This is a genomic window from Donghicola eburneus (assembly GCF_900115865.1).
Taxonomy (GTDB): domain Bacteria; phylum Pseudomonadota; class Alphaproteobacteria; order Rhodobacterales; family Rhodobacteraceae; genus Donghicola; species Donghicola eburneus.
In genome coordinates, this window is sequence record NZ_FOXY01000008.1 from 56429 (window position 1) to 109361 (window position 52933).

At 60.0% G+C, this 52933-nt stretch carries 66 protein-coding genes (1 of these 66 only partly in view); 34 read left to right on the forward strand and 32 right to left on the reverse strand.

All coding sequences use genetic code 11. From position 1 onward, the window contains the following. The 4 genes in view from gpmI to BM225_RS14460 are tightly spaced (at most 5 nt apart) and all read left to right on the forward strand, a layout consistent with a single transcriptional unit that may run on beyond the window. Positions 1-1197 carry the 3' portion of a 2,3-bisphosphoglycerate-independent phosphoglycerate mutase gene (gene gpmI / locus BM225_RS14445; RefSeq protein ID WP_072709604.1) on the forward strand. 321 nt of this gene lie to the left of the window's left edge, so 1197 of the gene's 1518 nt are visible here — the last part of the coding sequence; the start codon falls outside the window, past its left edge; the stop codon is at positions 1195-1197. Then, positions 1197-2318: a murein hydrolase activator EnvC family protein gene (locus BM225_RS14450; RefSeq protein ID WP_072709606.1), complete on the forward strand. Its 1122-nt coding sequence runs from the start codon at positions 1197-1199 to the stop codon at positions 2316-2318. Before gpmI ends, BM225_RS14450 begins: the two co-directional genes overlap by 1 nt. A 5-nt stretch (positions 2319-2323) precedes the next feature. Then, positions 2324-3655 (forward strand): S41 family peptidase, encoded by a 1332-nt coding sequence (locus BM225_RS14455; protein WP_072709608.1) that lies wholly within the window; start codon positions 2324-2326, stop codon positions 3653-3655. Beyond that, positions 3652-4134 (forward strand): RNA pyrophosphohydrolase, encoded by a 483-nt coding sequence (locus BM225_RS14460; RefSeq protein ID WP_072709610.1) that lies wholly within the window; start codon positions 3652-3654, stop codon positions 4132-4134. Before BM225_RS14455 ends, BM225_RS14460 begins: the two co-directional genes overlap by 4 nt. 133 nt (positions 4135-4267) lie before the next feature. Here BM225_RS14460 and BM225_RS14465 read toward each other — a convergent pair whose 3' ends face one another. Continuing rightward, the gene (locus BM225_RS14465) at positions 4268-5077 is read right to left on the reverse strand and encodes a division plane positioning ATPase MipZ (RefSeq protein ID WP_072709612.1); all 810 of its coding nucleotides are present in this window, start codon (positions 5075-5077) and stop codon (positions 4268-4270) included. 209 nt (positions 5078-5286) lie between these two features. On the opposite strand from BM225_RS14465, the gene BM225_RS14470 reads away from it, so the two are divergent. Continuing rightward, positions 5287-5685, forward strand: a complete 399-nt coding sequence (locus BM225_RS14470) for a hypothetical protein (protein WP_072709615.1) — start codon at positions 5287-5289, stop codon at positions 5683-5685. Positions 5686-5718: 33 nt separating this feature from the next. Here BM225_RS14470 and rpmE read toward each other — a convergent pair whose 3' ends face one another. Next, positions 5719-5940: a 50S ribosomal protein L31 gene (rpmE, locus tag BM225_RS14475; RefSeq protein ID WP_072709617.1), complete on the reverse strand. Its 222-nt coding sequence runs from the start codon at positions 5938-5940 to the stop codon at positions 5719-5721. Between the two features lie 11 nt (positions 5941-5951). Continuing rightward, positions 5952-6329 (reverse strand): 50S ribosomal protein L19, encoded by a 378-nt coding sequence (gene rplS, locus BM225_RS14480; RefSeq protein ID WP_072709619.1) that lies wholly within the window; start codon positions 6327-6329, stop codon positions 5952-5954. A 292-nt stretch (positions 6330-6621) separates the two neighbouring features. On the opposite strand from rplS, the gene BM225_RS14485 reads away from it, so the two are divergent. Further along, a complete protein-coding gene (locus BM225_RS14485; protein ID WP_072709621.1) occupies positions 6622-7125 on the forward strand; it encodes a hypothetical protein in 504 nt (167 codons plus the stop codon). Positions 7126-7133: 8 nt separating this feature from the next. Here the strand turns inward: BM225_RS14485 and trmD are convergent, their stop codons facing one another. The 10 genes from trmD to BM225_RS14530 all read right to left on the reverse strand — a co-directional run bounded on the left by trmD (position 7134) and on the right by BM225_RS14530 (position 13451). Further along, entirely contained in the window at positions 7134-7907 is a 774-nt protein-coding gene (trmD, locus tag BM225_RS14490; RefSeq protein ID WP_092464821.1) for a tRNA (guanosine(37)-N1)-methyltransferase TrmD, read from the reverse strand. Positions 7908-7911: 4 nt separating this feature from the next. After that, positions 7912-8418: a ribosome maturation factor RimM gene (gene rimM / locus BM225_RS14495; RefSeq protein ID WP_072709625.1), complete on the reverse strand. Its 507-nt coding sequence runs from the start codon at positions 8416-8418 to the stop codon at positions 7912-7914. Next, positions 8415-8558 (reverse strand): hypothetical protein, encoded by a 144-nt coding sequence (locus BM225_RS21845; RefSeq protein ID WP_177218635.1) that lies wholly within the window; start codon positions 8556-8558, stop codon positions 8415-8417. Before BM225_RS21845 ends, rimM begins: the two co-directional genes overlap by 4 nt. A 13-nt stretch (positions 8559-8571) precedes the next feature. After that, on the reverse strand, positions 8572-9201 hold the full coding sequence (bluB, locus tag BM225_RS14500; protein WP_072709627.1) for a 5,6-dimethylbenzimidazole synthase: 630 nt from the start codon (positions 9199-9201) through the stop codon (positions 8572-8574). An 11-nt stretch (positions 9202-9212) separates the two neighbouring features. Continuing rightward, entirely contained in the window at positions 9213-9569 is a 357-nt protein-coding gene (gene rpsP / locus BM225_RS14505) for a 30S ribosomal protein S16 (protein WP_072709629.1), read from the reverse strand. 52 nt (positions 9570-9621) lie between these two features. Continuing rightward, complete coding sequence (locus BM225_RS14510; protein WP_072709631.1) at positions 9622-9924, reverse strand: chorismate mutase; 303 nt, start codon at positions 9922-9924, stop codon at positions 9622-9624. Beyond that, positions 9917-10531: a GNAT family N-acetyltransferase gene (locus BM225_RS14515; RefSeq protein ID WP_072709633.1), complete on the reverse strand. Its 615-nt coding sequence runs from the start codon at positions 10529-10531 to the stop codon at positions 9917-9919. Before BM225_RS14515 ends, BM225_RS14510 begins: the two co-directional genes overlap by 8 nt. After that, positions 10528-11070 carry a GNAT family N-acetyltransferase gene (locus tag BM225_RS14520; protein WP_072709635.1) on the reverse strand — a complete coding sequence of 181 codons (543 nt, stop codon included), beginning with the start codon at positions 11068-11070 and terminating at the stop codon, positions 10528-10530. Before BM225_RS14520 ends, BM225_RS14515 begins: the two co-directional genes overlap by 4 nt. Continuing rightward, on the reverse strand, positions 11070-12593 hold the full coding sequence (ffh, locus tag BM225_RS14525) for a signal recognition particle protein (RefSeq protein WP_072709637.1): 1524 nt from the start codon (positions 12591-12593) through the stop codon (positions 11070-11072). The genes BM225_RS14520 and ffh overlap by 1 nt, the downstream gene beginning before the upstream one ends. Before the next feature lie 276 nt (positions 12594-12869). Continuing rightward, on the reverse strand, positions 12870-13451 hold the full coding sequence (locus tag BM225_RS14530; RefSeq protein WP_072709638.1) for an FMN-dependent NADH-azoreductase: 582 nt from the start codon (positions 13449-13451) through the stop codon (positions 12870-12872). Positions 13452-13607: 156 nt separating this feature from the next. Between BM225_RS14530 and BM225_RS14535 the strand changes: the two genes are divergently transcribed. Further along, positions 13608-14483, forward strand: coding sequence for a LysR family transcriptional regulator (locus tag BM225_RS14535; RefSeq protein WP_072709668.1), 876 nt, complete (start codon positions 13608-13610; stop codon positions 14481-14483). Here the strand turns inward: BM225_RS14535 and BM225_RS14540 are convergent. Then, positions 14446-14796 carry an ArsR/SmtB family transcription factor gene (locus tag BM225_RS14540; protein WP_072709666.1) on the reverse strand — a complete coding sequence of 117 codons (351 nt, stop codon included), beginning with the start codon at positions 14794-14796 and terminating at the stop codon, positions 14446-14448. The genes BM225_RS14535 and BM225_RS14540 overlap by 38 nt on opposite strands. Positions 14797-15002: 206 nt before the next feature. Here BM225_RS14540 and BM225_RS14545 point away from each other — a divergent pair, with 206 nt between their 5' ends. From BM225_RS14545 to BM225_RS14570, 6 genes are all read left to right on the forward strand, one after another. Continuing rightward, entirely contained in the window at positions 15003-15347 is a 345-nt protein-coding gene (locus tag BM225_RS14545; protein WP_072709640.1) for an AtpZ/AtpI family protein, read from the forward strand. Beyond that, positions 15322-16095 (forward strand): F0F1 ATP synthase subunit A, encoded by a 774-nt coding sequence (locus BM225_RS14550; RefSeq protein WP_072709642.1) that lies wholly within the window; start codon positions 15322-15324, stop codon positions 16093-16095. Before BM225_RS14545 ends, BM225_RS14550 begins: the two co-directional genes overlap by 26 nt. Before the next feature lie 58 nt (positions 16096-16153). Then, on the forward strand, positions 16154-16390 hold the full coding sequence (locus BM225_RS14555) for a F0F1 ATP synthase subunit C (protein WP_072709644.1): 237 nt from the start codon (positions 16154-16156) through the stop codon (positions 16388-16390). 106 nt (positions 16391-16496) lie between these two features. Continuing rightward, complete coding sequence (locus tag BM225_RS14560; protein WP_072709646.1) at positions 16497-17045, forward strand: F0F1 ATP synthase subunit B'; 549 nt, start codon at positions 16497-16499, stop codon at positions 17043-17045. 3 nt (positions 17046-17048) lie between these two features. After that, a complete protein-coding gene (locus BM225_RS14565; RefSeq protein ID WP_072709648.1) occupies positions 17049-17606 on the forward strand; it encodes a F0F1 ATP synthase subunit B in 558 nt (185 codons plus the stop codon). Positions 17607-17734: 128 nt separating this feature from the next. Next, positions 17735-18115 carry a hypothetical protein gene (locus BM225_RS14570; RefSeq protein ID WP_072709650.1) on the forward strand — a complete coding sequence of 127 codons (381 nt, stop codon included), beginning with the start codon at positions 17735-17737 and terminating at the stop codon, positions 18113-18115. Here the strand turns inward: BM225_RS14570 and BM225_RS14575 are convergent. From BM225_RS14575 to BM225_RS14585, 3 genes are all read right to left on the reverse strand, one after another. After that, entirely contained in the window at positions 18112-18879 is a 768-nt protein-coding gene (locus BM225_RS14575; protein WP_072709652.1) for a FadR/GntR family transcriptional regulator, read from the reverse strand. The two genes, BM225_RS14570 and BM225_RS14575, sit on opposite strands and share 4 nt — an antisense overlap. A gap of 124 nt (positions 18880-19003) precedes the next feature. Continuing rightward, the gene (locus tag BM225_RS14580) at positions 19004-20215 is read right to left on the reverse strand and encodes a TsoY family (seleno)protein (RefSeq protein ID WP_072709654.1); all 1212 of its coding nucleotides are present in this window, start codon (positions 20213-20215) and stop codon (positions 19004-19006) included. A gap of 79 nt (positions 20216-20294) precedes the next feature. Beyond that, complete coding sequence (locus BM225_RS14585; RefSeq protein ID WP_072709656.1) at positions 20295-20750, reverse strand: GNAT family N-acetyltransferase; 456 nt, start codon at positions 20748-20750, stop codon at positions 20295-20297. A 132-nt stretch (positions 20751-20882) separates the two neighbouring features. Between BM225_RS14585 and smc the strand changes: the two genes are divergently transcribed. Then, positions 20883-24341 (forward strand): chromosome segregation protein SMC, encoded by a 3459-nt coding sequence (gene smc, locus BM225_RS14590; protein WP_092464822.1) that lies wholly within the window; start codon positions 20883-20885, stop codon positions 24339-24341. Between the two features lie 41 nt (positions 24342-24382). On the opposite strand, the gene BM225_RS14595 is transcribed toward smc, so the two are convergent. From BM225_RS14595 to BM225_RS14620, 6 genes are all read right to left on the reverse strand, one after another. After that, the gene (locus BM225_RS14595) at positions 24383-24787 is read right to left on the reverse strand and encodes a GNAT family N-acetyltransferase (RefSeq protein ID WP_245780504.1); all 405 of its coding nucleotides are present in this window, start codon (positions 24785-24787) and stop codon (positions 24383-24385) included. Further along, on the reverse strand, positions 24784-25956 hold the full coding sequence (locus tag BM225_RS14600) for a lytic murein transglycosylase (RefSeq protein WP_072709672.1): 1173 nt from the start codon (positions 25954-25956) through the stop codon (positions 24784-24786). Before BM225_RS14600 ends, BM225_RS14595 begins: the two co-directional genes overlap by 4 nt. Positions 25957-26019: 63 nt before the next feature. Next, entirely contained in the window at positions 26020-26922 is a 903-nt protein-coding gene (cbiB, locus tag BM225_RS14605; protein WP_072709674.1) for an adenosylcobinamide-phosphate synthase CbiB, read from the reverse strand. Beyond that, complete coding sequence (locus BM225_RS14610) at positions 26919-27857, reverse strand: threonine-phosphate decarboxylase (RefSeq protein ID WP_072709676.1); 939 nt, start codon at positions 27855-27857, stop codon at positions 26919-26921. Before BM225_RS14610 ends, cbiB begins: the two co-directional genes overlap by 4 nt. Positions 27858-27921: 64 nt before the next feature. Continuing rightward, complete coding sequence (locus tag BM225_RS14615) at positions 27922-28896, reverse strand: glutathione S-transferase family protein (RefSeq protein WP_072709678.1); 975 nt, start codon at positions 28894-28896, stop codon at positions 27922-27924. 118 nt (positions 28897-29014) lie between these two features. Further along, the gene (locus tag BM225_RS14620; RefSeq protein ID WP_072709680.1) at positions 29015-29407 is read right to left on the reverse strand and encodes a winged helix-turn-helix transcriptional regulator; all 393 of its coding nucleotides are present in this window, start codon (positions 29405-29407) and stop codon (positions 29015-29017) included. A gap of 104 nt (positions 29408-29511) precedes the next feature. Between BM225_RS14620 and BM225_RS14625 the strand changes: the two genes are divergently transcribed. After that, entirely contained in the window at positions 29512-30357 is an 846-nt protein-coding gene (locus BM225_RS14625) for an SDR family oxidoreductase (protein ID WP_072709682.1), read from the forward strand. A 127-nt stretch (positions 30358-30484) separates the two neighbouring features. Further along, positions 30485-30835, forward strand: a complete 351-nt coding sequence (locus tag BM225_RS14630; protein WP_072709684.1) for a hypothetical protein — start codon at positions 30485-30487, stop codon at positions 30833-30835. Between the two features lie 15 nt (positions 30836-30850). Here BM225_RS14630 and BM225_RS14635 read toward each other — a convergent pair whose 3' ends face one another. Next, entirely contained in the window at positions 30851-32023 is a 1173-nt protein-coding gene (locus BM225_RS14635; protein WP_072709686.1) for a MalY/PatB family protein, read from the reverse strand. A 100-nt stretch (positions 32024-32123) separates the two neighbouring features. On the opposite strand from BM225_RS14635, the gene def (BM225_RS14640) reads away from it, so the two are divergent. From def (BM225_RS14640) to BM225_RS14655, 4 genes are read left to right on the forward strand one after another with little or no spacing between them, the layout of a single operon-like run. Further along, on the forward strand, positions 32124-32642 hold the full coding sequence (def, locus tag BM225_RS14640; protein WP_072709688.1) for a peptide deformylase: 519 nt from the start codon (positions 32124-32126) through the stop codon (positions 32640-32642). Next, a complete protein-coding gene (gene def / locus BM225_RS14645; RefSeq protein WP_072709690.1) occupies positions 32639-33130 on the forward strand; it encodes a peptide deformylase in 492 nt (163 codons plus the stop codon). The genes def (BM225_RS14640) and def (BM225_RS14645) overlap by 4 nt, the downstream gene beginning before the upstream one ends. Further along, the gene (fmt, locus tag BM225_RS14650) at positions 33127-34041 is read left to right on the forward strand and encodes a methionyl-tRNA formyltransferase (protein ID WP_072709692.1); all 915 of its coding nucleotides are present in this window, start codon (positions 33127-33129) and stop codon (positions 34039-34041) included. Before def (BM225_RS14645) ends, fmt begins: the two co-directional genes overlap by 4 nt. 3 nt (positions 34042-34044) lie before the next feature. Further along, positions 34045-34281 carry a hypothetical protein gene (locus BM225_RS14655; protein WP_072709694.1) on the forward strand — a complete coding sequence of 79 codons (237 nt, stop codon included), beginning with the start codon at positions 34045-34047 and terminating at the stop codon, positions 34279-34281. Between the two features lie 3 nt (positions 34282-34284). On the opposite strand, the gene BM225_RS14660 is transcribed toward BM225_RS14655, so the two are convergent. From BM225_RS14660 to BM225_RS14680, 5 genes are all read right to left on the reverse strand, one after another. Continuing rightward, positions 34285-34908 carry a trimeric intracellular cation channel family protein gene (locus BM225_RS14660; RefSeq protein ID WP_072709696.1) on the reverse strand — a complete coding sequence of 208 codons (624 nt, stop codon included), beginning with the start codon at positions 34906-34908 and terminating at the stop codon, positions 34285-34287. Then, positions 34905-35357, reverse strand: coding sequence for a ribonuclease HI (gene rnhA / locus BM225_RS14665; RefSeq protein ID WP_072709698.1), 453 nt, complete (start codon positions 35355-35357; stop codon positions 34905-34907). The genes BM225_RS14660 and rnhA overlap by 4 nt, the downstream gene beginning before the upstream one ends. After that, positions 35350-35805 carry a DUF3429 domain-containing protein gene (locus tag BM225_RS14670; protein ID WP_072709700.1) on the reverse strand — a complete coding sequence of 152 codons (456 nt, stop codon included), beginning with the start codon at positions 35803-35805 and terminating at the stop codon, positions 35350-35352. The genes rnhA and BM225_RS14670 overlap by 8 nt, the downstream gene beginning before the upstream one ends. Positions 35806-35907: 102 nt before the next feature. After that, positions 35908-36858 carry a 4-hydroxy-3-methylbut-2-enyl diphosphate reductase gene (gene ispH, locus BM225_RS14675; protein ID WP_072709714.1) on the reverse strand — a complete coding sequence of 317 codons (951 nt, stop codon included), beginning with the start codon at positions 36856-36858 and terminating at the stop codon, positions 35908-35910. A 194-nt stretch (positions 36859-37052) separates the two neighbouring features. Then, complete coding sequence (locus BM225_RS14680; protein ID WP_072709716.1) at positions 37053-37622, reverse strand: LabA-like NYN domain-containing protein; 570 nt, start codon at positions 37620-37622, stop codon at positions 37053-37055. A 128-nt stretch (positions 37623-37750) separates the two neighbouring features. On the opposite strand from BM225_RS14680, the gene folK reads away from it, so the two are divergent. Genes folK through BM225_RS14740 form a run of 12 tightly spaced genes read left to right on the forward strand, consistent with a single transcriptional unit; the run spans position 37751 to position 47079 of the window. Beyond that, on the forward strand, positions 37751-38353 hold the full coding sequence (folK, locus tag BM225_RS14685) for a 2-amino-4-hydroxy-6-hydroxymethyldihydropteridine diphosphokinase (RefSeq protein WP_072709718.1): 603 nt from the start codon (positions 37751-37753) through the stop codon (positions 38351-38353). Positions 38354-38390: 37 nt separating this feature from the next. After that, positions 38391-38747, forward strand: a complete 357-nt coding sequence (gene rpoZ / locus BM225_RS14690) for a DNA-directed RNA polymerase subunit omega (RefSeq protein ID WP_072709720.1) — start codon at positions 38391-38393, stop codon at positions 38745-38747. Between the two features lie 24 nt (positions 38748-38771). After that, the gene (locus tag BM225_RS14695) at positions 38772-40907 is read left to right on the forward strand and encodes a RelA/SpoT family protein (RefSeq protein WP_072709723.1); all 2136 of its coding nucleotides are present in this window, start codon (positions 38772-38774) and stop codon (positions 40905-40907) included. A gap of 14 nt (positions 40908-40921) precedes the next feature. Continuing rightward, entirely contained in the window at positions 40922-41575 is a 654-nt protein-coding gene (locus tag BM225_RS14700; protein ID WP_072709725.1) for a DUF2062 domain-containing protein, read from the forward strand. 21 nt (positions 41576-41596) lie between these two features. Beyond that, positions 41597-42346, forward strand: a complete 750-nt coding sequence (locus BM225_RS14705) for a pyridoxine 5'-phosphate synthase (RefSeq protein ID WP_072709727.1) — start codon at positions 41597-41599, stop codon at positions 42344-42346. Then, on the forward strand, positions 42343-42963 hold the full coding sequence (locus BM225_RS14710; RefSeq protein ID WP_072709729.1) for a LysE family translocator: 621 nt from the start codon (positions 42343-42345) through the stop codon (positions 42961-42963). Before BM225_RS14705 ends, BM225_RS14710 begins: the two co-directional genes overlap by 4 nt. Beyond that, complete coding sequence (acpS, locus tag BM225_RS14715; protein WP_072709731.1) at positions 42960-43379, forward strand: holo-ACP synthase; 420 nt, start codon at positions 42960-42962, stop codon at positions 43377-43379. The genes BM225_RS14710 and acpS overlap by 4 nt, the downstream gene beginning before the upstream one ends. A 53-nt stretch (positions 43380-43432) precedes the next feature. Next, positions 43433-44269 (forward strand): signal peptidase I, encoded by an 837-nt coding sequence (gene lepB, locus BM225_RS14720; RefSeq protein WP_072709733.1) that lies wholly within the window; start codon positions 43433-43435, stop codon positions 44267-44269. Beyond that, positions 44266-44955, forward strand: coding sequence for a ribonuclease III (rnc, locus tag BM225_RS14725; RefSeq protein WP_072709736.1), 690 nt, complete (start codon positions 44266-44268; stop codon positions 44953-44955). Before lepB ends, rnc begins: the two co-directional genes overlap by 4 nt. Then, a complete protein-coding gene (locus BM225_RS14730; RefSeq protein WP_276326959.1) occupies positions 44952-45815 on the forward strand; it encodes a DMT family transporter in 864 nt (287 codons plus the stop codon). The genes rnc and BM225_RS14730 overlap by 4 nt, the downstream gene beginning before the upstream one ends. Positions 45816-45847: 32 nt before the next feature. Next, entirely contained in the window at positions 45848-46753 is a 906-nt protein-coding gene (gene era, locus BM225_RS14735) for a GTPase Era (protein WP_072709738.1), read from the forward strand. Further along, positions 46753-47079, forward strand: a complete 327-nt coding sequence (locus BM225_RS14740; RefSeq protein ID WP_072709740.1) for a DUF1491 family protein — start codon at positions 46753-46755, stop codon at positions 47077-47079. The genes era and BM225_RS14740 overlap by 1 nt, the downstream gene beginning before the upstream one ends. On the opposite strand, the gene BM225_RS14745 is transcribed toward BM225_RS14740, so the two are convergent. Next, positions 47052-47657, reverse strand: a complete 606-nt coding sequence (locus BM225_RS14745) for a Pr6Pr family membrane protein (protein WP_072709742.1) — start codon at positions 47655-47657, stop codon at positions 47052-47054. The two genes, BM225_RS14740 and BM225_RS14745, sit on opposite strands and share 28 nt — an antisense overlap. Positions 47658-47765: 108 nt before the next feature. On the opposite strand from BM225_RS14745, the gene recO reads away from it, so the two are divergent. Beyond that, a complete protein-coding gene (recO, locus tag BM225_RS14750; RefSeq protein ID WP_072709744.1) occupies positions 47766-48500 on the forward strand; it encodes a DNA repair protein RecO in 735 nt (244 codons plus the stop codon). Between the two features lie 61 nt (positions 48501-48561). Here recO and BM225_RS14755 read toward each other — a convergent pair whose 3' ends face one another. Continuing rightward, positions 48562-50250, reverse strand: a complete 1689-nt coding sequence (locus tag BM225_RS14755) for an acyl-CoA dehydrogenase family protein (RefSeq protein ID WP_092464824.1) — start codon at positions 50248-50250, stop codon at positions 48562-48564. 147 nt (positions 50251-50397) lie between these two features. Here BM225_RS14755 and BM225_RS14760 point away from each other — a divergent pair, with 147 nt between their 5' ends. Continuing rightward, the gene (locus tag BM225_RS14760; RefSeq protein WP_072709996.1) at positions 50398-51168 is read left to right on the forward strand and encodes a sulfite exporter TauE/SafE family protein; all 771 of its coding nucleotides are present in this window, start codon (positions 50398-50400) and stop codon (positions 51166-51168) included. A gap of 107 nt (positions 51169-51275) precedes the next feature. Here the strand turns inward: BM225_RS14760 and BM225_RS14765 are convergent, their stop codons facing one another. Continuing rightward, the gene (locus BM225_RS14765; RefSeq protein WP_072709748.1) at positions 51276-52874 is read right to left on the reverse strand and encodes a phosphoenolpyruvate carboxykinase; all 1599 of its coding nucleotides are present in this window, start codon (positions 52872-52874) and stop codon (positions 51276-51278) included. Positions 52875-52933 lie beyond the last annotated feature (59 nt).

Consider the following 52933-nt stretch of genomic DNA (forward strand, 5'->3'; position numbering starts at 1 on the left):
AGCGCGGGCATGGCCCACGTGATGGGTCTGATTTCGGACGGCGGTGTGCATGGCCACACCGAGCACGCGCTGGCCGCCGCCAAGGCGATCACCGATGCGGGCGTGACTGTTGCGATGCACGTGGTCACCGACGGCCGCGATGTGGCGCCCAAGTCCGCTGACAAATTCGTAGCCGAGCTAGAAGATCGCCTGCCCGAGGGCGCGTTCATTGCGACGGTGTCGGGCCGCTACTACGCCATGGACCGAGACAACCGCTGGGAACGTGTGCAGCTGGCCTATGACGCGATGGTGGGCGGCAAGGGCTTTGAAGCCGCGACCGCCGAAGACGCGGTCAAGGACAGCTACAAGCAGGACGTTCTGGACGAGTTCATCAAGCCGGTTGTCATCGGTGGGTTCGAAGGCGTGCATGACGGCGACGGTTTCTTCTGTCTGAACTTCCGTGCGGACCGTGCCCGCGAAATCCTGCGCGCGATCGGCGAACCCGATTTCAATGATTTCGAAGTGGGCGAACGCCCCAAGCTGTCGGCGCTGCTGGGCATGGTCGAATATTCGGACGGTCACAACGATTACATGGACACGGCTTTCCCCAAGCGGAAGATCGTGAACACGCTGGGCGCTTGGGTCGCCAAGCAGGGCAAGACGCAGTTCCGTCTGGCCGAGACCGAGAAATACCCCCACGTGACGTTCTTCCTCAACGGTGGTGTCGAGGTGCCCGAAGAGGGCGAGGATCGTTTCATGCCGAAGTCGCCGAACGTGGCGACCTATGACCTGCAGCCCGAGATGTCGGCCCCCGAAGTGACTGCCAAGTTCGTCGAGGCGATCAATGGCGATTACGACATGATCGTGGTGAACTATGCGAACCCCGATATGGTCGGCCACACCGGTGATCTGGAGGCCGCGAAGGCGGCTTGTGAAGCGGTGGACAGCGGTCTGGGCGAGGCGCTGAAGGCGCTGGAAGCCAAGGGCGGCGCGATGATCGTGACGGCGGACCACGGCAACTGCGAAGTCATGGTGGACCCCAAGTCGGGCGGCGCGCACACCGCGCACACGCTGAACCTGGTGCCGGTTGTCATGGTCGGCGGCCCCGAGGGCGCAGCACTGCGTGACGGCCGCTTGGCCGATCTGGCGCCGACTGTGCTGCAGCTGATGGGTGTCGAGAAACCCGAAGAAATGACTGGTGAGAGCCTGATCAAGTGATGATGCGCCGCGCGGTCGTTTTCTGTCTGGGTTTGCTTGCGTCCCCGTTGGCGGCGCAAGAAGATCCGGCTGCGGCGGCGCTGCGGGCCAAGGGATTGCTGGACGAGGCGGCCGTTGCGCTGGACCATGCCCAAGGGGCGCGGGACCGCGTGGCGGCGCTGACCCAAACGGTCAAGGCCTATGAGGCGGGGCTGACGGCCTTGCGGGCGGGGCTGCGCCGTGCGGCTATTCGGGAAAAGGCACTGACGCAGGAACTCAATTCGGCGCAGGGGCAGGTGGCGGATTTGTTGGCCAGCCTGCTGACCATTTCCCGCAGTCCGGCGCCGGTTCAGCTGACCCACCCAGCGGGGCCTACGGGGACTGCGCGGGCGGGGATGATCCTGACCGAAATCTCGCCCGCCTTGCAGGCCGAGGCCGATGGCTTGGCTCGTGATCTGGAAGAGGTGCGAACCCTGCGCGCCCTGCAGCAGTCGGCGGCGGACACCCTGCGCGAGGGGCTGCAAGGGGCGCAAACGGCGCGCACCGCACTAAGCGCTGCGATTTCGGACCGGACCGACCTGCCCATGAAGTTCACCGCTGATCCGGTGCAGACGGCGGTGCTGGTTGCGTCTTCGGATACGTTGGCCAGCTTTGCCGATAATCTGGGCGAGATCGTCGTCGGCGACGAGCTAGAGGGCGGTCCGGATGTCCACGAGCAGCGCGGCATGTTGTCTCTGCCCGTGCAAGGGACCATCCTGAGAGAGGCGGGCCAGCCTGATGCCGCAGGGATCGAGCGCCCCGGTTGGGTGATCGCGACGGCGCCCGGGGCACTGGTGACCACGCCAGCGGCAGCAACCATTCGCTATCGTGGGCCGCTCTTGGACTACGGAAATGTGATGATCATCGAGCCCGGACCGGGCATTCTGTTCGTGCTTGCAGGGCTCGATCAGGTCTACGGTGAGGTCGGACAGGTGCTGCCCGCAGGGCATCCGCTGGGCCTCATGGGGGGTGCGGGTGTTGCACAGGACGAGATCCTGACGCAGGCTAGCGCCGGACAGAATACAGAAACGCTCTATCTCGAAGTGAGAGAGGACCAAGAGACGGTGAACCCCGCCGAATGGTTCAAGACGGACAAGGAATGACACGAATGCGCAAGTTTCTGATGGCAGTGGGCGGTGGCGCTCTGGCGGGGCTTATTGCCTCGACGCAGATCGCGGGACCGCTGCTGGCCCAAGAAGGAAAAACCCAAGTCAACGTGTATGAGCAGTTGGACCTGTTCGGCGACATCTTTGAGCGCATCCGCGCGCAGTATGTCGAAGAGGTTGATGAGGGCGAACTGGTCGAAGCGGCCATTAACGGCATGCTCCAGTCCCTTGATCCGCATTCGAGCTACCTGTCCCCCGATGATGCGCAGGACATGCGCGTCCAGACCCGCGGCGAGTTCGGCGGTCTGGGCATCGAGGTCACGCAGGAAGAGGGCTTCGTCAAGGTCGTGGCGCCTATGGATGGCACCCCTGCCGAAGAGGCGGGCGTTTTGTCGGGCGACTTTATCACCCACGTAGATGGCGAGAGCCTGCTGGGGCTGACGCTGGACGAAGCGGTCGAACTGATGCGCGGTCCTGTTGGCTCTGAGATCGTGGTTACGCTGGTCCGCGAGGGCGAGCCGGAGCCTTTCGACGTGACCATTATTCGTGACACCATCCGCCTGACCGCCGTGCGCACCCGCACCGAGGGCGAGGCTGTGGTTCTGAGGGTCAGCACCTTTAACGACCAGACGTTCGACAACCTGAAGGACGGTTTGCAAACTGCTGCCGAAGAGGCGGGCGGTCTGGACGCACTGAGCGGCGTTGTGATCGATCTGCGCAACAACCCCGGTGGTCTGCTCAATCAGGCTATTCTGGTGGCGGATGCCTTCCTTGAAGAAGGTGAAATTGTCTCCACCCGAGGCCGCAACCCCGAAGACGGCGAGCGGTTCAACGCGACCCCCGGAGATCTGGCCGAAGGCAAGCCGATCGTCGTGCTGATCAACGGCGGCTCGGCGTCCGCGTCCGAGATTGTGGCGGGCGCGCTGAAGGATCACCGCCGCGCGGTGGTTGTCGGCACCAAGTCGTTCGGCAAAGGGTCGGTCCAGACCGTGATGCCGCTGCGGGGCGATGGCGCGATGCGTTTGACCACGGCGCGCTATTACACGCCGTCGGGCCGTTCGATCCAGAACCTGGGTGTGTCGCCTGACATCGTGGTGCAGCAGCCCCGTGCGTCGGTTGTCGAGGACGAGGACGAGAGCACCCCCCGCACCCGTTCCGAAGCGGACCTGCGTGGCAGCCTGTCCAATGACAGCCTGAGCGAAGACGAGATCCGCCAGATCGAAGAGGACAACGCCAAGGCCGAAGAAGCCGCGAAGCTGCGCGATGAGGATTACCAGCTGGCTTATGCCATCGACATCCTGAAGGGTCTGTCGGCGCTGGAGAGCGATCAGTGACGCCAGAAGACATCGCGAAGCTGCCTTATCGCAAGAACGTCGGCGTTATGATCGTGAACGCCGACGGTCTGGTCTGGGTCGGGCAGCGTCTGGATAGCGAAGTGCCTGCGTGGCAGATGCCTCAGGGCGGGATCGACAAGGGTGAAGATGCCCGTGAAGCGGCCCTGCGCGAGCTGGAAGAAGAGACCGGTATTTCGGTCGACATGGTGGATGTTGCGGGCGAGACCGAGGGTTGGATCAGCTATGATCTGCCCCCTGACATCGTTCCCAAGATCTGGAAGGGCAAGTACCGCGGTCAGGAGCAGAAGTGGTTCCTGATGCGGTTCAAAGGCTCTGACGACATGATCGTGATCGACCGGCCGCATCCCGAGTTCAGCGAATGGCGCTGGTTGCCTGTCGATGAGCTGGTCGAGAATATCGTGCCGTTCAAGCGCAGTGTTTATGAGCAGGTTGTGGCGGAGCTGGGGCCCCTGATCTAGGGGCGGGCTTCTGGCGGCTGATGGTGCCGTGAGTATTTTTTCAAAGCAGAAAGGGCCGGTTCGTTGGATCGGCCCTTTTGCTTATGGATGTCTGGAACGACAAAGGCAGCCGCTGGGGCTGCCTTTGGGGGGGTTAGAAGTTCACTTTGACGTCTGGCAGGTTCAGCGTCTTGATCAGGTCGCGCAGCTCTTGGCGGGCGGCGATGTTCGAGATCGACAGCTGGGTGACGCCGATGTCCTTGAGGTCCAGAAGCGTCAGGCCCTTGGGGAAGAGTTCGCGGAACACCACGCGTTCCGAGAAGCCGGGCGCGATGCGGAAGCCGATCCGCTTGGCCAGTTTATCGACGGCGGCGGTCATCTTTTTCTTGTTGATCATGTTCTGCGCGCCGATCCGGTTGCGGACCACGATCCAGTCGATCGGGGTCAGGCCCGCTTGGGCGCGCAGCTGGCGGGCGTGCCAGACCATTTCCGAGTAGACCGACGGGCCAAGGATATTCTCGCCTTCGGCATCCGTGCGGGCCAAGAGGTCGAAGTCTACGAAGCTGTCGTTCAGGGGCGTGACCAGCGTGTCCGCGAGGCTGTGTGCCATCTGGCTGAGGCGGGTGTGCGAGCCGGGGCAGTCGATCAGGATGAAGTCGCTTTCGGCCTCGAGCTGTTGGACCGCCGAGGACAGACGCACGTCATAGATGTTCTCGCCTTCCTTGAGGGTGGCGGGGTCGACCTCGGGCAGTTCGATGTAGTTCGGGCTGGGCAGTTCGATGCCCTCTTTCGCCAAGAAGCGCTTGCGGTTCTCGGAGTAGCGACCAAAGCTTTTCTGACGCATGTCGAGGTCGAGCGCGCCGACGCGGAAGCCAAGGCGAACGAGTGCCGTCGCGATGTGCATCGAGGTGGTCGACTTGCCAGAGCCGCCCTTTTCGTTCCCCACGACAATGATATGCGCCATATATGGTGTCCCCTGATTTTCTCGGAACCGGATATTGGTTTAGTTATGCTTATGCCTAGACCGGACGGGGTTGGGCAAGAGTCCGCGTACCCCTGAGCCGCGATTTTTCACGTTTTCGTGGCACGGGTGCAGGTCAGGAAGGCCTGCATAGAGCGCAATGGTCTCTTTATGCGACAATACTGCCCATATTTCAGACATGAGGGAACGCTATGAACTTTACCTCAATACCCTTTCCAAACGTGATCCGGATGCCTTGGTCCGGCAATATTGTGCAGGACATTCACCCCGAACTCTTTAGTCAGGACTACTGTGGGTCGGTCGAGATCGAGAAAGAAGTGATCACCGAAGTTGCCGGTTATGGGCGGCAATTGGGAGCGCTGATCGAGGCTGTGCTGGCGTTATCGGGTCGGACCGAGGAGCTGGAGACAGATCGTGACCCGCTGGATCGGTTGCAGGACATTCACCGCAAGGTCGAGGCCATCAAGGCCCAGAAGCGTGATGATCTACAGGGGCATGCGGCGCGCGCCCTAGAGGCGTTGCGGCACGCGGATGCTGAAGCCTATGCAGAGTTTCTGGACCGTGCCGCAAAAGAAAACGCCGCCCGGTGAGGGACGGCGCTAACGAAACCGATGTGGCAGGGATTAGAAGCCCAGGCCTTCGTATTTCTTTTTGAACTTCGAGACGCGGCCGCCCTGGTCCAGCAGGCGCGACGAACCGCCGGTCCATGCGGGGTGCACGGTGGGGTCGATGTCCAGCGACAGGGTGTCGCCTTCTTTGCCGTAGGTCGAGCGGACCTGGAAGGTGCTGCCGTCGGTCATTTTGACGGTGATGAAGTGGTAGTCGGGATGGATGTCTTTTTTCATGACTACACCTCTTACGCTTCGGTTTTGGGCTTGTAGTTGCTGACTTCGGCGATACGTGCCGATTTACCGCGACGCGAGCGCAGGTAGTACAGCTTCGAACGACGGACGCGGCCACGACGCACAACAGTGATGCTGTCGATGTTGGTCGAGTAGAGGGGGAATACGCGCTCTACGCCTTCGCCAAACGAAATTTTGCGAACGGTGAACGAGCCGGCAATGCCTTTGCCGTTCTTGCGGCTGATGCACACGCCTTCATAGTTCTGAACGCGCGAACGGGTGCCTTCGGTCACCTTGTAACCGACGCGGATGGTGTCGCCGGCTTTGAAGTCGGGGATTTCTTTCCCCAGCGCAGCAATCTGCTCCGCTTCGATCTGTGCGATAAGATCCATCGCATATCTCCTAACTGCTTGTGGTTGGCCCACAAAGGTCTGGTGCCGGTCTCAGAACTCTAGGTCTTCTCTCGGGTCCGCCGTAGCGCCCGCCAGAGGATCAGATCAGCTTTACTTCGGTCTCCCGAACGTCAGAGGGCCCGATTGCCGCCAGAAGAAGACGGAATCGCACTGGGGCCTCCATGTGCGGGATGCGCGCGATATGTCAGGTTTTGCTGGGGTTGGCAAGGGGGGAGCATGTGTGAGACTAGCTTTGCAAGCAATGTTTTAAAAACATCTACAGGTTTCTTGTATGGAAGATAAATTAGATATTGATGTCATTGGGTGGTTTCTGGGCGTTTTACATAGCTTGAATGCTTTGCTTTCAGACTATTCCCTAATCTTTACCGCCGCCGTTGTGCCAATTGCCACTTTTCTGGTTAACCGTTCGACGCAAAGGCGATTAAGAGAATCTTCTATTGCCACTGAAGTATCAAGAATGCGCCATATATGGCTCAATGAACTGCGTGCGGAAATGTCGGAGTTTGGGAAGCTGGCGCTTCTTGGTGACAAGTCGCGGACGGAGGATATTGCCAAGATTTACAATGCGATATTCCTTCGTCTGAATCGGGAAGATAAACACTTTTTAGAATTGCATCGTATATGCAAGCGTTGTCTCAACGATATAAATTCAGGGAGGGCGCATGGAGCGGATAATCCAGATAATCCATATCATGACTATATGGATATATCGAGAAAGATCCTAAAAGAAGAGTGGGAAAGAATCAAAGACGATTTGAAAAGTGGGAGTGTTTGAAGAAGTCCTCACTCCAACAAATCCGGCCGCCGCTCCCGAGTAATCCGCTCGGATTCCTCTTTCCGCCAGTCGGCCACCTTGCCGTGGTGGCCGGACATCAGGACTTCGGGGATTTCGCGGCCTTTCCAGACGGCGGGGCGGGTGTATTGGCCGTGCTCTAGGCGGCCGTTGGAGAAGCTCTCTTCTTCGATGCTTTCGGCGTTGCCCAAGACGCCCGGGATCAGGCGGACGGTGGCGTCGAGCAGCGCGTGGGCCGCGATTTCGCCGCCCGTCATCACGAAGTCCCCCAGAGAGACCTCCTGGATGCCGTAGTGTTCCAGCACGCGTTCGTCCACGCCCTCGAACCGGCCGCAGAGGATGGTGACGCCGTCGCAGGCGGACAGGGTGCGGGCCATCTCTTGGTCGATGCGTTTGCCGCGGGGGGACATGTAGAGGATCGGCCAGTTGCCGCGAGTGCCCTCGGTCGCGTCTTCGATCGCGCGGCCCACCACGTCGGGGCGCAGGACCATGCCCGCGCCGCCGCCCGCGGGGGTGTCGTCGACGTTCTTGTGCTTGCCCACGCCGTAATCCCGCAGGTTGATGGTTTCGAGCTGCCAGCGTCCCTCGCGAAGGGCTTTGCCGGTCAGGCTTTCGCCCAAGATGCCGGGAAAGGTGCCGGGCATCAGGGTGATCACGCGGGCGGTCCAGACATGGGCCAGCGGCGCGGGGGCCATCAGATCCGTGGGCTGCGCGGTGAGTTTGATCGCCTTGCGGCCGTGAGAGCGTTTGGGAGCGTCGGTCATGGGATTAGTCAAACAGGCCTTCGGGCGGGTCCGCGATCACGCGGCCAGAGGCTATGTCCACAGTGGGCACGACCTCTTTGGTAAAGGGGATCAGGACGGTGGTTTTCAGACCGGGGCCAAAGACTTCGAGCAGATCGGTGGCGCCGTGGTTCTGGACGGCCTTGATCTTGCCGATGGGGTTGCCGCCGGTGTCGAACACGTCGAGCCCGATCAGGTCCGCGTAGTAGTATTCGTCGTCATCGGTTTCGGGCAGTTGGCTGCGCAGGGCATAAAGGCCCATGCCGCGCAGGGCGTCCGCGTCTTCTTTGGTATCGATGCCGGTCATACGGGCGGCCAGACCGTTGGAAATCTGGCGGGTGATGGTCACCTCGAAGGTGCGGCTGCCATCCTCGGTGGTGAGGGGGGCGTAGTCAGCAATGGCCTCGGGGATGGCGCAGAAGCTCTTGATCCGGACCTCGCCTTTGACGCCGTATGCGCCGCCAATGGTCCCTACTCGAACACGTTCGGTCATTCCGTCCTCATGATGCATAGTCCGTTGCGGGTGGTCCCGCCGATTTCGTCGCAGAGTTTACCCTTTTCCGAGCGTTCGTACATCATGCCCGCCACAAAGGCGACGGCCAACAGGAATGGCAGGCGAATGAGGCCGAACATGGGTCTCTCCGGTTTAGCGGGTTTCGAGCGGCAGGGCAGCGGCGCGGGCTTCCCAGCCTTTGCGCTCTAGCTCGGGGGTGATGTTGTCCTCTGTCGGGTAGCCGATGCAGAGATACGCGACCAAGGCCCAATCGGTGGGCACATCCAGATCGCGGCAGAGCATTTCGGGATCAAGGATCGAGACCCAGCCGACACCCAGCCCGTGGGCGCGTGCGGCAAGCCAGAACTGCATGATCGCGGAAACGCAGGAATACCGGCGCATTTCGGGCATGGTGCCCGCGCCAAGGCCTTTGCCCTTGGTGGTGCTGTCGTCGCAGAAGACGGCCAGATGGACAGGGGCCTCTTGCATGCCGGACAGCTTGAGCGTGGCATAGGTTTTGGCGTCGTCGCCCGAATACCCGTCCAGCGCCTGACTGTTGGCAGTGCGGAAATTGGACAGCGCCGCGGTACGGGCCGCGGCGCTGGTCACGCGGATCAGACGCCAAGGCTCTGACAGCCCCACAGAGGGTGCCAGAGCAAAGGTGCCAAACAGATCCGCCAGCAGATCCTCGGACACCGGATCGGTGCGGAAGTGGCGCACATCGCGCCGCCACCGCATGAGCTGATCCAGCTCTTCCCGAAAGGTGTCCGAAAATCCGGTCATCACAGAGCCGATTACTCTTCGGCTGCTGCTTCAGCCGCTTTTGCAGCTTTCTCTTCAGCGCGGTCCTGCGCTTTCTTGCCGGGAACGGCTTTCTTCATGTTGGCGCGCTCTTTTTTGGGGGCAACGCCAGCGGCTTCGAGGAAGCGCGAAACACGGTCGGTGGGCTGTGCGCCCTGGCTCAGCCAGTACTGAACGCGCTCCATGTCCAGCTGGACGCGACGCTCGTCGTCTTTCGCCAGAAGGGGGTTGTAGGTGCCCAGCTTCTCGATGAAGCGGCCGTCGCGCGCCATGCGCGAGTCAGCTGCAACAACTGCGTAGTGGGGACGTTTTTTGCTGCCGCCGCGGGCCAGACGAATTTTCATTGCCATTGGAGTGTCTCCTTAGAGGGTATTTCTGGTTTGTTTTCAGAGTGGGCCGCGCTCAGGCGTCCTTCTGTTTGGCTTCGTGATGCTTGATCACTTCCTGAATGATGAAGTTCAGGAATTTCTTGGCGAATTCAGGGTCCAGATCGGCCTGAACCGCCAATTCTTCGAGCCGCGCGATCTGTTTTTCTTCGCGCGCGGGATCCGAGGGGGGCAGGTCGTGTTCCGCCTTGAGGCGGCCAACGGCCTGCGTGTGCTTGAACCGTTCGCCCAAGGTATAGACGAGGATGGCATCCAGACGGTCGATGCTTTCGCGGTGACCTTTGAGGATTTCGGCAGCGCGGGTCACGGTGTCAGTCAAGGGCCCATCCTTCCGGTTTGAAATTGGGATTCTGGTAGAAACCGATTTCCTGCGCGATCGCGTCCGCAATCTGGCTGGAGCGGCACTGCGCAGGGGTGGGGTGGCGGTACACGACGTCGTTGCCATCGACCGAAGGGGCCTCGTGATCCTTTTTGCAGCCGAGCCGTTCGGCAAGACGGATCGAGTCGAGGTTTTTTGGGTCCAGATAGCTGACGGCGGTTTCCCAGCCACGCTCGTTGTAGAAGTAGCGGCGCACGCAATCGGCGGCCTCTAGCGCGATGCCACGGCCCGCGACACGGGGCCAGATGATCCAAGCGATTTCGGCCTCTGGCCAGCCTGCGGGCTTCCAGCCGCCAGCCATGCCATAGGTTTCGTCGGTTTCGGCGTCGTGGATCATCCACATGCCATAGCCGCGGATTTCCCAGTGCCCGATTTCAGCGGCATAGAGCATCCATGCCTCGTACTGGTTCAGCGGGCCGCCCATGAAACGCGAGCGATAGCTGCTGAAGGTCGCTTTGAAGTCGGGGTAATCCTGCGGCTCGGGGCCGCGCAGAACCAGACGCTTGGTGCGCAGTTCGGGGATCTTGGTGGTCGAGAACTGGCTCATGCGTAAGCCTCCATCCCGCCGTCCATCAGGTCGGCCGCAGAGAGGTGGCGCCAGATTTCTTCTTCGCCAAAGCGCACGTGGTTGAACATGCGCTCGAATTTCGCGCCCATCTTGCGGGCAACGTTTTTCGAATGCTCGTTCGGGGGCATGATCAGGCTGACCACGGTGTCCCAACCCAGAACGTCATAGGCATAGGTGCGGGCCGCGATTGCGGCTTCGGTGGCGTATCCTTTGCCCTCGTGACCTTCGTAGATGTCCCAACCGATTTCGGGCTCGGGCCAACCTTCGGGGTTCCAGAGGCCAACGTTGCCGATCAGCTCGCCGGTGTCTGACAGGGTCACAGCCCAACGGCCATAGCCGCGCAACTGCCAATGGCCGATTTCGCAGGCCAGCATACGCCAGCTGCTTTCGGGATCGGCAGGGCCCCCACAATATTTCGAGCGGTCAGACGCATAGAACGCCGAGAACACGGGGAAATCCGCGATCTCGAACGCGCGCAGCGTTAGACGTGCCGTCGTTATGGTGGGAGCCGTGGTCATTATTTCTTTTTGCCGAACATGTTGGGAAGGCCGCCCATGCCGGGCATGCCGCCGCCCATTCCGCCAAGGCCGCCCATGCCGAGCTTGCGCGCGGTGGCCTCAAGCTCTTTGGGGTCCATCTTGCTGGGGTCGATCGACGCGGGATCGAAGTTGCCGTCCATGCCGGGCAGAGCCTTGCCGCGCATGGCCGACACAGCCTGCTTGAGCATGCTTTTGCCACCCTTCTGGCTGATCTTTTTCATCACATCCGCCATCTGGCGGTGCATTTTCAGCAGCTTGTTCAGTTCCGACACCTCAAGGCCTGCGCCTTTGGCGATACGCTTCTTGCGGCTGGCTTGCAGTAGGCCCGGGTTGGCGCGTTCCTGCTTGGTCATCGAGTTGATCAGAGCGATCTGGCGCTTGATGATGCTGTCGTCCATGCCGGATTCCTGCACCTGCTTGGCCATTTTGCCCATGCCGGGCATCATGGACATCATGCCCTGCATGCCGCCCATTTTCTGCATCTGCTCAAGCTGGCTCTTCAGGTCGTTCATGTTGAACTGACCCTTCATCATACGCTTCATCATGCGCTCGGCCTGTTCAGCCTCGAGCGTTTGCTGCGCCTTTTCTACCAGCGAAACGATGTCACCCATGCCGAGGATGCGGCCCGCAACACGTTCGGGGTGGAATTCTTCCAGAGCGTCGGTCTTTTCACCAAGGCCGACGAACTTGATCGGCTTGCCGGTGACAGCGCGCATGGACAGAGCCGCACCGCCGCGACCGTCACCGTCCATACGGGTCAGGACCACGCCGGTCACGCCGATTTTGTCGTCAAACTCGGTCGCCACGTTTACGGCGTCCTGACCGGTCAGGCCATCGACGACCAGCAGGGTTTCACGGGGATTGGCAACGTCGCGAACAGCGGCGGCCTGCGCGATCAGTTCCTGATCGATGTGCAGACGGCCCGCGGTATCGAGCAGGTAAACGTCATAGCCACCGAGGCCCGCTTGGGTCTTGGCGCGCTTGGCGATGGTGACGGGGTCTTCGCCCTTGACGATGGGCAGGGTGTCGACGCCGATCTGCTGTCCCAGAATGGCCAGCTGTTCCATCGCCGCAGGACGGTTCACGTCGAGCGAGGCCATTAGCACGCGCTTGCCTTCGCGCTCTTTCAGACGTTTTGCCAGTTTCGCGGTGGTGGTGGTCTTACCGGAACCCTGCAGACCGACCATCAGGATCGGGGCGGGCGGGTTGTCGACCTTGAGCTTGCCGGGCTCGCCTTCGCCAGCGAGGAACGCCACGAGTTCGTCGTGGACGATTTTGACAACCTGCTGACCGGGGGTGACCGATTTGGTCACCGACGCGCCGGTCGCTTTTTTCTGGACAGCTTTAATAAAGTCGCGTGCGACGGGCAGAGAGACGTCGGCCTCCAGCAGAGCGGTGCGCACTTCGCGCAGAGCCGTTTTAACGTCGTCCTCGGACAGCGCACCTGCTTTGGTCAGCCGGTCAAAGACACCGCCAAGGCGTTCAGATAGATTTTCGAACATGCCAAGCCCTTTCCAAGACCGTTAAACAATGCGCCCTAGATAGGCGGTGAAGCGACATACGCCAAGCGCCCCCATGGGCGCAACGCGCTGATGGAGGGCGATCCCGGCAATAGCCATGGGACCGGAAGCATCAAAACTTCCGGAGGATTCTGCGCGCGTATGCATGATACAGGCACCAGAGTCAAGAAAAGGCGCGCCCCGGGGAGGAATGGGACGCGCCTTTGAGTGGGCCACGGGAATGAGGGAGGAACGCGGCCGGTTGATCAGCTAACTGCGTTACGCAGCAATTTGTTCCACGGCCTCATAAGCATTTTTCACAGAACCTTCGGCATCGATTGCCAGCTGGTCTGCGGCAACGATGGACACGTCAGTAATGCCAACGAAACCAAGGATAAATTTCATGTAGGTGGTCGCGTGGTCGATTTCAGAGCCAACACCGGTGCCGCCGGATGCGACGGCCAGAATGGCGCGTTTGTTGGGCAATAGGCCTTCGGGGCCTGCTTCGGTGTAGCGGAAGGTCACGCCGGCACGGATGAACTGGTCCACCCATGCCTTGACGCTCGCGGGGATCATGAAGTTGTAGATCGGCAAGCCAATGACGATGGTGTCGGCGGCACGCAGTTCGTCGACGATCGTGTCGGACAGCGCCAGAATCTCTTTCTGGGCGTCAGTCCGTTTGTCTGCGGGTGTGAAATTGGCGGTGGCCCATGCTTCGTCAACGAGGGGCGGAGTTTCGATCAGGTCGCGTGTGATGACCTCATCTGCGTTTAGGCGGGCAACGATGCGGTTGGTCAGATCGCGCGTTACGGACTCGTCTTTGCGGACGGAGCTATCAATGCGAAGTACGGTCTTAGTCATTTGTAAAATCCACTTTGTTCGAGAGGTGAGGGTGGTTTTTCAGTCTCGTCGATAACATGGCTCTTGCTTTTTCGAACGCAATCACGAGAAATGCGGTAGTAAATGTGTGTGCCTGCACAATAATGAAGTTTCGGGGGTCTAATTGGTCTGATGGGTATGGATAATTGGGACGAGGTGCGTACCGCCTATCAGGTGGCGCGAATGGGGACTGTCAGTGGCGCTGCCGACATTTTGGGCGTGCACCATGCCACAGTGATCCGTCACATCGATGCACTTGAGCAGCGGCTCGGGGTCAAACTGTTCCAACGCCATGCTCGTGGTTACACGCCGACCGAAGCGGGTCATGACCTGTTCCGCGTGGCGCAAACCACTGATGACCAGTTCAGCCAGTTGGCGGGCCGGATCAAAGGGCAGGGCGCCGGTGTCGGGGGCGAGTTGGTCGTCACATCGCTGGTGCAGTTGTCTCCGCTGATCGTGCCGGTGCTGAAGGGTTTTCAGGAAGAGCATCCGGATGTGGTCGTCCGCTTTCTGACCGGCGAGCGTCTGTTCCGTCTGGAGTATGGCGAGGCCCACGTGGCGATCCGTGCGGGCAACGCGCCGGATCAGCCGGATAACGTGGTGCAGCCGTTCTTTCGCCAGCAGGTCGCGCTGTTCGCGTCCAAGAGCTACGTCGAGAAGTATGGCAAACCCGAGAGTCCCGCGGACTATAAAGACCACCGCTTTGTCGGGCAGGATAACGTCGACAGCCGCGCGCCCTTCTATATGTGGATGAAGGACAATATCCCGCGCGAGAACGTGACATTCCGGTCAGAGGATTCCCGCGCAATCGAGCAGGCCATTCTGGACGGTGCCGGAATCGGCTTCATGGCCTACTGGGAATGGCAGCAGCACAAAGATCTGGTGCAGATTTGCGAACCCGATGACACCTGGGCCTCGAATATCTGGATCGTGACCCACGTAGACCTGCATCGCACGCCCAAGGTTCAGACCTTCCTCAAGTATCTGAAGGATCAGGCTCAGGGCTGGCGCTGAGTTCAACCTCGAGAAACCGTTCGAAGGCGTCCAGATTGACGGCTTCGAACTGCCCGAAGCCCTGCATCCATATACTGGCATCCCGCAGGGCATTCGGCTCTAGCTTGCACCATTTCACCCGTCCGCGCTTTTCCTGAGAGATCAGGCCCGCGTTGGCGAGAATGGTCAGATGCTTGGAAATCGCAGCCAATGACATGTCGAACGGCTCTGCCACATCGGTGACGGCCATATCATCCTCGAGCAGCATCGACAGGATGGTGCGTCGGGTGCGATCGGCGAGCGCCGCAAAAACAAGGTCGAGCTGCTGGTCCATAATCAGGGCATGGGGCAGGAATTTGGGAACGTCAACCAAATGGTTGAATATAGAAAATGGGCCTTTCGTGCCGGTTTTGCCTGCGGCGTGGTGGCGCAAACGGAAATCGATGTCATAAAAATCAATGACTTAAGGTGGACATTCTGTCGCTTGACTCACAGCGCTGTGACACCTATCCAACCTCCAACAGCCCAAGGGGTGCGTAGATGATTGATCCAGCCGAAAAAGAGCGTCTTGAGCGGCTCGAGGCGCGGATCTCGGAAGCGAAAAAGGCTCATGCCGAGCCTGAGCCCCGGGCCGACGAACATTATTCCCAAGCGCAAGTTGCTTGGCGGATGGTGACGGAACTGGTTGCCGGTTTATTGATCGGCTTCGGCATGGGATACGGTTTGGATGCCATTTTAGGGACCAAACCGGTGTTCATGGCGGTATTTACATTGTTGGGTTTCATCGCGGGCGTGAAGACAATGCTCCGCTCGGTAACAGAAATCCAAGATCAACACGCGGCGACGGCCGCACAGGATGATGAGGGACGTAACAGTGGCGGATAATGCACACGCAGCAGAAGGCACCGGCCTGGTTTTTCACCCCATGGATCAGTTCAAGGTCCAGCCGCTGTTCGGTGGTACTGACGTAAGCTGGTACACCCCGACCAACGCGATGCTGTGGCTTGCCCTGACCGTTCTGGCTGTCTTCCTCGTGATGGTTGTTGGGACACGCGGCCGCGCTGTGATCCCCTCGCGCGGTCAGTCGATCGGCGAACTGGCGTACGGCTTCGTCTACAAGATGATCGAGGACGTGACCGGCAAGGATGCCATCGTCTACTTCCCCTACATCATGACCCTGTTCATGTTCATCCTGATGAACAACTTCCTGGGTCTGATCCCTGCCAGCTTCGCGAACACTGCACAGATCGCAGTCACCGCGATCCTCGCATTCGCAGTTTTCTTTGCCGTGACGATCATCGGTTTCGTCAAACACGGCACGCACTTCCTCGGCCTTTTCTGGGTGACCTCGGCGCCGCTCGCCATCCGTCCCGTTCTGGCCGTCATCGAAGTGATTTCCTACTTTGTTCGCCCTGTCAGCCACTCTATCCGTCTTGCCGGTAACATCACCGCCGGTCACGCCGTGATCAAAGTGTTCGCTGCATTCGCCGGTCTCGTCGCTCTGTCGCCGCTGGCTATCCTGGGCATCACCGCCATGTACGGCCTCGAAATGCTGGTTGCATTCATTCAGGCCTACGTTTTCACCATCCTGACTTGTGTCTATCTGAAAGACGCTCTGCACCCGAGCCACTAAGGCTCGGCCCCGCAGATCAGGACTGAATTATCGCCATTCCAACGTAAGGAGAAATGTTATGGAAGGCTCGATCGCAGAAATGGGTAAATTCATCGGTGCCGGCCTGTCGGCATTCGGTATGGGTCTGGCAGCTATCGGTGTGGGCAACGTCGCCGGTAACTTCCTGGCTGGCGCACTGCGCAACCCTTCGGCCGCTGGCGGCCAAACCGCGACCCTGTTCATCGGTATCGCGTTCGCAGAAGCACTGGGCATCTTCTCGTTCCTGGTTGCTCTGCTGCTGATGTTCGCCGTCTAATCTACGGGTTCATTCCTTACGGCCGGGCGAGCGTCACTGCGACGCTCGCCCGGTAATATCGGACCTTCGGGTCCGAACCAAGGACGGGCCACGGAGGACGCACAACATGGCAACTGAATCGCATGGCGCTGAAGCCGTTGCAGCAGGTCACGCCGCAGCCGAGTCGGCAGGTATGCCTCAGCTCGCAGTCGAGACCTTTGGGAACCAGATCTTCTGGCTCCTCGTCGCGCTTGTCGCGACCTACCTGATCCTGTCGCGCGTGGCTCTGCCGCGTATCGCAGCCGTTCTGGCCGAGCGTCAGGGGACCATTACGAATGATATCGCCGCCGCCGAAGAGCTGAAGCTCAAGGCGAAAGAGGCAGAGGCCGCCTATGAACAGGCACTGGCTGATGCCCGTACGCAGGCGAACGAGATTGTTGAAGCCACCCGTGCCGACATCAAGGCTGACCTTGATGCCGCTCTGGAAAAGGCTGACGCTGAAATCGCTGCCAAAGCTGCAGAGTCGGAAAAGGCAATCGCCGAAATCCGCGCGAACGCAGCCGAAAGCGCAGCCGAAGTTGCCAAAGACACCGCCAAAGAGCTTATCGCTGCTCTGGGTGGCGAAGTTGATGGCCGCTCGGTGACCGCAGCTGTCAACGCCCGGATGAAAGGATAAGCCATGCGCACACTGATCATCCTTGCCGCTGCTCTTGCCGCTTCGCCGGCGATGGCTGCATCGGGTCCGTTTTTCTCGCTGCACAACACCAACTTTGTCGTTTTGATCGCCTTCTTGGTGTTCCTCGGCATCCTCGTGTACTTCAAAGTGCCTGGCACTCTGGGTGGTATGCTGGATAACCGTGCGACCGAGATCAAAGGCGAACTGGACGAAGCACGTCAGCTGCGCGAAGAGGCTCAGAGCCTGCTTGCAAGCTACGAGCGTAAGCAGAAAGAAGTTCAGGACCAGGCGGACGCAATTGTTGCAAACGCCAAAGCCGAAGCTGAAGCTGCTGCCGTTCAGGCGAAAGAAGACCTGCAGAAATCGATTGCTCGCCGTGTGCAAGCTGCCGAAGAGCAGATCGCATCGGCCGAAGCATCGGCTGTTCGTGAAGTCCGTGACAGCGCGATCAACGCAGCTGTTGGCGCGGCGCGCGACATCCTTGCCAAGCAGATGACCGACGAAAAGTCGGGCGCTCTGATCGACTCGTCGATCAACGAAGTAAAAGCCAAACTGCACTAACGGCCAAGGTCTTACAGGGACAGTGAAGCGCGGATTGCATTCTTGCAGTCCGCGCTTTTTCGTTGCAGTAAGCAACCAAGTTTAGACGAGTGTGCTATCATCGCATTATGCGGTGAAAGGGTTGGAGTATGCCTTTCAAGACAACAGCGATTTTGACGGCGGCGGTTATGGCGGCACTCGGGCTGGTTTTGCTATGGGCGCCGGACTCGATTCTGGACGACTCGTTTGACCTGTCCGCAGATTATTCGCACATAATGGCGCGTCGCATGTCGATCTTTATGCTGATCTACGCATTCTTGCTGTTCAGGTTGCATGACGTGCCCGCAGGCAAAGTGCGCAACACTCTGTGCCATGGCTCCATCATTCTGATGTTCTCGTTGGGTGCGCTAGCGGCCTATGAGATGGCTGTCGGCCATGCAGCAGGCAATTTCATGCGCATCGGTCTTGCGAACTTTGCGATGGGGTTTCTGTTCGTATGGAGCTGCATTTCTGAGCGCAGGCGAGGTTAACGATCCCGTTCGTGCTGGAAACGCTGCATCGCAACCGCTTCGTTGCGCAGCGCACGCTTTTCGTCCCGCAGGGCCGTTTCGACGTAATCCAAATGTGCAGTTACTGCGGCCCGCGCGGCGGCCGGATCCCGTTTCTGTAGAGCTGTGTTGATCGCGCGGTGCTGCTCTAGCAGGTCATCGCGGGTGGTGCGCTGTTTGAACATGACGTTACGATTGTAGAACACACCTTCGCGCAGCAGATCGAACATGGAGCGCAGCATGTGCAGCATAATCGTGTTGTGGCTGGCCTCGATGATGGCCATGTGGAAATCGGCATCAATCGCAGCCTCTTCGGCGGGATTTCGTTTGGGATGGGCGGCCTCCATCCGTTTGAAGACGGTGTCGATCACCCGCAAATCCGTGTCTGACGCCATGCGGCAGGCGCGGTCGGCGGCCAGCCCCTCGATGTCGCGGCGGAACGCGATGTAGTCAAACACGGCTTCGTCATGCGCGGCGAAGAGCCGGATGAGGGCGGGTGAAAACGCATTTCCCAAAACTTCTGCCACGAAAACGCCGGACCCGGCGCGGGTTTCAAGCAACCCATTATCCTGCAGTTCCGATACGGCTTCGCGCAGGGATGGACGCGACACGCCAAGCCGATCCGACAGCTCTCGCTCTGACGGGAGCCGTTCCCCCGGCCGGAGAATGCCGCGCAGAATCAACTGCTCGATCTGTCGGACCACAGAGGTCGAAAGCTTTTCCGGTTGGACTTTTTGAAAGGGCATTGCGGGCACCGTCGAATTGATTGGTCATATTATATGACCGGAGCGGCGCGGAAAACACAGCGAAAAAAAGAGCGCCCCGAAGGGCGCCCAAGTCTTTCCAGGGATGGAAAAGAGAGTGGTGGTTTTATTCTGCGGGCACCGCCGCTGCCTCTGAGGTGGCAAAGTGCTGGCGGTTCAGGCGGAAGACCAAGGCAACCATCGCGAACTGTGCGATCAGGGCGATGGCGGTGATGCTCCAGTAGGTCACGTCGTACTTGGTGATCACGCCAGCAGCCACGAGCCCTTTGTTGACGAAGAAGTGCAGCATGACACTCAGCGCGACACCGGGGCAGACCAGAGCGTAGGACCCAGCAGATGTTTTCTGACCCAGAACGAAGTCCTTGAAGTAGCCTTGGCGGCGCAGAACCGTCATGCCAAGGCCAAGGAAGACGAGTTGTACTGCCAGTAGCTTGGCCAAGAAGACCATGGTTTCGCCTGCAGTGGTGTGCACCTCGAAGGTGGTGTGCAGGCCGTGATCTTGGCGCAGGACCATGATCCCGAGCACGGTCATCAATGGGACGATAATCATCAGCGTCGGGCCAGCTTCTTTGGCGGTGCCATAGTGCAGCATCGAATTGAAGGCGGTCAGCACGGCGACAACGCTGTAGAGCACGGCGGCCACCCCAAAGACGGTGGACAGCACGAGGCTCGCACCGACTGTCGCGGTGGTGTGCGACATCGCGGCGGGGGCGGACAGACCAACGGCAACCATAGCCAGAGCAAACGCAGGCAGCATTTGGGCAAAAGAGTTGTGCGCGGTCACATCAAAGATCCCGCCCTTGGACAGCACGCGGCCAAGGAAGTCGCCGATCAGGCGCACAGCCCACACACCGGTCAGCGCGAAGGCAACCATCGCCATCGGGAACAGATATTCGACGATGCTCCACAGCTGCGGCACGAACACGAGACCGACGATAAAGCTGGCGTTGATGCTCATGGCAACGGCCAGAGGTGCGGCGAGCAAGGTCGTTTCGCCGTTAGAGTTGCGCAGTTTGGTATAGGCTTCGGTCTGCTTGAATTTGGACAGCTGGCCGAGGTTCCAGATCAGTGCCTTGATGTTCATGAAGGCAAACACGGCGATGCCCAGAGCGGCCACGATGATGGCGGCTTTCAGCGGCAGCGTACCTGTTTCGAACGCGGCGCGAATGTCCTCGAAGACGGGGACAGGCTTGCCGGGATGCGGGACCCAGAACATCAGATACATAAAGAATGTGACGGCAAGGCCGCCTGCTCCGACGGAGCCTAGGAAGTAGGTGGGGACATATTTGTCCGCGGCTTTGTAAGTGTGAATCGACATCGGACTCTCCTGACGTATTCGTCTTTGTGAATATAATAGTATTCACAAAATGGAATGTGAAGTCCCAAAGTGTCGCACCCTAAGTCATGGTCTTTTCCATGAACAGGCTGTCGGGGTGGTCTGTGTAATCTCCGAAGGGACCGCAGAAGGTAAAGCCGTGGCGTTGATATAGCTTGTGCGCCGCTGTCAGCAGGGTTCCGGTCTCGAGTCTGAGGATTGGAATCCCTTCCTCGCGCGCGACGGCGAAGATCGCCTCGAGCATCGCATCAGCGAGTCCTGCACCCCGACAGGTCGGGTCCACGAACATCGATTTAATCTCGCCATAGCCGTCTTTGCGGGCGATGGCGCAGCAACCCCGCGTGACGCCATCAATCCGCCCTTCAAAGAATGTGATCTCTGGCACGCACAGCGCGTCGATTGACAGAAAGTGGCAGGCCTCCGCGTCAAAAAGAGAGAGCATGAGTGCGTGGCTGGCCTGTAATAAGGCGGTGGATTCGGGGGCATGTGGGTTGCCGACCGCAACAGTAACAGTCATCTGTGGGCCTCTTGGTTTCCGCAATATCTTGTGGATAAGCCGTGCATAAACAATAGATCGTGATGTGGTTCCGTTGACTTCGGTGCAATGCCGCCTGCAAAATAAGCGCCTTACGACTCGCGCAGGAAAACGATGCCCCTCAAGTTCACCAAACTTCGCCTGACTGGCTTCAAAAGCTTTGTAGACCCAACGGATTTGATAATCCACGACGGTTTGACAGGGGTGGTGGGGCCGAACGGTTGCGGTAAGTCCAACCTTCTGGAAGCGCTGCGCTGGGTCATGGGCGAGAACCGCCCGACCGCCATGCGCGGCGGTGGCATGGAGGACGTGATCTTTGCTGGGGCTTCGACCCGTCCGGCCAAGAACTTTGCCGAAGTGTCCCTGCACTTGGACAACACGGACCGTCTGGCGCCGCAGGGCTTCAACGATCAGGACAGCGTGGACGTGGTGCGCCGCATCACCCGTGATGTGGGCAGCGCCTACAAGGCCAACGGCAAAGATGTGCGGGCGCGCGATATTCAGATGCTGTTCGCCGATGCCTCGACCGGTGCGCATTCGCCGGCGCTTGTGCGTCAGGGGCAGATTTCCGAACTGATTAACGCCAAACCCAAAGCGCGCCGCCGCATTCTGGAAGAGGCGGCGGGGATTTCTGGGCTCTATCAGCGTCGCCACGAGGCCGAATTGCGGCTCAAGGCGACCGAGGGCAATCTGACCCGCGTGGACGATGTGATTGACCAACTCAGCCAGCAGTTGGCCACGTTGCAGCGTCAGGCCAAGCAGGCCGCGCGCTATCGTGCGATTGGTGAAGAGTTGCGGAAATCAGAAGGGCAGCTCTTGTACCGCCGTTGGCGCGAGGCGGACGACGCGCGGATGGCTGCCGAAGAGGTGCTGCGTCAGGCCAGTTTGACCGCCTCTCAGGCCGAGTCGGACTCGCGCAAAGCCTCTGCCGCCCGAGAGGAATGCGAAGGGTTGCTCCCGCCGCTGCGCGAGGAAGAGGCCGTGGCGAGCGCAATTTTACAGCGCTTGCAGGTGACCCGCGATGCCCTGTCCGATCAGGAAAAGCAGGCGCAGGATCGCATTCGGACGCTGCAGGGCCGGATCACTCAGCTTGCGCAGGATATTGATCGCGAGTCCGGTTTGAACCGTGACGCTGGCGAGACGATTGAACGGCTGGAATGGGAAGCGCGTGAACTGGCCAAGGCCAGCGAAGGTCACGAGGACCGTCTGGCTGAAGCCAGCGATGCCGCCTCCGAAGCGGCGGCGGTTTTGGCGGAACGCGAGGCTGACCTGAGCGAGCGGACCGAAGATGTGGCTCGCCTGGCGGCACGGCACCAATCCGTGCAGCGCCTGCTGTCGGACACACGCCGGACCTTGGATAAAGCCGAAGCCGAAGGCGAACGCGCGCGTCAGGCGGTTGCCGAAGCCCGCGATATCTTGGCCCGTGCGAGCGAAGATTTAGCGCGCGCAGAAGAAGAGGAAGCGATCGCGCAGGCGCAGGCCGAGGCGGCAGAGATCGCCTTGTCAGATGCCGAAAGCGCGCGGTCCCAGATGCAGGACCGAGAGAACGCCGCCCGTGCGGCCCGTGCCGAGGCGGAGGGTGCCGCCAATACCTTGCGCGCCGAAGCGGGCGCGTTGGCCAAACTGGTGTCGCGCGATGAGTCAGACAGCGCGCCGCTGCTGGATCAGCTGCACGTGACCGCTGGGTATGAAAAGGCTTTGGGCGCAGCGCTGGCCGATGATCTGCGCCAGCCCGCCGTCCGAGAGGGCGAAAGCGGGTGGACGTTGCTGCCGGAATATGCGGTGCCTCAGACATTGCCCGCCGGGGTCCGTCCCTTGGCCGAGGTGGTCGAGGCGCCAGCCGTTTTGGCCCGCCGCTTGTCCCAGATCGGGATCGTATCGGCCGAGGATGGAGCGCGTCTGCACGCCGTTTTGGCGCCGGGGCAGCGGTTGGTCAGTGTTGAAGGCGACCTCTGGCGTTGGGACGGTCTGCACGCAAACGCCGAAGAGGCGCCGACCGCTGCGGCCTTGCGGCTGGAGCAGTTGAACCGCTTGGAACGCCTGCGCGAAGAATTGGACGAAGCTGAAATTCGTGCCGAGGACGCCCGCGCTGCCCACGAAGAGGTTAGCGCGGAACTGGCCGAATTGGCGCGGGCGGATGCGGCTGCGCGGGATGCGCGCCGGATGGCAGACCAGCAGGTGGCCGAAGCGGGCCGTCGCTTGTCCCGACTGGAAGCAGAGCGCAACCTCGCTGAGGGCAAACTGGAAACGCTGGATCTGTCGGTGCGCCGTCATGCCGATGATGCGCTGGCCGCACGCGAAGCGTTGACCGAGGCCGAAGCTGCCGCCGAGGATCTGGGAGATCTGGAGGCCGCGCGTGCCGAGGTCGAGGATCTGAAGCTCACGGTTGAGGCCTCGCGCATGACCATGATGACCAAGCGGTCCATGTGGGATGCGGTGAAGCGAGAGGGCGAGGCGCGTCTGAAGCGCAGCCAGCAGGTGACGCAGGAACTGTCAGGTTGGCGTCACCGCCTTGAGACCGCGAACCTGCGCGCCGAAGAATTGCAGGCCCGCAAAGAAGACACCGAGATCGAACTGGACGAGGCCTGCGCCGCGCCCGAAGAGATTGCGATCCGCCGCGAAGAGATGAACGCGCAGATCGAGGACGCAGAGCGTCGCCGGAGCGCGGCGGGGGATGCCTTGGCCGCGGCCGAGACCGCGTTGCGCGCCGCCGATATCGCGAGCCGCGATTGCGAGCGTCAGGCTGGCGAGGCCCGAGAGGCCCGCGCCCGCGCGGAGGCCCGCTTGGACGGCGCCCGCGAGACGGTGCAGCATGCCGCAGATCGGATCGAAGAAGAGTTGGAAGTCACTCCGAATGCTTTGCTGGCGCGCTTGGAATTGGATCCCAAGAATATGCCCGCCTCTGATGTGCTGGAGGAGGACGTCACCCGTCTGCGTCGTCAACGCGATGCCTTGGGCGCGGTGAACCTGCGCGCCGAAGAGGACATGCGCGAAGTGGCCGAAGAGCATGACACTCTGGTCGGTGAAAAGCATGATCTGGAAGAGGCGATCAAGGCTCTGCGCACCGGCATTTCCGGTCTGAACAAAGAAGGGCGCGCGCGACTGCTGGCGGCCTTTGATCAGGTGAACGAAAACTTCGGGATGCTGTTCACCCACCTCTTTAACGGGGGCGAGGCCAAGCTGGTCATGGTCGAGAGCGACGATCCCTTGGACGCAGGGCTAGAGATCATGTGCCAACCGCCGGGCAAGAAGCTGAGCGTGCTGAGCTTGTTGTCGGGCGGGGAGCAGACCCTGACCGCGCTCGCGCTGATCTTTGCGGTGTTCCTTGCCAACCCCGCGCCGATCTGTGTGCTGGACGAGGTCGATGCGCCTTTGGACGACGCGAACGTGACCCGCTTCTGCGACCTGCTCGACGAGATGACTCGCCGGACAGAGACCCGCTTCCTGATCATCACCCACCATGCCGTGACGATGGCCCGCATGGATCGACTGTTCGGCGTGACGATGGCGGAACAGGGGGTCAGTCAGCTGGTCTCTGTGGACCTGAAAAAGGCCGAGTCGATGGTGGCTTGAGCCCGCTTTGGGTGGCGGCGCATTTGAAAGCCAGTTTTGGACTACTCGAAACCGGCGGCGGCGTAGAAAGCGTGATTGTCGGGGCGATCCGTACCAGTCAGTAACATCACTTTGTAGCAGCCAGCGGCCCACGCTTGTTCGGCGGCGAAATGCAGGACTTGGCGGCCTAGGCCCGTGCGGCGGGCGTCCGCATGTGTGACCACGTTTTCGATCAGTCCATAGGGTTTGCCTCCGCGTGTCAGGTTCGGGATAACCACCAGAGTACAGCTTGCCATGATCGCGCCGTTAATTTCGGCCACGATGATCCCGCTGCCATGCCACTGCATGAGTTGCGTGAAAGAAGCCTCTGCAGTGTTGAGATTGCAGGGTGCTTCTTCGGGGATCAGGTGGCGATAGAGTTGGACGACCTGAGTCAGATCGTCCTGTGTCGCCAGCCTCAGGATCAAAGCTGGTTCAGCAGCCCTTGGGTCGGCCATGCATCGGCGGGCAGGCCCAGTTTTTGCTGAATGTCCTGCACAGCCTCGCGGGATTTCTCGCCCAAGATGCCATCTGCGCCGCCAACATCATAGCCGCGCGCTTGTAGCTTCTGCTGAAGCTGTTTGATCTGCGGACCGCTCAGGCCGGGGTCGGGGTTGCCCGCGTTGTAGATCGGAGCGCCTTCGAGGCGAGTGCCGAAATAGGCGGCGGTCAGCACGTAGGTGAAACTCTGGTTCCACTCGAAGTAGACGTTGAAGTTGGGATAGGCGAGGAAGGCCGGACCTTTGCGTCCCATGGGCAGGATGATCGAAGCAGGCAGATCAGGACGCAGCATTTTCCCACTGCGTGCCTGAACGCCCTTTGCCTGCCATTCGGCGGCGGTTTTGCGGGTTTTGAGGCCGGTTTGGCTCCAGTCCAGATTTTGCGGCACGACGATTTCTTGGAGCCACGGCTCGTTGGGACGCCAGCCAAGGCCGGACAGCATCTTGGCGCCGGACATCAGCGCATCGGGTGCCGAGGTTTTCAGGCTGACATGACCGTCGCCATCGCCATCCACGCCGTTTTCCAAAATGTCGCCGGGCAGCATTTGAACCATGCCGATCTCGCCAGCCCAAGCGCCCGTGGTGGTCTGGGGATCAAAATCGCCCTTTTCGAACAGGCGGATCGCGGACAGCACCTGCGGGCGGAAGAGTTCGGGGCGGCGGCAGTCATGGGCCAAGGTGACCAGAGCGTTACGGGTGTTGAAGTTCCCTTGGAAGCCGCCGTAGTCGGTTTCGAACGCCCAAAACGCCAAGAGCACGCCAGGATTGATGCCGTATTGCTGCTGGATGCGGTCAAAGGTGCTGCGGTACTGGCGCCATTTTTGCGCGCCCGCCTGCATGCGGTTCTGGCTGATCAGCATCCGCGAGAATTCGATGAAGTCCTTTTGAAAGACGCCTTGGGCACGGTCTGCCTTGAGAACTGCGCCGGATTGCTGTGCGCCCGAGAAAAAGGCGTCGACTGTCGCTTGGGAGTGGCCGCGCTGCATGGCCTCGGCCTTGAGCCCGTTGATAAAACTACCCCAATTGCCTCCACAAGTTTGGGCAGAGGCGGGCAGGGCGAGGCCAAGGGCAAAGAGGCTGGCGGTCAAGAGGCGCATAGGAAAGTCCTGTAGATCAAAGATTTGATCAGAACTTAGCACTCGCAGGGTGTACGTAAAATGTCAGATCAGCCAGATCAGAGTGGCCAGCAAAACCATGCCGGCCCATGCGCGCCACAGAACTGTGCAAGCTGCATCGATCTGCATTGGGCCGGGATAGCGGTTGCCCGAAGGATGCACCCAAGGGAAGTCCTGCATTTGTCCGTGATAGGCGCGTGGACCGGAAAGAGAGACATTCAGAACGCGGGCCATGGCGCTTTCGGGCCAACCCGCGTTGGGGGACCTGTGCTGCCGCGCCTCTGTGGGCAAGCCACGCCACAGGTCGGGACGGCCGTGGGACAGCAGGATCAGGACCGCAGACAGGCGAGCGGGCACCCAGTTCAGCCAGTCATCAAGGCGAGCAGCGGCCCAGCCAAATTCTTCGTGACGCGGGGTGCGGTGGCCAATCATGCTGTCTGCGGTGTTGACCAATTTGTAGAGGACGATGCCGGGCAAACCGCCGATCAGAAACCAGAAGGCGGGGGCAATAACGCCATCACTGAAATTCTCGGCCGCGGATTCAATCGCGGCACGGGCGACAGCTGGTTCCTCCATTTCTGCGGTATCGCGGCCGACGATCATGGCGACAGATTTCCGGCCTCTGGTGATGGTCTGGCGCAGACCTGCGGCGACAGCCTCGACGTGTTCAACAAGTGATTTCTGAGCCAGCAGGATGGCGGCACAGACAATCTGTACGATCCAGCCAAAGCTGGACAGAATACCCGCGATGACGATCCAGAACAGGATCAATAGGCCCAGTGCGATGACGCCTTTCTGCCGCTTGTCCTCGCCCTTGTTAAAGCGCTTGTCTGCCCAGTCGATGGTACGGCCCATCAGGACGGCAGGGTGCGGAACGCGATCCCAAAGAGCTTTGGGTTCGCCCATGACCGCGTCTAGCGCCATCGCGAGTATGAGCGCGGCGCTCATAGGCTGGCCTCGAACTGGTCCCAGCGGTCGGGAGCGGGTAGGCCAAGGCGGAGCCAGCGGTCGGAGTAGGGAAAGATACGGGTCCAGACGTGGTGCTGCGCCATCCGGTCCTGCCACGCGGCTGCGTCGCCGACATCGTACAGGCGAAAAAGTGTCGTGCCACCGACGAGCTTTGCCCCCTTGCCTGTCATGATCTTGTCCATGCGGGCTGTGTCTGCGGCCAGGCGGGCGCGCGTCTGCGCGGCCCACTCGTCATCCATCAGGGCCCTTGTTCCGATCTCTAGCGCGGGCCCAGAGACGGCCCACGGCCCAATCATATCGCGCATCCGGTCCACCAGCGGGGTGGGGCCGATCAGGAATCCCAAACGCAATCCCGCGAGACCCCAGAACTTGCCAAAGGACTTGAGGATCAGCGTGTCGGGGCGTTCGGCCCTATGGATCAAAGTGGCCTCCGGCGTCACGTCACAGAAGCTTTCATCGATGATATTGAGGCGTGCGGTCAGCGCCGCCTCTTCGGCGAGGCGACCGTCGGGGTTGTTTGGGTGGACAACAACGGTGGCGTCTGTCCCCTGCGGAGACACATCCCAACCGCACGCGGCAAAGGCAGCGGCGTGTTCGTTGTAGGTTGGGGTAGGGATATTCACAGCGCCGGTTTGTGCCAGCGCGGGAATGCGCGCAATCAGGCTCGACGCGCCGGGTGCAGAGATCACGGAAGCGCCCTTGGGCACATTCCAAAAGCGCCGCGCCGCGTCAGACAAGGCATATCTAGCATTTAAATCGGGCAGCGCGTTCCAAGCGTCCGCGCTGATTTCGCCGACGGGGTAGGGGACAGGGTTGATGCCAGTCGACAGGTCAAGCCAGCCGTCCCGTGTGCCGCCATACTGCGCTATCGCGGCGTCAATGCCGCCCCCGTGGTCTCTGGTTTTGACCGCCATCGTCTGCGCCCCTTGTTCGTCTGGGGCGCAGGTTGCCGATTGAACGGCGCGGGGCAAGTCAAAATTAGCCGCGACCGTGGGGTGCGTCGAAATCCAGCACCGGATTGATCGGGATGATGCGGTTTGGGTTAATCATGTCGTGGCTGTAGTGATAGTGGCGCACGATGTGATCCAGGTTCACCGTCGGCGCGACACCAGGGCGTTGGTACAATTCGCGCACGTAGCCCCACATGTTCGGGTAGTCGATGATACGCTTGCGGTTGCACTTGAAGTGCTGGTGATAGACCGAGTCGAACCGGACCAAAGTGGTGAACAGGCGCCAGTCGGCCTCGGTCAGGTGGTCGCCGGTCAGGTAGCGGTTGGTGCTGAGGATCTGCTCAATCCAATCGAGGCTGTCGAACAGCGGATGCACCGCCTCGTCATACGCATCCTGAGAGGTCGCAAAACCCGCTTTGTAGACGCCGTTGTTCACCGTGTCGTAGATGCGGCTGTTCAGCGTCTCGATCTGGTCGCGCAGGGAAACAGGCCAGTAATCGTCGGTGTTGCCGGTCAAGTCGTTGAACGCGCTATTGAGCATCCGAATAATCTCGGCGCTTTCATTCGATACGATGGTGTTCGTCTTCTTGTCGAAGAGGACAGGCACGGTCACGCGGCCAGTCATTTCGGGCACTACCTTGGTGTAGACCTCGCGCAGGTAATCCAGCCCGAACAGGGTGTCACCGGTCGCTGCGGGGTAGTCGGTCGAGAACGTCCACCCCTCGCCCAGCATTTCGGGATGCACGACGCTGACGCTGATGTGCGATTCCAGTTCCTTGATCGCGCGGAAGATCAGGGTGCGGTGCGCCCAAGGGCACGCGTAAGACACATAGAGGTGGTAGCGACCGCTCTCGGCGGCATAGCCACTGTCGCCGGTAGGGCCTGCGCTGCCGTCCGCGGTCACCCAGCTACGGAACTTCGCTTGATCGCGGACGAATTTTCCGCCCGTTTCAGAAGTGTCGTACCATTTGTCTTTCCATTCGCCGTCTACCAGCAGTCCCATCGGGGCCTCGCAATCTGTCACTCAATGTTCCAATTTGAACAGAACGTAGGGCGATCACGGGTCCGTGCACACAGGTAGGGCCGCGCATATCCCCTGCCAAAATGCACATAGGGCAGTTTTAGGCGGTTTCTGCGCGGCTATTTTCGGGTTTCAAGATGCGGGGCAGGTTGCCTTCGATCCAGTCGGCTAGAGCGCGCACATGCTCGGCCACTTCTTCGCCCATTGGTGTCAGAGTGTAGTCCACCCGTGGGGGCACTTCGCCGTGGTCATGGCGCCGGACAAAACCGTCTTCTTCCAATGTTTGAAGGGTCTGGGCGAGCATACGGTCACTGACTCCGCCTACCATCCGGCGGAGTTCGGCGAACCGCTTGGTACCGCCCTGCAGGGCGATCAGAACCAATACGCCCCAGCGGCTGGTGACGTGTTTTAGGATGTCGCGAGACGGGCAGGCGCTGGCTAGAACATTGCCGCGCAGGGCCCCGCTGTGAATGGCGTCGCTGAGGGATGTCATGAAACCTCCGAAAAAATCTATACACTAACATTTATGTACGTACTTACGAAATACAAGCGCTATGTCTAGCTATGGGTCATCGAAACACGGTTGAGGATTTTGAAATGACCATCGCGATCACCGGCGCCACCGGCCAACTGGGCCGCATTGTTATCAATCAATTGAAAGCCAAGATTCCTGCAGAGCAGATTGTGGCTCTGGTCCGTTCTCCCGAAAAGGCGGCGGACTTGGGGGTCGAGGCGCGGGTCTTTGATTACGACAAGCCTGAGACCCTAGAGCCTGCACTCTCGGGCGTGGATAAGCTGCTGCTGATTTCGGGCAGCGAGATCGGCAAGCGGATTGGTCAGCATACTGCGGTCATCAATGCGGCCAAAGCGGTGGGCGTCCCCTATATCGCCTACACCAGCCTGCTGAACGCGACCGAGAACACGCTCTCGCTGGCCCCTGAACACGTTGCTACCGAAGAGCTGCTGACCGAGTCAGGCATTCCACACACGTTGTTGCGCAATGGTTGGTACACCGAGAACTACACTATGAGCTTGCCGGCTGCGGTCGAACACAACGCTCTGATCGGAGCGGCGGGGGATGGGCGCATTTCGTCGGCCTCACGGGTGGATTATGCTGCGGCTGCAGTAGCCGTGCTGACCGGCGAAGGGCACGAGGGCAAAACCTATGAGCTGTCGGGCGATTCGGCTTATACGCTGACCGAATTGGCTGCCGAGGTGTCCAAACAGACGGGCAAGGATATTCCTTATGTGAACATGTCCGAAGCTGAGTATGCGGCAGCGCTGACACAGGCGGGCCTGCCCGAAGGGTTCGCTGCGGCGCTCGCCAGCTTTGACGTCGAAGCGTCCAAAGGCGCGCTTTATGATGATGGAAATACCCTGTCTGGCTTGATCGGACGGCCCACGACGCCCCTGTCTGATGTGGTGGCTGCGGCCTTGGCATAACGCCGAGCACGCCTCATGGCACGCGCGTTGCACGAAGGCTGCAGCGCGCGACCTTTGTCGAAGTTATCCATTGGAAACTTGACCTTAGTCTTTCGCGTGTCATGCTCGGAGTGCGATGGAGGGTCAGATGTCAACGTTTTTGCCAAAAGATGTAGAGGACGGGCTGCGGGATGCGGTAATCGCAAACCAGCGCCGTCAAAGCCGTTTGCGGGTGCAGAACGGCGAAGAGAGCTACAAAGTTCTGAAAATGTGGTCGAACGGGTTTTCGGTGGCGACCGAGGATGCTCCCCATTTGCGCGGGTTGGTCGACCTTTATGACGCGGGCCGTCACCTGTCGCAGGCGCTGATCGTGGCTTCCGAAGTGGGCGACGGTGAAATGCGTTACGAGTTCAAGCGCAGCACACTGGCCGCAGACAAAGCTCCGGTGGACTTCGCCGAAGACCCCAGTGCGCCTGTGGGATTGCTGCCCCGCCTGTAACGGGGCAGTCCCGACTTACTGCAGGTCGCTAAACGCGGCCTTCAGACGCTCTGCCGCTTCAGCGACGCGGGCGCGCGGCGTTGCAAAGTTAAACCGCATGAAGGTCTCGCCGCCTTTGCCAAAGGTTTCGCCGTGGTTGGCTGCGATGCGGGCGTCTTGTTCGATGCGCTTCTTGTACTCGGACTGGTCCATGCCCGTGCCAGAAAAATCAACCCACGCCAGATAGGTCGACTCCATCGGCATGGAGGTCACGCCTGGGATGCTCTTTAGAGCCTCGTCCAAGAGGCGGCGGTTGCCATCCAGATACTCGACCAAGGCATCCACCCACTCTGCACCTTCGGGCGAATAGGCGGCGGTGGTCATTTCCAGACCGAACGAGTTGCCCGAAATGCCCAACGCCATCATGCGGGCACTGAATTTGGCGCGCAAGGTGTCGTCGGGGATGATGACGTTGCCGGTATGGCTGCCCGCGATGTTAAAAGTCTTGGTCGTGGCGGTCATCATCACCAGTCGGTCCATGATGTCAGGCGCAGCGACAGCCATGACGTGGTGCTTGTTGCCGGGCATGACCAGATCGTGGTGAATCTCGTCGGAGACAAGGATCAGGTCATGGCGCTTGGCGAACTCGGCCACGCCCTTCAGTTCCTCCAGCGTCCAGACGCGGCCACCGGGGTTATGGGGCGAGCACAGGATGACCATCTTTTCGTTGCCGGTCATCTGGGCGTCATAGGCATCGAAGTCCATCTTGTAGATGCCATCTTCGATCACGAGCGGGCACTCGACGACCTCGCGCCCCGCCGCTCGGATAGTGCGGGCAAAAGCGTGGTAGACGGGTGTGAACAGGACCACGCCTTCGCCGGGCTTGGTGTAGGTATCCACGCACATACCGGTTCCGTTGACCAATCCATGAGTGGTCATGATCGCCTTCGCGTCGACGGTCCAGCCGTGGCGGTTGTCCATCCACCACTGGATCGCACCTTTGTAGTCCTGATCGCCGCCGAAATACCCGTAGACCCCGTGCTCTGCCATCTTCTCGACCGCGCGCTGGACGCAGGTGGGCGGGCGAAAGTCCATGTCGGCAACCCACATCGAAATCCCGTCCTTGGGCGAGACGCCGTACAAAGGCTCCATCTGGTCCCATTTCGCGGAATGAGTGCCCACGCGGTCGATGATTTCGTCAAAATTCATGGGGGTGCGTCCTTTTTTAGTCCTGCCGGCAGGCTATCGCGGTGTTTTGCGGACGCAAGGGGCGTTGCGTGATCGAGCGCCATCGCCTAGATGAATTTTTATGATACGCCCCATTCTGATCCACCCCGACCCGCGCCTGAAAAAGGTATGTGCCCCCGTGGCCGACATCTCGGACGACCTGCGCAAGCTGGCCGACGATATGCTGGAAACGATGTATGATGCGCCCGGCATTGGGCTCGCCGCGCCGCAGATCGGTGTCATGGATCGCGTGATCGTCATGGATTGCGTCAAAGAGGACGGCGAAGCGCCCCAGCCGATGGTGATGTTCAACCCCGAAGTCATCCTGAATTCGGACGACACGAACGTCTACGAAGAAGGCTGCCTGTCGATCCCCGACCAATTCGCCGAAGTCACACGCCCCAAAGAGGTCAAGGTGCGCTGGCTGGACCGCGACGGGAACTTGCAGGAACAGGACTTTGACGGGCTGTGGGCGACCTGCGTGCAGCACGAGATCGACCATCTGAACGGCAAGCTGTTCATTGATTACCTTGGCCCGATGAAGCGCCAGATGATCACACGCAAGTCCATGAAGTTGAAGAAAGAGCGGGCCCGTTCGTGAGACGTAAGACTCTGCCCTATACCGACAAGCGCCTGCGCACAGTCGCCGCGCCGATCGAAGAGATTACCGACGAAATCCGCGCGATCTGGCAGGACATGATCGACACTATGGAAGCGATGCCCGGCGTTGGGCTGGGCGCGAACCAGATCGGTGTCTTGCAGCGCTTGATCGTTGTGGATGCCAGCGATGAGCGTGGTCAGGCCGTGCGCATGGCAAATCCCGAAATCCTGCACGCCTCGGTGAAACTGCGCGAGCACGAAGAGGCGAGTCCGCACCTGCCCGGGGTGTCGGCGCGGATCGAGCGTCCGCGTGCGGTGACCGTGCGTTACATGGATGAAAACGGCGAGACGGTGGAAAAGGATTTCGTGGGGCTTTGGGCGACCAGCGTGCAGCACCAGATCGACCACCTGAACGGCAAGCTCTACACCGACTACCTGTCCAAGGTGAAACGCGACATGCTGGTCCGCAAATCGAGGAAGTTCCAATGAAGGTTGTGTTCATGGGCACGCCCGATTTCTCGGTTCCGGTGCTGGATGCGCTGGTCGAGGCGGGCCACGAGGTTGTTTGCGTCTACTGTCAGCCGCCCCGCCCCGCGGGCCGCGGCAAGAAGGATCGCCCAACCCCCGTCCATGCACGCGCCGAAGCGTTGGGCCTGCCTGTCCGCCATCCCGTCAGCTTGAAGGGCGAAGCTGAGCAGGCAGAATTTGCGGCGTTGGGCGCCGATGTAGCGGTCGTTGTGGCCTACGGCCTGATCCTACCCCAAGCTATTCTGGACGCGCCCACTAAGGGCTGCCTTAACATCCACGCCTCTTTGCTGCCTCGTTGGCGCGGGGCTGCACCGATCCATCGCGCGATCATGTCGGGCGACGCGGCCACTGGCATCTGCATCATGCAGATGGAGGCTGGTCTGGACACGGGCCCTGTGCTCTTGCGCCGCGAAACCCCGATTGGCGAGACCGAGACCACCGACCAGCTGCACGACCGTCTGTCCACCATGGGCGCGGAATGCATTGTCGAGGCTCTGTCGGCGCTCAATACTCTAACGCCGGAAGTTCAGCCCGAAGAAGGCGTTACGTACGCGTCGAAAATCGACAAAGCCGAAGCCGCCGTCGATTGGGCCAAATCTGCGATTGAGATCAGCCGCCAGATCCGCGGCCTTGCAACCTTTCCCGGTGCGTGGACCACACACAAGGGCGAGCGGATCAAACTGCTGGGGGCCGAACTGGCCGAGGGACAGGGCGATGCTGGCACTGTGATCGGACCTGCCCTGACCGTTGCCTGCGCAGCGGGCGCTGTCCGCATCACCAAGGCGCAGCGCGCGGGCAAGGGCGCTCAGGACATTGACACTTTTCTGCGAGGATGGCCCATTGAAACAGGCGAAAAACTAGGGTCGGAGTAAGCGATGTTTCCCGTATTGATCGGCACCGTAGTGATCGCAGGGATTGTGGGCTACGTGTCCGAGCGTTCGGGCTTCACGCGCAACGGCTACCTGCCGTCCATCGTGATCTGCGTGGGCGGCGCGTTTCTATTCTACTTCGTGACCATAATGTTTGGCATCGGCTTTCGCAGTCCGGGCCTGAACGCCATCATCGCGTCAATTGGGGCGCTGATCATCGTCCCGACTCACTTTCGGCGCTGATGATTACTGACGCGGTGGGCGGTGACGGTAGTTCGGCAGCTTCCACCCGAACAGCAGGCTTCCCCCGCGCACGACAAATGTCGCAGCCGCGCCTGCGGACAGATAGATCAGCGGATCGGGGATAATCAGGGCCAACAGGGCGGACGTGATTGACCCCGCGAGTGCGGCGGTGACGTAGAGTTCTCCGTGCCGCAAGACCAAGGGAACGTCATTGCACACCACATCGCGCATCAACCCGCCAAAGCAGCCAGTAATCATGCCCATGATGGTGACGATCATCGGGCTCTGGCCCGCTTCGTGTGCGGCAGAGATCCCAGCCACCACCGCAGTCGACAGGGCGACGGCATCGAGCCAGCGGATCGCGGAGTAGCGGCTCTCGAGTTGCGGGGCGATAAGGAATACCAGCGCCGCAGCCAAGAGCGCGGCCAGGATGTAGATCGGGTCCGCAATCCAGAACACAGGGTTCCGATCCAAGAGCACATCTCGAACCGTGCCGCCGCCAACCGCTGTCAGGCAGGCGACAAAGCCAAATCCGACAGGGTCCAGCTGCTGACGGCTTGCGACCAGTGCGCCGGACAGGGCGAAGACAAATACCGCCGCCAGATCGAGAGCGTAGGTCGCGGTCATTTCTTGAAAGGGGCCATACCCGCGCGGGCCAGTTCATCGGCGCGCTCGTTTTCGGGGTGGCCGGCGTGGCCCTTGACCCATTCCCATTTTACTTCGTGCCTCTGGCGCGCCTCATCGAGGCGGCGCCACAGGTCTTCGTTCTTGACCGGCTTTTTGGTGCTGGTTTTCCAGCCGTTCTTTTTCCAGCTGAACATCCACTGGGTGATACCGCCTTTGACATAGGCGCTGTCGGTCACCACGGTGATGGTGCTGGGGCGCTCTAGCGCCTCCAGCGCGTTGATCGCGGCCAAGAGTTCCATACGGTTGTTGGTCGTCTCGGCCTCGCCGCCTTTGAGCTCGCGCTCCTTCACCACGTCTTCACCGGACTTCGCTTGTAACAGGGCGCCCCAGCCTCCGGGACCGGGGTTTCCGCTGCAGGCTCCGTCGGTGTAGGCGTATAGATCAGGCAAAAGCTGTAATTCCTAGGCAGATGACAACAAGGATGGTCAGCATGATACGCAGCTGAAGCCACCACTTCGGGTTCATCCCCAGATAATTGTAATAGACGTCGAGCGCCAGTAGGGCGACGAACCCGACAATCAGGTTGATCGCGGAATTCATGGTGCCATCTCCCACCATGAAGAAGGCCCAGATGGTCGGCAGGCACGACAGGCCAAGGCCATAGGCGCGCAGGGTGTCATCTTCGACCGTGGCCGAGAAGCCCCAGAGAATGCCCGAAATGAAACAGAGCACGATCAGGCCATAGGACAGCTGGATGTACGGCGCAGACATACGCGAGCCCAAGGTCATCAGGCTCCATTCATTCAGTTCAGGGTACAGGATGCAGGCGGCCCCCCATGCAAAGGGGATAACGCCTGCAAAACCTAAGATCAGGGCGGGTAAAGGGATTCTGGTCATAACTAACTCCAATCAGTGCGGCCATTCGCCGTTGAAATTAGTTCACTCCCTAGCGGTTTCACGCCCCCGGTCTTTGAGCCAGATCATGTAGGTTGAAGTGAATTACGCAGGTACGCGCAGGACGCGAGGCACTTTGAATTCGACATTCTCTTTGGCCGTTTCCACCATCTCAACAGTGACGTCGAAACGCTCGCGGAAGGCATTGATGACTTCGTTCACCAGAACCTCTGGGGCCGAAGCGCCAGCGGTGATGCCAAGGCTGCGGATTTCGCCCAAGGCGCGCCAGTCAATTTCCGTCGCGCGCTGCACAAGCTGCGCGTAGTTGCAGCCGTTCTTGGCGGCGACTTCGACCAGTCGTTTGGAGTTCGAAGAGTTCGGAGCGCCAACAACCAAAAGGGCATCGCAGTCCGGCGCGATTGCTTTGACCGCTTCTTGGCGGTTGGTGGTGGCGTAACAGATGTCTTCCTTGTGGGGGCCGACGATCGCAGGGAAACGGTCGCGCAGGGCTGCCACAATGTCGATAGTGTCATCGACCGACAGGGTGGTCTGGGTCACAAACGCCAGCTTGGAAGGGTCGCGGACATCGACATTGGCTACATCGTCCACTGTTTCCACCAGCAGCACTTCGCCCTCGGGCAGTTGGCCCATGGTGCCCAAAGTCTCTGGGTGGCCCGCATGACCAATCATGATCATTTGCAGACCATTTTCATAATGGCGCTCGGCCTCAATGTGCACTTTGCTGACCAACGGGCAGGTGGCGTCCACGAACACCATCTCGCGCTTGGCAGCCGCAGCAGGCACGGATTTGGGCACACCATGCGCCGAGAAGATCACGGGGCGGTCATCGGGGCATTCGTGCAGTTCTTCGACAAAGACAGCGCCTTTGTCACGCAGGGAGTCGACGACGAATTTGTTGTGCACGATCTCGTGGCGGACATAGACCGGCGCGCCCCACTTTTCGATCGCCATTTCCACGATCTTGATGGCGCGGTCCACACCAGCGCAGAACCCGCGGGGGGCTGCGAGATAGATGGTCAGCTGGGGCTTGGTCATACCTACCGTCCTGTCATGCACATTTGCCCCAGACCTAATGCATGGGGGCCGCCTTCGCAATTGGCGGGCCAGAGATCGTGATGAAGGGGGGATGGGCCCCGTTTGGATGCCTGCGGTGTGAGTGGTGCAGTGTCCTCGGGGCCGATACTCGTACAGTGGTTGCTCTGACGGCGCGGTGGGTACGTCGTCAGGACTTAGTCGTCTTTGGAGGTGTCGTCCGAACGGTCGGGCATTTCGCGCGGTGGACGTCCGATCACTTCTTTCAGATCGTTTAGGTCGATGAAGTTGTCTGCCTGACGGCGCAGTTCATCGGCGATCATTGGGGGCTGGCTGCGGATAGTCGACACGACCGAAACACGAACACCCTGACGCTGCAGGCTTTCGACCAGCGGACGGAAGTCGCCATCGCCAGAGAACAGCACGATGTGGTCCACGTGAGGCGCCAGTTCCATCGCGTTGACAGTCAACTCGATGTCCATGTTGCCCTTGACCTTACGGCGGCCTTGGCTGTCGGTGTATTCCTTGGCCGGTTTGGTGACCATGGAAAAGCCGTTGTAGTGCAGCCAGTCAACCAGAGGACGGATCGGCGAGTATTCGTCGTTCTCGAGCAGAGCGGTGTAGTAGAACGCGCGCAGGAGTTTACCGCGTCGCATGAATTCTTGGCGAAGAAGCTTGTAATCGATGTCGAAGCCAAGCGACTTAGCCGCTGCGTAGAGGTTCGATCCATCAATGAACAGAGCCAATCGCTCGTCCTTGTAGAACATGAAAATTCCTTTCGGTAATTGGATGCCGTTAAAGGTGAGTGGTCTTATCTGGGCATCTTAGAACGAAGTATGGTGAACTGTGCAAAACTCAAGCGTTGAACGCAGTCAGCAATATTGGGGTAGGGGACATGAAAAAGTATAATCAGGTCATTTTTTCTATCGGTGGCAATCAAGAGGTTGATGTTTCAAAAAATATCGAGTTGCAAGTCAGAGTAGCCAGTCTTTTCAGGGAACGCGACGTTTTTCCGCTCTCAATTTCGAAATTCTACCTTACACCAGCCTTTCCGGCCGGAATCGGTGCAGATTTCGTGAACTGTGCGATTCGTGCAAATACCCTTCTATCGGCGCATCAAGTTTTGCAGATTTGCCATCAAATCGAGGCGGAAATGGGGCGGAAACGGATTGTTCGTTGGGGCGAACGTGTAATCGATATCGATCTGATTTCTTTCAATGAACAGGTGAGCCCAGACACCGAAACTTACCAAGAATGGGTCGACCTGCCCTTGGAACGGCAGAAAACAAAGGCCCCGGAGCAATTGATTCTGCCACACCCCCGCGTGCAGGATCGCGCATTTGTGTTGGTCCCCTTGTGTGACATATCCGAAGATTGGGTTCATCCTGTCACGAAGCTGACTGCGCGACAGCTTCGTGACAGCCTGCCTGACACCGAGGTTGACTCAGTGCAAGCGATCGACGGAACACGGGTTGTAAATTACCCCGAGCCCGTATAAATAAGCGCTTTCTACAAGCCTGCTAAGTGGAGATCCCATGGCCCGCGTTACCGTTGAAGACTGCGTCGACAAGGTTCCGAACCGTTTTGATCTGGTGATGCTTGCTGCCCATCGGGCACGCGAGATTTCTGCTGGTGCGTCGCTCACGGTCGAACGTGACAACGACAAAAACCCTGTCGTTGCCCTGCGCGAGATCGCAGAAGAGACCCAGTCGGCTGATTCGCTGCGTGAGCGCATGATTGAATCGAACCAGACCCAGATCGAAGTTGATGAGCCCGAAGATGATTCGATGGCTCTGCTCATGGGTGCGGAAACTGCTGACAAGCCGCAGGACGACGATATGTCCGAAGAAAAGCTGCTGCGCGCTCTGATGGAAGCTCAGGGTCAGAAGTAATTTGCCGATACAGGGCTAACCGGAATGATTGCAGCGCAAGACCTGGTCGCCCTGGTCCGCAACTACAACCCGAAGACCAATGCCGAGTTGATCGAGGCGGCCTATGACTATGGCCGCCTTATGCATGACGGGCAGTTCCGCCACTCGGGCGAGCCCTACTTTACGCATCCCGTTGCTGTTGCGGCGATCTTGACCGAGCAGCGTTTGGATGATGCGACGATCATCACCGCACTCCTGCACGATACGATCGAAGACACCAAATCCACTTATTCCGAGATTACAGAGCGCTTTGGCCAAGAAGTCGCCGATCTGGTTGATGGTGTGACGAAGCTAACCAATTTGCAGCTGTCCTCGACCGAGACGAAGCAGGCCGAGAACTTCCGCAAGCTGTTCATCGCGATGTCCAAGGACCTGCGCGTGATTCTGGTCAAGCTGGCCGACCGTCTGCACAACATGCGCACGATCAAGGCGATGCGCCCTGAAAAGCAGGCGCAAAAGGCCCGCGAGACCATGGAAATCTTTGCCCCACTGGCAGGCCGTATGGGCATGCAGTGGATGCGCGAAGAGCTAGAGGACTTGTCCTTCCGCGTGCTGAATCCCGAAGGACGCGCCAGCATCATGCGCCGCTTTGTCATGCTGCACAAAGAGGCGGGCGATGTGGTCCACCGGATCACCGGCGACATGCGCAATCTCTTGGAAAAGCAGGAGATCGAGGCCGAGGTCTTTGGCCGCGCCAAGAAGCCCTATTCGATCTGGCGCAAGATGCAGGCCAAGGATCAGGGTTTTAGCCGCCTGTCCGATATCTACGGCTTCCGGATCATTACCGAGTCCGAAGAAGACTGCTATCGCGCGCTGGGGGCCATCCACCAGCGCTGGCGGGCGGTTCCGGGCCGGTTCAAGGATTACATCAGCCAGCCAAAATCCAACGGCTATCGCTCGATCCACACCACGGTGTCGGGCCGCGATGGTCGTCGGGTCGAGGTTCAGATCCGCACCCGCCAGATGCATGATGTGGCGGAAACTGGCGTGGCCGCGCACTGGTCCTACCGAGACGGTGTGCGCAGCGGGAACCCATTCGCCGTAGATCCTGCGAAATGGTTGGCCAGCCTGACCGAACGCTTCGAAGAGGATGACGATCACGACGCCTTCCTCGAGGCGGTGAAGCTGGAAATGTACACGGACAAGGTGTTCTGTTTCACGCCCAAGGGTGAAGTGATAAAGCTGCCCAAAGGCGCGACGCCGATTGACTTTGCCTATGCGATCCACACGCGGATCGGGAACGCCTGCGTCGGCGCCAAGGTCGATGGCCTGCGTGTGCCCCTATGGACCCGCCTAAAAAACGGCCAAAGCGTTGTGATCATTACGGCGGAGGGGCAGACGCCGCAGGCTACTTGGATCGACATTGTCGCCACCGGCCGCGCGAAATCGGCGATCCGGCGTGCCTTGCGTGCCGAGGATCGTGAACGCTTTATCAAGCTAGGCCGCGAGCTGGCTCGCGTTGCGTTTGAACATGTCGGCAAGAAGGCGACTGACAAGGCGCTCTCTACTGCCGCGACCGCCCTACGCATTCCCGACGGCGAAGAGTTGTTGGCGCGACTGGGCAGCGCGGAGATCACTGGAACCGAAGTTGTCGCCGCGATCTACCCGAACCTGAAACTCAACACCTCTGCCGAGGTGGAGCCGAAACGCGCTGTGATCGGCCTTGAAGCGGGACAAAACTTTACGCTGGCGCCGTGCTGTCAGCCGGTTCCGGGTGAACGGATCGTGGGCATCACGACCCGCGGGCAGGGCGTCATGGTGCACGCCATTGATTGCGAGGCTCTGGCCGAGTTCGAGGATCAGACTGGCCGCTGGATGGACATCTACTGGCATGGCGGCGAGCACCCAGCCAAGTATCCTGTCTCGCTTGATCTTACGATTAGCAATGATGCAGGTGTACTTGGGCGGATCTGCACTCTGATCGGCGAGCAGAAAGCGAATATCTCGGATCTGCATTTCCTTGATCGCAAACCTGATTTTTACCGACTGATGGTTGATGTCGACCTCAAGGATGTGGAACACCTCCACCGTGTCATGACGGCGCTACAAGCGGACAGTGACGTAGCGGAAATCTCCCGCTGCCGCGATGCGAGCCGCCTTCATGCTTCGGGTGACAAGTAAGAGAGGTAGCTGGCGTGGTCTTTAAGCGTCGTGATAAACGCACGCTTTGGCAGATCGCCAAGGACTTCCTTTGGCCCAAAGGCGGCTGGAAACGTGCGTTTCACTACGTCCGCCACCGCGTTTACCGTCTGCCTGACACACCTGAAAAGATTGCCCGCGGGATCATGGCAGGGCTTTTTACGACCTTTACACCCTTGTATGGCCTGCACTTTTTTATCGCGGCAGGGTTGGCGTTTATTCTGCGCGGCAACATCTTGGCGTCGATTCTCGGGACGTTCTTTGGGAACCCGCTGACTTACGTGCCCATTGCCGTGATCTCGATGAAGACGGGCTACTTCTTTCTGGGGATTGAGGACGGGCACCGGCTGGACAAGTCGCTGGTCGAGAAGTTCTTTGATGCTGGTGAGAACCTGCTGCAGAACTGCATCGCCTTCTTTACTGGCGAGTATACGGACTGGAGCCGACTCGAGGTGTTTTACCACGAGGTTTTCTTTCCCTATCTGGTCGGGGGAATTTTACCTGGATTGGTCCTGTCAATTGTCGGCTATTACGTCACATTACCCCTCATCCGGGCCTACCAGAAGCGGCGGCGCGGGACTTTGGCGGCGCGCCTAGCGTCGCTCAAGAAACGGAAACATGCGAAAGACAGCGGGTCTTCGCGGCACTGACTTTGAAACTTGGGGGCACATATGCAACCGCTCGGCAAACTCCGTCTCGGAGTGAATATCGACCACGTCGCCACTGTCCGGAACGCACGCGGAGGCACTGTTCCTGACCCGTTGCGCGCAGCCAAAATGGCCGAAGAGGCGGGCGCGGACGGCATCACCGCCCACCTGCGCGAGGATCGTCGCCATATCAGCGACGCCGATATCGACGGGTTGATGGAAGTTCTGTCCGTGCCACTGAATTTCGAGATGGCCGCGACCGACGAGATGCAGAAAATTGCCCTGCGTCACAAGCCCCACGCGGTCTGTATTGTGCCGGAAAAGCGTGAAGAGCGGACCACCGAAGGCGGTCTGGAAGTCGCCCGCGAAGAAAACCGCTTGGCCCATTTCATCGCGCCCCTGCGCGAAGCTGGCTGCCGCGTGTCGATCTTTATCGCCGCCGACAAACGCCAGATCGAGGCCGCCCACCGTATTGGCGCACAGGTCATCGAAATCCACACCGGTGCCTATTGCGACGCCCATGCCGAAGGCCGGTTCGAGGACCGCGATCGCGAGCTTGAGTCGATCACCGAAATGGCTGATTTCGCCCACGGGCTGGGGCTCGAAGTTCACGCAGGTCACGGCCTGACTTATGACACTGTGCAGCCCATCGCAGCCCTGCCGCAGATGATGGAGCTGAACATCGGCCACTTTCTAATCGGCGAGGCGATTTTCCGCGGCATCGTGCCATCGATCCAAGAAATGCGCCGTCTGATGGACGAGGCGCGGGCATGACGCCCACCCAACTTGCACTATTCGTCATGGGGTGGATGCTGATGGTCGGCTCGCCTGGGCCGGCGTCTTTGGGGGTGATGGGAACCGCCATGCGCTCTGGCAGGCCGCATGCGATGCTGTTCGCGTCCGGCATTCTGACAGGCAGTCTGTTTTGGTCGACCGTCGCCATTCTGGGCATGGGGGCCGTTATGCAGACTCATGTCTGGATGTTCACAGTGATGCGGTACCTTGGTGCGGCGTATCTGCTGTTTCTCGCTTTTAAATCCTTGCGCTCTGCGATGAAGAAGGATGTGGAGATTAAGGCGGACATCGCGGACGGGTCCTTTGGCAAAGTCTATCTCAAGGGGTTGCTGATCCACCTGACCAACCCCAAGGCCGTGCTGGCCTGGGGATCGGTTTTCGCGCTGACACTGCCGCCTGCGGCACCGATGTCCGACCTATTTCGCCTGCAAGCGATACTGATGGGCGCGTCGATGTCTGTCATGGTCGCCTACGCGCTGCTCTTTTCTAGCGCTGCTGCTATTCGCGTCTACGAACGGGCGCGCCGCTGGTTCGAATTGACCTTTGCGGCGCTCTTTGGCGCGGCCAGCCTGAAAATCCTGACGGTCAGCCCATGATCCTTGGGATCGGCAGCGACCTTGCGAATATCGAGCGGATCGCCAAAACGCTGGACCGCTTTGGCGACCGCTTTCGTAATCGCGTCTTCACCGAGGAAGAGCAGGCCAAAGCCAGCCGTCGCAAGGACGAAGCAGGCACTTATGCTAAGCGCTGGGCGGCCAAAGAGGCGTGTTCCAAGGCGCTTGGCACCGGCCTCGCCATGGGCATCAGTTGGAAGGACATGGCCGTCAGCAATCTGCGCAGTGGCCAACCCGTGATGCACCTAACCGGATGGGCCGCGGAAAGGTTGGCGCAGATGACGCCCGATGGTCACGAGGCCATCGTTCACGTGACTTTGACCGATGATCACCCATGGGCACAGGCCTTTGTGGTGATCGAGGCGCGCCCGATTGCCCCCGCATCGCTTGACACCTGACGCCTTGGCCCCCATGAAACAGGCATCAACCCGCCGCCGAGAGTGATATATTTATGGCCGCCAAGTCCGAAGCCGGAAACGCTATTATCGAGACCATCAAGACGGTCGTTTACGCTATTCTGATCGCTGGTGTGTTCCGCACCTTGTTCTTCCAGCCGTTCTGGATCCCGTCGGGCTCGATGAAGGACACGCTGCTGATTGGCGACTTTCTCTTTGTAAACAAGATGGCCTACGGCTACTCCTACGCGTCCTGCCCGACCGTGCGCATTCCCCGTCTGGGCATCAACATCGACGCCGAGGATTTTTGTGGTTTCCTCAAGGGCGACAACGAGCGCATCTTGGGCGGTGAGCCTCAGCGCGGCGATGTAGTTGTGTTCCGTCATCCCGTAAGCGGCGCGGACTTTATCAAGCGTCTGGTTGGTTTGCCCGGTGATGAAATCCAGATGGTCGACAGCGTTCTGCACATCAACGGCAAAGCGGTCGAGCTTGAGGACGCAGGTCAGTTCGAAGAAATCTTCAAGGCCCAAGGTCCCGAGCGTCTGTACCCCCGCTGTGAAAACGGCCCCGTGGGCGAGGGCGCACTCTGCACCAAGTCGCGGATGACCGAGACGCTGCCGAACGGCGTTTCGCACGATATTCTGAACATCACCCGTCAGGCGTCTGACCAGACCCCGATCTACACCGTTCCCGAAGGCCACTACTTCTTTATGGGCGACAACCGCGACAACTCGACCGACAGCCGCGTGCCCCAATCGATTGGTGGCGTAGGCTATGTGCCCTACGAAAACATCGTTGGCCGCGCGGATCGTATCATGTTCTCGTCTGCTGGCCGGTCCATGCTGTTCTTCTGGACCTGGCGCGGCGACCGTTTCTTCAAGAGGATCGAGTGAAACTCTCTGCCGACATGAAAGCATTCGAAGAGCGTTTGGGGCACCAGTTTGGGCGCCCCGAATTGCTTTTGCGTGCTCTGACACACCCTTCGATGTCCTCGCCAACGCGCGAGGATAACCAGCGTCTTGAATTCCTCGGGGACCGAGTGCTGGGTCTGGTGATGGCCGAAGCCCTATTGAAGGCGGATCGCAACGCAGCCGAGGGGCTGCTTGCCCCGCGTTTCAATGCCTTAGTCCGCAAAGAGGCCTGCGCTGATATCGCCCGCGAGATCGCGCTGGGGGATGTGCTGAAACTCGGCCGGTCCGAGATGATGTCGGGTGGCCGCCGCAAGCAAGCGTTGCTGGGTGACGCGATGGAGGCTGTGATCGCCGCCGTGTACCGCGATGCCGGTTTCGAAGTGGCTCGTGATGTCGTCCTGAAGCTTTGGGGCAAGCGCGTTGAAACGGTCGAGGCTGATGCCCGCGACCCCAAGACAGCACTGCAGGAATGGGCGCAAGCCCGTGGCCAGCAGCCGCCCCGCTATCAGGAAGTCAGTCGCGACGGCCCACCGCACCAGCCGACCTTTACCATGTCGGTCACGCTGGAAAGCGGGGAGACCGCCAAGGCAACCGCTGGCGCCAAACGCACTGCGGAACAGACTGCGGCCAAGACCCTGCTCGATCAGCTCGAAAGCGGCTCCGCGTGACACCCAACGCCAAGGGCAGTCTTTACATGGCTGCTGCGATGGGGGCCTTCTCTGTCGAAGATGCGTTTTTCAAGCGCGCCACGCAGGACATCCCAACCAGCCAAGCGTTGATGATGTTCGGGGCGATGGGGCTTGCCGTATTTGTCCTGCTCTCGCTGCGCCGCAAAGAGCCGATCTGGCATCCCCAGCTTTTCTCGACCGCGCTGATCTTGCGCTCGGTGTCGGAACTGGTCGGGCGTCTTTCTTTTGCATTGGCGCTCGCTTTGACGCCCCTGACCAGCGCGAGCGCAATTCTGCAGGCCGCGCCGCTGGTCGTCGTGATTGGCGCGGTTGTGTTTTTTGGCGAACGTGTGGGCTGGCGTCGCTGGCTCGCGATTGGCCTTGGGCTGGTGGGTGTCCTGATGATCATTCGCCCCACACCTGCGCTGTTCGAGCCCAATTCGATCTTTGCCGTCCTTGCAACCTTGGGCTTTGCCGGCCGCGATCTGGCCACCCGCGCCAGCCCTGCCACCATGTCGACCGAGCAACTGGGTAGCCTTGGCTTTGCGATCCTCGTGATCGCGGGCGTGCTGCTGTCCTTTGTCTTGGGCGAGAGCCTGGCCACCCCGACGCTGCTGTCTGTTGGCGCGACCGCAGGCGCGACCGTTGCAGGTGTTCTGGCCTATAGCGCTCTGACGCTTGCGATGCGAACAGGCGAAATCAGCATCGTGACGCCGTTCCGCTACACCCGACAGCTCTTTGCCATCATCCTCGGGTTTGCTGTGTTTGGCGAGTGGCCCGATTTGCTGACGTGGGCGGGGATTGGTGTTATTATCCTTAGCGGGCTTTACACCGCCCGCGCAGGGCGGCAAGACCGCTGAATTCCAGACAGACCAGAATCGAAAAGAGATCCATGACAACACGTGCAGGCTTTGTCGCCTTGATCGGCGAACCCAACGCAGGAAAATCCACTCTGCTGAACCGCATGGTGGGCGCGAAGGTGTCGATCGTGACCCACAAAGTGCAGACCACCCGTGCCCGCATTCGCGGCGTCGCGCTGGAGGGGGATAGCCAGATCGTGTTCGTCGACACCCCCGGTTTGTTCAAACCACGCCGCCGCTTGGACCGTGCCATGGTCGCGGCAGCTTGGGGCGGTGCGGCAGACGCCGATCTGGTCGTTATGCTGATCGAAGCGCACCGCGGCATCACCGAGGGCGTCGAGCGCATCCTCGAAGGCCTCGGCGATGTGTCCAAAGGCCGCCGTGTCGTGCTGGCCATCAACAAGATCGACCGTGTCCAGAGCGATGTGCTGCTCGCGATCACCAAAGAGATGAACGAGCGTTTCCCCTTTGACGAGACTTTCATGATCTCGGCCGAAAAGGGCTACGGCGTCACCGATCTGCGCAAGTGGCTGGCGGGCGAGCTGCCCGAGGGCCCTTGGCTCTACCCCGAGGATCAGATTGCGGACCTGCCCATGCGCATGATCGCGGCTGAAATGACCCGCGAAAAGCTGACCCTGCGCCTGCATCAGGAACTGCCCTACCAGCTTACGGTCGAAACCGAGCACTGGGAAGAGCGCAAGGACGGCAGTGCCCGTGTCGATCAGATCATCTATGTCAGCCGTGACGGTCACAAAGGCATCATCCTCGGCAACAAAGGCGAGACGATCAAAGCGATCTCCAAGCTTGCCCGCGAAGAACTGACCGAATTCTTGGGTCGCAAGGTGCACTTGTTCCTGCAGGTCAAAGTCCGCGAGAAATGGCTGGATGAGGCCGAGCGCTACAGCGAAATGGGCCTTGATTTCAAAGACGGCAAGTAATGGCGCGTCTCACCTCTGACTTCTGGGTGCATGCCTATCTGGCACGCCTGCGACTGGCCGACATCCCTGCCTACGTAATCGCCCATGGCGACGACACGGCGGGGGCGGTGCTGGTCAAACTGGCGACGCTGGACGGGCAGGCGCAGGCCTTTCACCGGACCTATGATCTGATGTCAGGCGAGCGGGTCTGGGCCACCCTGGCCTCCGGCCCCGAGTTCGAGGTGGACGAAGCCATCCGCCGTCAGCAATCCTTTGACCCCGACATCTGGGTGATCGAGGTCGAAGATCGAAAAGGTCGTCATTTGCTGGACGAAGAGGGTCTCTGAACCCGCGCGATTCCTAATAGGATGAAGCCAAAAATCAGAAACCCTGCTGCGACGATGCTCATTTCGCGCAGCAGACCAATGGGCCCGAGTTCTGGCAGGTTGAGGAAGTAGTAGGGATACTTGCCGTCGAGCGTTCCGCGCCAAATTCCGTAGGCGGCATAGATCAGCGGCCAGATCACCCACCATAGCGGGTTTGGCCACCCCAAGCCTTGTTTTGGCGCATAGATCAGCCACCACAGAAAAACGAACGCGGGTGCAACAGTGTGGAGCCCGTGGTTCGCCACCTCTCCCAGTAGGCCTTCGGGCACGTGGGTGGATGACAACAGGGCGTGGTACACGATGCCCACAAGCAGAACTTGCAGGGTGATCGCACCGGCCCAGTGCGCCGTGAACTGTGGCCGCATGATGAATACAGCCGCAACCACAAGATTGGTCAGAATCGTGTAATAGCGCAGCATGTTCCACCACACTGACAGCAGCGTTGCCTCGGGGCCATCGGCGATCAAATCAACGTAGCTCTGCAGAACAAGGCTGATCGCCGCCACAGCGCCAATAACCCAAATCAAACGGTGTTCCAACGTCGCAGTCCTCTTTTGCCTGCACTCTGAGGTCCCACAACCTCTATAGGCAAGCGGAGCCCTGCGTCACCCCCTTGCAACCGCGGAGCCGCAGCCCATAGTTGCCAAATGGAATGGAGAGACCAAGGCATCCTGCTGTCGACCCGCAAGCACGGGGAAACATCAGCCATCATCGAAGTGTTCACCCAAGATCACGGCCGCCACGCAGGTGTCGTGCGCGGTGGTGTATCGCGGAAGATCGCCCCAACCCTTCAGCCTGGCAACCAAGTCGACGTGACTTGGCGCGCACGGGTTGAGGATCAGCTTGGCACATTCTCAGTCGAGCCCATTCGTTCGCGGAGCGCGGCGCTGGCTGATCGCGTTGCGCTCGCAGGGCTCAACGCGACAACGGCACTGCTGCGTTTCGCGCTCCCTGAACGCGAAGCGCACCACCCGCTCTACATCCGCTCCGTCACCCTTATGGACTTGCTCGCGCACCCTGCCGCCTTTCCCCTCGCCTACCTGCGCTGGGAACTCGAGTTGCTCGAGGAACTTGGCTTTGGGCTCGACCTCACCCGCTGCGCCGTAACCGGCGACATGGATGACCTGGCCTATGTCTCCCCTAGATCAGGCCGCGCCGTCAGCTCCGAAGGAGCTGGCGAATGGGCCCCCAAACTTCTGCCGCTTCCCCAATGCCTCCTCGGCCAAGGCCCCGTGACCGACACCGAAATCCTCGATGGCTTCCGTCTCACAGGCTACTTCCTCGAACACCACCTCGCAAAATCCTTCGGCGACAAACCTCTCCCCGAATCCCGCGCCCGCTTCCTTGACCTGCTGAAACGCCAAACGCCGGCCCCACGATAGGACCGGCGCTTCTCTTTGTTGGCGTAAATACCCCGGGGTGTGGGGCAGCGCCCCACAAACCTTAGCCCAACAGGCGACGCGCGATCACCTGCGCCTGAATCTCGCCAGCACCCTCAAAGATGTTCAGGATGCGCGCATCACACAGGATGCGGCTGATGGTGTATTCCAGCGCAAAGCCGTTCCCGCCGTGGATCTGCAGACCATTGTCCGCCGCCGCCCAAGCAACACGGGCTCCCAGCAGCTTGGCCATACCGGCCTCGAGGTCACAGCGACGATCGTTATCCTTCTCGCGGGCCGAGAAGTAGGTCAGCTGACGGGCGATCATCAGTTCCACCGCCATCATTGCCAGCTTGTTGGCCACGCGGGGGAATTCGATCAGCGACTTGCCGAACTGCTTGCGGTCCTCGGCATAGCGCATCGACACGTCCAGAGCAGACTGGCCCACACCAACAGCGCGCGCTGCGGTCTGGATACGTGCCGATTCAAAGGTCTGCATCAGCTGCTTGAAGCCCTGACCTTCTTCGCCGCCAAGCAGGTTTTCACCTTTGACAGCGAACTTGTCGAAGCCAAGCTCGTATTCCTTCATGCCGCGATACCCCAGAACCTCGATCTCGCCGCCAGTCATGCCGGGGGTGGGGAAGGGCTCTTCGTCGGTGCCGGGGGTCTTCTCGGCCAGGAACATCGACAGACCTTTGTAGTTGTCGGTCGAAGGATCGGTCCGCGCCAGCAGGGTCATCACGTGGGTGCGCGCCGCGTGGGTGATCCAGGTCTTGTTGCCAGTCACTTCATAGTCGCCATCGGCGTTCTTGACCGCGCGGGTGCGCAGGCTGCCAAGGTCGGACCCAGTGTTCGGCTCGGTGAAAACAGCGGTCGGCAGCTTCTCGGCGGAGGCCAGTTCGGGCAGCCATTTCTGCTTCTGCTCTTCGGTGCCGCCAGCCAGAATCAGCTCTGCCGCGATCTCGGAACGGGTGCCGAGCGAGCCAACGCCAATATAGCCGCGCGACAGCTCTTCCGAGACAACGCACATCGCGGTTTTGGACATGCCGAACCCGCCGTATTCCTCGGGGATGGTCAGGCCAAAGACGCCCATTTCCGCCAGCTCGTTGATGATCTCTAGCGGGATCAGCTCGTCCTTCAGGTGCCATTCGTGCGCATGAGGCTCCACGCGGTCCACCGAATAGCGGCGGAACTGCTCCCGGATCATCTCCATCTCTTCGTCCAGACCGGATTGGCCTGTGGTCAGGTTCGCCCGGTTGTCTCGCATTATCTCGACCAGACGCACGCGCGCGGCCTGAGAGTTGCCGCTCGCGATCAAGGTCTTTACGGCGTCGGTCATAATGCCTGCAACAGCGCCCGAGTCGACACCCAAATCCGACACGCGGATCAGCTCGCCCTGGTTCATCGGGATGCCGCCCGCAATCTGGCTCAGGTATTCGCCGAATGCGATCTGCAGGATCAGCTGCTCAGTTTCGCCGAACTTTCCTTCTTCCTTCAGTGCGATTGCCCAACGGTGCATCTCGCGCAGCGCCTCGACATAGGTCGCTAGCCACGCCACGCCGTGCGCGGCAGTCTGGTTCTGCTCGACCAGTGCGTTCGAAACGCGGTCGCCGTCTGTCACCATCGCGCGGACATTTTTCAGCGCTTGTTCAAGGATCGCCTCGGCGGGCGCGATTGCTGCCTCGGTCAGGCTGAGCAAATCGGGAAGCAGCGTCGCGGTCTGCGCTGCGAAGTCCTGTCCGTCATGTGCCATGAGTCATCTCCTATAATGCTTGCGCAGAGAACTAGAGCCTTTGCAGGCGCAGCGCAATAAAAATACCGAACACAGGATGAAAGTGTACCCATTATTGCGCGTTGAAGTTTTTACCTATCGCGCTAAGAGGCATGCTAAATGGCTGAAATGGAACTCGTAACGCATCTTATGACACCGTCGGCGTTTGTGCTGGCCCTGAGTGTCGCCTTCATTGCTGGTGTGGTCAAAGGGATGGTGGGTTTTGCCATGCCGATGATTCTAATTTCCGGCCTTTCTTCTGTTATTTCGCCGGAATTGGCGCTCGCGGGCCTGATTCTGCCGACCGTGATCACCAACGGGATGCAGGCCATGCGCCAAGGCCCGCGTGCCGCGTGGGAATCATTGCTGAAGTTCCGCGGATACCTTGGGACGCTGCTTATCGTGCTGATCATCAGTGCGCAGTTTGTGCGTACGATCCCTGCCGAGCTGATGCTGCTGATCATCGGGGTGCCGATCGTCATTTTCGCTGCGACGCAGCTAGCTGGAATGCCCCTGCGCATCGCCTCTCCGCCCTCTCGGTTTGCCGAAATCGGGATCGGGGCTTTCGCTGGTTTCATCGGCGGGCTGTCTGGTGTCTGGGGGCCGCCAACGGTTGCTTACCTGACGGCGTTGGATACGCCCAAGCGTGACCACATCCGCGTCCAAGGCGTGATCTACGGCCTCGGCGCGATCGTCCTCTTGTTCGCTCATATCGGATCGGGGGTCGTCCGCGCCGAAACCCTGCCGTTTTCGATCGCCATCGTTCCACCAGCCATTGTCGGAATGTGGCTTGGCCTCAAGGTCAATGACCGGATCGACCAAAACGCGTTTCGCAAAGCTACACTGTTCGTCCTGATGATCGCAGGCCTGAACCTGATCCGCCGTGGCCTGATGGGCTAACCGAAAATCGCCGGCCCAAACAGGACCGGCGGCTTGTCTTCACTTTGGCAAAATACCCCTAGGGTGAATTGCCATAGGCAAGAGGGGGCCGCGCCCCCTCACTCCAATCAACCGATTGCAGCGGCCTTAACGTCTTTGTCGATGTAGGGCACGTACTGCTCGAAGTTGTCCGAGAACATCTTGACCAGTTTCTCTGCCTGCGCGTCATAGGCTTCGGGGTCACCCCAAGTGCGGCGGGGATCCAGCAGCACTTCGGGCACACCGGGAACGTCCACGGGTACGTCAAAGCCGAAGTTCGGGTCCTTGCGGAACTCGACTGCGCTCAGGCTGCCGTCCAGAGCAGCGGTCAGCAGGGCGCGGGTTGCCTTGATGGGCATACGCTTGCCGGTGCCGTAGGCGCCGCCGGTCCAGCCGGTGTTCACCAGCCAGCAGGTTGCACCGTGCTTTGCGATCTTGTCACGCAGCAGGTTTCCATAGACCTCGGGGCGGCGGGGCATGAAAGGTGCACCGAAGCAGGTCGAGAAGGTGGGCTCGGGCTCGGTCACACCGCGCTCGGTCCCTGCAACCTTCGAGGTGAAGCCCGACAGGAAGTGGTACATTGCCTGCGCAGGTGTCAGACGCGCGATCGGAGGCAGAACACCGAACGCATCACAGGTCAGCATGATCACGTTCTTGGGGTGGCCGCCCTGAGCCGAGTAGGACGCGTTCGAGATGTAGTGCAGCGGGTACGCGCAACGCATGTTGGCGGTCAGGCTGTCATCGTCGAAGTCCAGCTCAAGGGTCTCTTCGTCGAATACCATGTTCTCGATCACAGTCGCGAACTTGGTGGTGGTCGCGTAGATCTCGGGCTCGGCTTCGGCGTTCAGGTTGATGGTCTTGGCATAGCAGCCGCCTTCGAAGTTGAAGGTGCCCTTGTCAGACCAGCCATGTTCGTCGTCACCGATCAGGGTGCGCGACGGGTCTGCCGACAGGGTGGTTTTGCCCGTGCCCGACAGGCCGAAGAACACAGCCGCGTCCACGGGGTTGCCAGTGGCGTGGTTGGCCGAGCAGTGCATCGGCATGATGCCCTTTTCGGGCAGCAGGTAGTTCAGCAGAGTGAATACCGACTTCTTGTTCTCGCCTGCGTACTCGGTGCCGCCGATCAGAATGAGCTTCTTGTCGAAGTTCAGCGCGATCACGGTTTCGCTGCGGCAGCCATGCTTTTCAGCGTCTGCTTTGAACGAGGGGCAGTTGATGATGGTGAATTCGGGAACGAATTCGTCCAGCTCCTCAAGCTCTGGGCGACGCAGCAGGTGACGGATGAACAGGCCATGCCATGCCAGCTCTGTTACAACGCGCACGTCCAGTCGGTTGGCTGGATCGGCGCCACCGAAAAGATCCTGTACGTAGTAATCCTTGCCCTTCATGTGGGCGAGCATGTCCTCATGCAGGATGTCGAACTTGTCGGCCTCCATGGGGGCGTTGTTTTCCCACCAGATCGTTTCTTCGACGCTGGGGGTGCGGACCACAAATTTGTCCTTGGGCGAACGGCCGGTGTGCTTGCCGGTGGTCACCAAGAAAGCACCGCCACGACCGAGGCGACCTTCGTTATTCTTTACCGCTGCCTCCACGAGCGCGGGTTCCATGAGGTTGTAATAGACATTACCCAGCTCACTGATCCCTTGATCTTCAAGCCGATGCTGCGGGTTTACCCGTCCAAATGCCATTTTCTTCACTCCTGTCCGCGCCAGCGGTCACAAAACTTGATAGGGCCCCGATGTCGTTG

Bases quoted from the DNA above. Each gene is read 5' to 3' on its own strand.
- BM225_RS14450 (WP_072709606.1), top strand. From the start codon at position 1,197: ATGATGCGCCGCGCGGTCGTTTTCTGTCTGGGTTTGCTTGCGTCCCCG.
- BM225_RS14705 (WP_072709727.1), top strand. From the start codon at position 41,597: ATGCAACCGCTCGGCAAACTCCGTCTCGGAGTGAATATCGACCACGTC.
- ffh (WP_072709637.1), bottom strand. From the start codon at position 12,593: ATGTTCGAAAATCTATCTGAACGCCTTGGCGGTGTCTTTGACCGGCTG.
- BM225_RS14710 (WP_072709729.1), top strand. From the start codon at position 42,343: ATGACGCCCACCCAACTTGCACTATTCGTCATGGGGTGGATGCTGATG.
- ispH (WP_072709714.1), bottom strand. From the start codon at position 36,858: ATGACCAAGCCCCAGCTGACCATCTATCTCGCAGCCCCCCGCGGGTTC.
- era (WP_072709738.1), top strand. From the start codon at position 45,848: ATGACAACACGTGCAGGCTTTGTCGCCTTGATCGGCGAACCCAACGCA.
- folK (WP_072709718.1), top strand. From the start codon at position 37,751: ATGAAAAAGTATAATCAGGTCATTTTTTCTATCGGTGGCAATCAAGAG.
- BM225_RS14740 (WP_072709740.1), top strand. From the start codon at position 46,753: ATGGCGCGTCTCACCTCTGACTTCTGGGTGCATGCCTATCTGGCACGC.
- fmt (WP_072709692.1), top strand. From the start codon at position 33,127: ATGAAGGTTGTGTTCATGGGCACGCCCGATTTCTCGGTTCCGGTGCTG.
- BM225_RS14670 (WP_072709700.1), bottom strand. From the start codon at position 35,805: ATGACCAGAATCCCTTTACCCGCCCTGATCTTAGGTTTTGCAGGCGTT.
- BM225_RS14545 (WP_072709640.1), top strand. From the start codon at position 15,003: ATGATTGATCCAGCCGAAAAAGAGCGTCTTGAGCGGCTCGAGGCGCGG.
- BM225_RS14535 (WP_072709668.1), top strand. From the start codon at position 13,608: ATGGATAATTGGGACGAGGTGCGTACCGCCTATCAGGTGGCGCGAATG.
- BM225_RS14615 (WP_072709678.1), bottom strand. From the start codon at position 28,896: ATGGGACTGCTGGTAGACGGCGAATGGAAAGACAAATGGTACGACACT.
- rplS (WP_072709619.1), bottom strand. From the start codon at position 6,329: ATGGATCTTATCGCACAGATCGAAGCGGAGCAGATTGCTGCGCTGGGG.
- BM225_RS14485 (WP_072709621.1), top strand. From the start codon at position 6,622: ATGGAAGATAAATTAGATATTGATGTCATTGGGTGGTTTCTGGGCGTT.
- BM225_RS14520 (WP_072709635.1), bottom strand. From the start codon at position 11,070: ATGACCACGGCTCCCACCATAACGACGGCACGTCTAACGCTGCGCGCG.
- lepB (WP_072709733.1), top strand. From the start codon at position 43,433: ATGGCCGCCAAGTCCGAAGCCGGAAACGCTATTATCGAGACCATCAAG.
- BM225_RS14575 (WP_072709652.1), bottom strand. From the start codon at position 18,879: ATGCCCTTTCAAAAAGTCCAACCGGAAAAGCTTTCGACCTCTGTGGTC.
- BM225_RS14470 (WP_072709615.1), top strand. From the start codon at position 5,287: ATGAACTTTACCTCAATACCCTTTCCAAACGTGATCCGGATGCCTTGG.
- BM225_RS14625 (WP_072709682.1), top strand. From the start codon at position 29,512: ATGACCATCGCGATCACCGGCGCCACCGGCCAACTGGGCCGCATTGTT.
- BM225_RS14680 (WP_072709716.1), bottom strand. From the start codon at position 37,622: ATGTTCTACAAGGACGAGCGATTGGCTCTGTTCATTGATGGATCGAAC.
- BM225_RS14515 (WP_072709633.1), bottom strand. From the start codon at position 10,531: ATGAGCCAGTTCTCGACCACCAAGATCCCCGAACTGCGCACCAAGCGT.
- BM225_RS14635 (WP_072709686.1), bottom strand. From the start codon at position 32,023: ATGAATTTTGACGAAATCATCGACCGCGTGGGCACTCATTCCGCGAAA.
- BM225_RS14550 (WP_072709642.1), top strand. From the start codon at position 15,322: ATGAGGGACGTAACAGTGGCGGATAATGCACACGCAGCAGAAGGCACC.
- BM225_RS14620 (WP_072709680.1), bottom strand. From the start codon at position 29,407: ATGACATCCCTCAGCGACGCCATTCACAGCGGGGCCCTGCGCGGCAAT.
- rpmE (WP_072709617.1), bottom strand. From the start codon at position 5,940: ATGAAAAAAGACATCCATCCCGACTACCACTTCATCACCGTCAAAATG.
- BM225_RS14565 (WP_072709648.1), top strand. From the start codon at position 17,049: ATGCGCACACTGATCATCCTTGCCGCTGCTCTTGCCGCTTCGCCGGCG.
- rimM (WP_072709625.1), bottom strand. From the start codon at position 8,418: ATGACCGAACGTGTTCGAGTAGGGACCATTGGCGGCGCATACGGCGTC.
- rpoZ (WP_072709720.1), top strand. From the start codon at position 38,391: ATGGCCCGCGTTACCGTTGAAGACTGCGTCGACAAGGTTCCGAACCGT.
- BM225_RS14655 (WP_072709694.1), top strand. From the start codon at position 34,045: ATGTTTCCCGTATTGATCGGCACCGTAGTGATCGCAGGGATTGTGGGC.
- BM225_RS14600 (WP_072709672.1), bottom strand. From the start codon at position 25,956: ATGCGCCTCTTGACCGCCAGCCTCTTTGCCCTTGGCCTCGCCCTGCCC.
- BM225_RS14570 (WP_072709650.1), top strand. From the start codon at position 17,735: ATGCCTTTCAAGACAACAGCGATTTTGACGGCGGCGGTTATGGCGGCA.
- BM225_RS14760 (WP_072709996.1), top strand. From the start codon at position 50,398: ATGGAACTCGTAACGCATCTTATGACACCGTCGGCGTTTGTGCTGGCC.
- BM225_RS14610 (WP_072709676.1), bottom strand. From the start codon at position 27,857: ATGGCGGTCAAAACCAGAGACCACGGGGGCGGCATTGACGCCGCGATA.
- bluB (WP_072709627.1), bottom strand. From the start codon at position 9,201: ATGACCGGATTTTCGGACACCTTTCGGGAAGAGCTGGATCAGCTCATG.
- BM225_RS14695 (WP_072709723.1), top strand. From the start codon at position 38,772: ATGATTGCAGCGCAAGACCTGGTCGCCCTGGTCCGCAACTACAACCCG.
- def (WP_072709688.1), top strand. From the start codon at position 32,124: ATGATACGCCCCATTCTGATCCACCCCGACCCGCGCCTGAAAAAGGTA.
- smc (WP_092464822.1), top strand. From the start codon at position 20,883: ATGCCCCTCAAGTTCACCAAACTTCGCCTGACTGGCTTCAAAAGCTTT.
- BM225_RS14560 (WP_072709646.1), top strand. From the start codon at position 16,497: ATGGCAACTGAATCGCATGGCGCTGAAGCCGTTGCAGCAGGTCACGCC.
- BM225_RS14555 (WP_072709644.1), top strand. From the start codon at position 16,154: ATGGAAGGCTCGATCGCAGAAATGGGTAAATTCATCGGTGCCGGCCTG.
- BM225_RS14630 (WP_072709684.1), top strand. From the start codon at position 30,485: ATGTCAACGTTTTTGCCAAAAGATGTAGAGGACGGGCTGCGGGATGCG.
- BM225_RS14660 (WP_072709696.1), bottom strand. From the start codon at position 34,908: ATGACCGCGACCTACGCTCTCGATCTGGCGGCGGTATTTGTCTTCGCC.
- BM225_RS14530 (WP_072709638.1), bottom strand. From the start codon at position 13,451: ATGACTAAGACCGTACTTCGCATTGATAGCTCCGTCCGCAAAGACGAG.
- acpS (WP_072709731.1), top strand. From the start codon at position 42,960: ATGATCCTTGGGATCGGCAGCGACCTTGCGAATATCGAGCGGATCGCC.
- BM225_RS21845 (WP_177218635.1), bottom strand. From the start codon at position 8,558: ATGTTCGGCCTCATTCGCCTGCCATTCCTGTTGGCCGTCGCCTTTGTG.
- BM225_RS14755 (WP_092464824.1), bottom strand. From the start codon at position 50,250: ATGGCACATGACGGACAGGACTTCGCAGCGCAGACCGCGACGCTGCTT.
- BM225_RS14580 (WP_072709654.1), bottom strand. From the start codon at position 20,215: ATGTCGATTCACACTTACAAAGCCGCGGACAAATATGTCCCCACCTAC.
- cbiB (WP_072709674.1), bottom strand. From the start codon at position 26,922: ATGAGCGCCGCGCTCATACTCGCGATGGCGCTAGACGCGGTCATGGGC.
- recO (WP_072709744.1), top strand. From the start codon at position 47,766: ATGGAATGGAGAGACCAAGGCATCCTGCTGTCGACCCGCAAGCACGGG.
- BM225_RS14585 (WP_072709656.1), bottom strand. From the start codon at position 20,750: ATGACTGTTACTGTTGCGGTCGGCAACCCACATGCCCCCGAATCCACC.
- rpsP (WP_072709629.1), bottom strand. From the start codon at position 9,569: ATGGCAATGAAAATTCGTCTGGCCCGCGGCGGCAGCAAAAAACGTCCC.
- BM225_RS14765 (WP_072709748.1), bottom strand. From the start codon at position 52,874: ATGGCATTTGGACGGGTAAACCCGCAGCATCGGCTTGAAGATCAAGGG.
- trmD (WP_092464821.1), bottom strand. From the start codon at position 7,907: ATGACCGACGCTCCCAAACGCTCTCACGGCCGCAAGGCGATCAAACTC.
- BM225_RS14455 (WP_072709608.1), top strand. From the start codon at position 2,324: ATGCGCAAGTTTCTGATGGCAGTGGGCGGTGGCGCTCTGGCGGGGCTT.
- BM225_RS14465 (WP_072709612.1), bottom strand. From the start codon at position 5,077: ATGGCGCATATCATTGTCGTGGGGAACGAAAAGGGCGGCTCTGGCAAG.
- BM225_RS14540 (WP_072709666.1), bottom strand. From the start codon at position 14,796: ATGGACCAGCAGCTCGACCTTGTTTTTGCGGCGCTCGCCGATCGCACC.